Consider the following 57,671-nt stretch of genomic DNA (forward strand, 5'->3'; position numbering starts at 1 on the left):
ACCCATGATGCGCCTTCTCTTCCTGGGCAGGGCGGCCGCGCTGGCGCTGCTGCTCTCGGTATCGCTCTGCCCCGGCGCGCGGGCGGCGGACAGGGTCCGCCTGGCCGTGCTGCCCTTCCTGTCGCAGGCGCCGATCTTCATCGCGCTGGAGGAAGGCCATTTCGCGCGGGAGGGGATCGAGATCGACCGCGTCTCCCTGCAATCCAGCTACCTGGCCATCCCCGGGCTGATGGCGGGCGAGCTGGATGCGGCGATCCCGCAGGCCAGCGCCGGCCTGTTCAACGCCATCGCGCGCGGCGGCGCCGCCCGCTACGTCGCGCCCGGCGTCGTGCTGGGCGCGGGCGGCTGTTCCTACGCGGCCTTCTATGGCCGGGGGGCGACGCTGGCGGCGATGGCGGATGGCAGCGCGCGGCAGCTCAGCGTCGCCGCCGATGCGCTGGCCTTCGAAGGCTTCCTGGTGGACCTGATGCGCGCCTGGCCCGGCGCCGGCCGGCTGAGCTTCCTCCACCGCGAGATGCCCGTGCAGGCGCAGCAGGCGGCGCTCGCCTCCGGCGCGCTCGACCTCGCCTTCACCTCGGAACCCTGGCTGACGCGCTTCGACGATGCGCGGCTCGGCCGGGTGTTCGCGGGCGCGGAGGAATTGCTGCCGGAGGCGCAATACACCGGCCTGATGCTGTCCCGCCGCCTGCTGGAGGAGCGGCCTGACCTGGGCCAGCGCTTCACCCGCGCCTTCGCCGCCGCCGTGCGCCAGTACAACGAAGGCAAGACGGCGCGGAACCTCGACATCGTCGCGCGCGGCACCCGCCTGCCGGCGGACCAGCTCCTGCGCGCCTGCTGGCCCTTCATCCCCGCCGATGGCGTCGTCCGCACCGAGGGGCTGATGCGGTTCCAGGCCTGGCTGCATGCGAAGCGCGCCATCGACCGCATCCTGCCGGCCTCCGACCTCGTGGCGGCGCCGCGGCCATGATCGCCTTCGGCCGAGAGGAGATCGAAGGGAGCGTCGGCGCGCGCTTCCGCCGCGTGGTGGCCGCGCAGCCGGAGGCGCGGGCCATCGGCGACGGGGCGGAGGGGATCACCTATGCGCAGCTCGATGCCCGCAGCGATGCCTATGCCGCGGGGCTCGCCGGGCTGCCGGGGGACGGCGCGGTGGCGCTGGTCTTCCCGCATGGGATGGAGGCCGTGGTCGCCCTGTTCGGCGCGCTGAAGGCCGGCGTGCCCGCGATGGTGGTGGACCCCCTGGCGCCGCCGGACGGCACCGGCGCCCTGCTGGCGACCGCCGCGCTGGTGGTGACGGAACCATCCTGCGCCGCCTGGTGCGAGGCCCGCGCGGCCGGGGTTCCCATCCATGCCGGCCCGCCGCCGGTGGTGGCGCCGCCGCGCCCCCCGCCCGGGCCCGGCAGCCCCGGCGTGATCTTCCACACCTCGGCCTCGACCGGCGCCGCCAAGGGCGTGGTGCGCAGCCACCGGACGCTGCTGCGGCATGCCTGGTTCCTGCCGGACCGCCACGGCTACGGGCCGGGGGAGCGCGTCTCCCACCTCTCCTCCTTCGCCTATGCGGGATCGGTGCCGGTGATCTTCGGCGGGCTGCTGAGCGGCGCCACGATCGAGGTCTTCGACATCCGCCACCGCAACGCCGCCGACTTCACGGCCTGGGCCTGCGAACGGGACATCACGCTGCTGCAGGTCACGCCGACCCTGCTGCGGGAGGTGGTGGAGATCCTCGGCCGCACCCGCCACCCCTGGCAGCCGCGCCGCGTCACCGTCGGCGGTGAGGCCCTGCGCGCCAGCGACCTCCACGCGATGCGGGGGCAGCTCGGCTGGCAATGCCCCGTGGTGAACCGGCTGGCGAGCAGCGAGGCCGGGATCATCGCGGAATGGGAGGTCGATGCGGCGCGCATAGGGCCGGATGGCGGCGTGCCGGTCGGGTGGCCGGTGGAGGACCGCATCATCCGCATCCTGGACGAGGACGGCACGCCGCTGCCACCGCGCACGCCGGGCGAGATCGTCATCGGCGGCGAATGCCTCTCCCCCGGCTACTGGCGGATGCCGGCGGAGACGGCCGCGCGCTTCCGGCCAGACCCCGATCGGCCGGGCGGCGTGCTGCTGTTCAGCGGCGACCTCGGCCGGATGGATGAGGACGGGCTGCTGGAGCATCTCGGCCGCACCGACCAGATGGTGAAGATCCGGGGCTACCGCGTCGAACTCGGCCAGGTGGAGGCCGCGCTGCGCAAGGTGCCCGGCGTGGCCGATGCGGTGGTGCTGCGCATCCCGACGCGCGTCGGCACCGACCGCCTGCTGGGCTATGTCCGCCCCGCGCCGGGCCTGGTGCTGGATGGAATGGCGGTGCGCGCGGCGGCGGGACGCTTCCTGGCCGACTACATGCTGCCCTGGCGCATCCTGGTGCTGGACCACTTCCCCCTGACCGCCGGCGGCAAGATCGCGCGCCAGGCGCTGCCCTTGCCGGACACCTCCCGCCCCGCTGGGCTGCCGCCCTTCGTGCCCCCGCGGACGGGGACGGAGCGGCTGCTGGCCGGCATCTGGTCGCAGCTGTTCGAGATCGACGAGATCGGCCGCGACGACAACTTCATCGATCTCGGCGGCGATTCGCTCGATGTGCTGCACGTGACCGGCGAGCTCTACGCGGCGATGACGCTCTACCTGAATGATGGCGAGCTTCTGGAGACGCCGACGCTGTCCGCCATGGCGGAAGCCGTCGATCGCGCCCGCGCGCAGGATTCCTGAGCCATGGCCTATCAGCTTGCCACGGACGCGCCGGAGATGACGCGCCTCGCCACCCAGGCCAGCGCCCTGGCGCCGGATGCGGCGATCCTGTTCGACCGCATCGGCGTCGGCCCGGGGTGGTCCTGCCTCGACCTCGGCTGCGGCCTGGGCGAGGTGACGCGCCTGCTGGCGAAACGCGTGGGGCCCGCGGGCCGTGTCTGCGGGCTGGACCTGGAACCGCGCTTCCTGCGCCACGCGGAAGCCATGGCGCCGCCCGCCACCAGCTACCTTCAGGCGGATGCGCTGCGCAGCGGCCTGCCGGCGGACAGCTTCGACCTGGTGCATGGCCGGCTGCTGACCGGCGCGGCCTCCTCGCCCGAGGCGCTGCTGGCCGAGGCGCTGCGCCTGGCCAGGCCGGGCGGCCATGTGGCGCTGCAGGAAAGCGATCCCGGCTTCACCGCCTGCTATCCCGGGCATCCCGCGCATATGCGGCTCAAGGCCCTGCTCGGGCGCGGCCTGAACGAAAGCGGCCATGGCGCTTTCGCCCGGCGCCTGTTCGGCATCTTCCGCGATGCCGGGCTGCGGGAGGTCGGCTTCCGCCCCTTCGTGGTGGGCTGCCAGGCGGATGAGCCGATGGCGCATTGGCTGCCGGATACGGTGCAATCCCTGCGCGGCACCATCCTGCGCGCCGGCTGGACCACGGCGGAGGCGCTGGACGCCACCCTGGCCGAATGCCGCGCCCATCTCGCGGATCCCGGCACCACGCAGATCCTCTACGTGATGGTGCAGGTCTGGGGGCGGAAGCCGTAGATGCTGGCCGTGGAAGACCTGGCCGTGCCCGCCGGCGCGGCCGCGATGCCCGCCAGCGCGCAGGACGCGCAGGCGCAGGCCCAGGCGCTGACCCAGCGGCGGGACTGGGCCGCCGCCGCCGTGGCATGGCGCGCGGCGATCGCGCAATTCCCCCGCCACGCCCGGGCGCTGTGGTGGCACCGCCTCAGCCACGCCCTGCGGGAAAGCGGCGACCTGGATGGCGCGGCCGCGGCCGCGGTGACGGGCAGGGAGGCCTGGCCCGGCCAGCCATCGGGCTGGCAGGCCTGCGCGGAGGTGGCGGCCGCCCGGGAGGATTGGGCGGCCGCCGCCAGCGGCTGGCAGGCCTGCATCGACCGCTTCCCGGCGCAGGCCCCGCTCGGATGGTATGTCGGCCTCGGCACCGCGCTGCAGAAGGGCGGCCGCGTCGCGGATGGCATCGCGCTGATCGAGGCGGCGCGGGACCGCTGGCCCGACGATCCGCGGGCCTGGTACGAGCTGGCGAAGGCCGTCGCCGCCGCGCATGGCTGGCGCCGCGCCGCCCGCATCTGGCAGGCCGGCCTGGCGCGCCCCGCGGTGGCCGCCGCCACCGTCTATCTGCCCTATGCCATCGACGCGATGCTGCGCGCCGGCATGGCCGCGGATGCGGGGCGCTGGGCGGAGGCGCTGTGCGACCTGTCGCCGCGGGACGTCAGCGCGCTGCGCTGGCGGGTCAATGTCCTCGATGCCGCCGGCGATGCCCGCGGCGTGGTCGATGCGCTGCGCGCGCTGGCCGGGCTCGACGGCTTCCGCCGCATCTTCCCCATGGCGCATCTGGCGAAGCTGCTGATCCGCGCCGCGCTGCCCATGCAGGAAGCGGTCCCGCTGCTGGAAGCCTGGGCGGGCAGGGAGGGCGCGCGCCAGGCGCTGGAGGCGCTGTCGGGCGGCGCCGCGGGCAATCCGGAGGATGTGCTGGCCGCCGCCGGCACCGGCACGCCGCCCGCGCCCGCCCTGCGCGGCGCCTGGGGCGGGGAGTGCCGCCGCCGGCTGCGCGACTTCCTGCGCGACCGCCGCTACCGCCTGTTCGAGGCGCTGGCAGCCGCCGTGGTGGCGCATGGCCGGCCGCGCGACCTCCGGCGCCTGCTGGCCATCGCGGAGGCGCGCTTCCCGCGCTCCGCGCTCCGCCACCAGTTGGCGCGCGCCCTGAAGCTGGTGGTCACCCCGGCCGAGGATCCGGAGGAGGCCTTCGCCTCCAACTGGCGCCGCGCGCAGGCGGGCCCCGCCATGTCGATCGCGCCGCAACTCGCCGCGCTGCGCTTCCGGCGCCTGGTCTGCGTCGTCGTGGTGCGCGACGAGGATGAGGTGCTGCGGCATTTCATCGAGCATCACCGCGCGCTGGGCGTCACCGCCTTCATCATCATCGACAACCGCTCCGCCGAGCATCCCGCCGCCGTGCTGGCCGGGATCGAGGGCGTGGAGCTGACCTTCGTCAGCGCGCCGCAATCCTTCGTCGCCGCCAGGCACGGCATGATGTGGATCAACGATGTGCTGGAAGCGCGGCTCTGCGACTGGCTGCTCTTCCTCGATGCCGATGAGCTGCTGACCTATCCGGGGGCGGACCGCCTGCCGCTGCCCGCGCTGCTCGACCACCTCGACCAGCGCGGGGAGACGGCGATGCTCGGCACGATGGTGGATGTGTATGACCGCGGCATCGTCCGCGGCGGCATGCCCTCGGCCGGCATGGCGGAGCAGCAGCTGTTCCATGCCAGCCGCCTCGTCCAGGGCAGCCTCGTCGCGCCCTGGTGCCACATCGCCGGCGGGCTCCGCGCGCTCAGCCGGCACACGACGATGATGCACAAGCTGCCGCTGGTGAAGGCGGGCGCGGGCATCCGCTACGTCAGCAACCACCACGCCACCAGCTGCGTGGTCGCGGCGACCAGCGCGGTGCTGGTGCATGTGAAGATCATGCGGGACCGGGACCTGCTGGCGCAGCCTGCGGACCGCCTGCTGGCCCATCCGCGCGTGCGCGACCGCCGGGCGGAATGCATGGCGCGCCACCTGGCCTTCCGGCGCATGGATCGCCGCGGCCTTGCCGATGATCCCTTCCATGTGCCGCTGACGGAAGACCGGCTGCTGCGGCTGGGCTTCATGGCCGCCGATGCCGCCTGGCGGGCCGCCATCGGGCGCCCCATGGCGCGGGACCGCAGCGTGGCCGCGGAGGCCGTGTACCGCGCCCTGGCCGCCAGCGGGCAGCCGGCGCTGGCGGAGTGCATGGCCGACATGCCGCTGCGCACCCTGCTGCCGGCGCTGCGCCACCTGGCGGCGGAGGGCGCGCGGGATGCGCTGCGGCACCTCCTCAACGCCCATCTGCCGCGGATCGGCCGGCCGGAGGTCGCCCGCGCGGTCCTGCTCTACGTCGCGGTGCTGCTCGGCCGGGCCGGCGCCGCGCGGCGCCTCCACGCCGCCACCGGCCGCGCCATGCGCGCCGCCGGCGAGGAGGCCTGCGGCGCGGGCCTGGCCGCCGTCGCGCAGGCCCTGTCGCGGGAGGATGCGGCCCTGGCGCTGCGGCTCGTGGAGGCGGCGAGGGATCTGCTGGGCGAGCAGCGGGACCTCACCGCCGCCTGGCTGCAGGCGCTGGTGGTGAACCGGCGCTGGCCCGTCCTGCGGGCCGCCATGGCGGGAAGGCCGCTCAGCCTGCGCGACGGCACGCTGCTGCCCTGCCTGCACCTGATGGACGCGCAGCGGGACTGGGCGACCTACCGCCAGGCGCTGGAGGCCGTGCTGGCGGGGGAGGCGCCGCAGGGCAGCCGCATCCTCCTCCACCGCATCGCCCATTGCCCGGACCCGGAGGCAAGGCAGGCGCTGCGCCACCGGATGGCGGAGACGCTCCGCCCGCGCGCCGAGGGCCTGGAGGGCGTCCCGGCCTCGGTCTTCCTCGCCCTGCTGCATCTCCTCGGCCGCGATCGGGAATGGCGGGATGCGCATGGCCTGCTGCAGGGGCGCCTGCCGGCGGAGGACCGGCTGTACTGGGGCCGCGTGCTCGCGATGCGCGACGGCGGCGCGCCCTGCAACCGCGCCTGGGCGCTCGGCCTGTCCAAGACCGGCACGACGAGCCTGCACGAATACTGCCGGCGGCTCGGCCTGCTGTCCGCGCACTGGATCAACCCGTTCCTCGGCACGCTGATCGACCGGGCGGATGCGGATGTCTTCGACGTCGTCTCCGACACCCCGGTGGTGCAGCTGGCGCGGCAGGGCGGACCGCCGGCCGGGCGCCTGCTGATCGCCACGACGCGCGGCTACGAGGCCTGGGCGCGATCCTACCTCGCCCATTTCAGCGAGAACTTCGCCATCGACGCCGCGGATTTCGACACGCTGTGCCGCGTCTTCGATGGCGGCGGGCCGTTCCGCTTCGGCGCGCCGTGGCGGGCGATCCACCAGGAGCTGTATTTCCGCTTCGGATCGCTGCGCGAAGCCTTCGAGCACCACGAAGCCTGGACCGCCGGGCTTGCCCGCCAGGGCCTGCCCTTGCTGCACCTGCCGATCGAGGCGGAGGGCAAGGCGCGCCTCGTCTCGGATTTCCTCGGGCTGGGCGTGGCCGCGGGCGGCTATCCGCACGCGAATCGCGGCCGCGCCCCGGGCCGCGGCGGCCAGGGCCCGCGCTGATCCGGCCGCGGCCCAGGCGGGGCGACGCCCTCCCTCAGCCGTCCCGGCGCAGCGCGGTCGGATAGAGGCGCCCGCCGGGCTCTGCCCGCATCGCCTCCAGCACGAAGCCCCGCGGCAGGCGCACCGTCTCCCGCAGCGGGGGCGTGTCCGCCGCGGCATCCCAGGCGCCGGCCAGCGGGCGGCCCTCCACGCCATCCTGCGCCAGGCCCAGCAGGTACAGGATGGTGGGCACGATGTCGGTCAGGTCCGCCGGCATCGTCGCCACGGCGCCCGGCCGGAAGGGCCCGCCTTCCATCACCAGCACCGTCGCCAGCTCCGCCCGGTGCAGCCCGCCATGCATGCCGCCGCCATCCGGCACGTCCGGCGCGTCGAAGGGCGCGAAGCCGGGCAGGCCCCATTCATCCGGCGCCTCGCTGCCCGCGAAGGTCACCACCAGGTCGGCGCTGCGGCGATGCGAGCTGCCGAGCAGCGAGAGCGGCGCGGCCTGGCCGTCCGGCAGGATGGCGGGATCGCGCGCCAGCAGCGGCCCGGCCCAGGGCTGCGCCGCCAGGAAGGCCGCGACCTGCGGCGCCAGCGCGGGATCGCGGAACCAGAGCCCCGGCGCCGCCGCCGGCGCCACGGCGATATCGATGCCATCGCCGAGCCCCGTGCCCGCGCGGAAGCCGTCGCGGACCAGCTCCTCCCGCAGCGAGAGCTTGCCCCGGCCCGTCACATGCCCGTGGTCGGAGAGCACGATGATGGCGATCTCCTCCGCATCCGGCTGCGCATCCCGCCAGGCGACGATGTCGCCCAGCACGGCATCGGCCGCGCGCAGGCCCGCCTGCGCCTCCGGCGAGAGCAGCCCGCCCCAGTGGAAGGCGATGTCGGGCTCCGACAGCCAGACCAGCGTCACATCGGGCTGGCGTTCCGGCAGCACCACCTCCAGCAGCACCTGCGCGGCATGGCGCAGCCGCGCCAGGTTCGGCACCGCATGCGGCGGCGTGGGGCCGAGGCGGTCGCGCACCAGCCGCGCCGTCTCCCCTTCCTCATCCTCGACATTCCAGCGGAAGCTGCCGAGGCGTTCCGCCGCCGGGTGCAGCAGCCGCGCCGCCCCCGCCGTGCCGGCGCTGACAAGCGCGAAGCTGAGGCCCTTCTCCGCCAGGCGCTCGCCCAGGCTCGGCCGTTCCAGCGGGCTCTCCCGCCCCTGCGCCATGGCGAGCACATCGGCGACGAGCTTGGTGCGCAGCAGCCGGTCCGGCGCCACCGCGGCATCGAAGAGCGTGTTGGCCACCATGCCGTGCCCGCCCGGCCGGCAGCCCGTGATGAGGGAGGGGGTGGCGACCCGCGTCTCGCTCGGGAAGACGCTGCGCGCATTGGCGAAGCGCGTGCCCGAAGCGGCCAGCGCCGCCAGGTGCGGCGTGGCGGCGGGCGAGACCATGTCGGGCCGCAGCCCGTCCAGCGCCACCAGGATGAAGCGTGTCATGCGCAGGGCCTATCGCAGCGTGGGGTCGAGCCGGTCCCGCAGCCAGTCGCCGATGAGGGAGACGGAGAGCGTGGTCAGCACGATGGTGAGGGCGGGGGAGAGCAGGATCCAGGGCGCGCGCGTCAGGTATTCCCGCCCATAGCCGACCATGGAGCCGAGCGAGGTCGAAGGCGGCTGCACGCCGAGGCCGAGGAAGCTGAGGCCGCTTTCCAGCAGGATGATCTCCGGGAAGGCCAGCGTCATGGAGACGATCAGCGTGGAGGCGATGTTCGGCAGCACGTGGCGGCCATAGATCCGCCAGGGAGAGGCGCCGAGTTGCCGCACCGCCGCCGCATAGCCCTGCGACCCCGCGCTGATGGCAAGCCCGCGCGCGATGCGGGCATAGCGTTCCCAGGCATGCAGGCCGAGCAGGCAGATGAACAGCACCAGCGAATTGCCGAAGAAGGCCAGCACGGCCAGCGCCAGGATCAGGAAGGGCAGGCTGGCGGAGAAATCGACCAGCGCCAGCACCACCTGCTCCACGAAGCCGCGGAAATGGGCCGCGAGGAAGCCGAGCGTCGTGCCGATCAGCGCGCCGATGATGGTGGCGCCGAAGGCGATCAGCAGGCTCATGCGGATGGAGTAGATCAGCCGCGCCAGCACGTCCCGCCCCAGCTCGTCGGTCCCCAGCGGATGCAGCCAGGTGCCGCCCATCAAGACGGGCGGCGAGAGGCGGTTGCGGAGGTCGAGCGCGGTATAGGCATAGGGGCTGATGACATCGGCCAGCACCGCCGTCAGCAGCATCAGCGTCAGCCAGGCCAGGCCGAACATCACCATGGGCGGCGGCAAAGCGCGCTTCGTGCGCGGCGGGGCCTCCGCGATGGCGGGCAGGGTCATGTCGGACATGTCAGGCCATCCCCGCCGCGCGCCGCGGCTGGTTGCGCAGCCGCGGGTCGAGCAGCCCGTAGAGCAGATCGACGATCAGGTTGGAGGTCACCATCGTCATCGCCACCAGCAGCAGCACGCATTGCACCACGGCCAGGTCCCGGTTCGCGACGGCGACGACCAGCAGCCGCCCGACGCCGGGCCAGGAGAAGACGCTCTCGACCACCACGGCGCCGGCGATCAGGCTGCCGACCATGAAGCCCACGATGGTGACGGTGGGGATCGCGGCATTCGGCAGCGCATGGCCCCAGACCACGGCGCGCCAGGGCACGCCCTTGGCGCTGGCGGTGCGGATATAGGGCTGGCCCAGCACTTCCAGCATGGCGCTGCGGGTGAAGCGCGCCAGCACCGCGGCCCCGCCGATGCCAAGCGTGATGATCGGCAGGATCGCGTGCCGCCAGCTATCCTGCCCGCCGGAGGGCAGCCAGCCCAGCTGCACCGCGAAGACCAGCACCAGCAGCAGGCCCAGCACGAAGGACGGCACGGTGAAGCCGGCCACGGCCAGCATCATCACCGCACGGTCGATGAAGGAATTGCGGTGCAGCGCCGCGGTGATGCCGGCGGGGATGCCGAGCCCCACCTTGATGGCCAGCGCCGGCAGGGTCAGCGCCAGCGTCGCGGGAATCCGCTCCGCCACCAGCACGATGGCGTCGCGCCCGTCGCGCATGGACCGGCCGAGATCGCCCTGCAGGATCGCGCCGAAGTAGTGGAAGTATTGCACCCAGACCGGCTGATCGAGGCCCCAGGCCGCCCGGAAGGCCTCCACGGCCTCCGGCGGCGCATCGGCGCCCATGATGATCTGCGCGGGGTCGCCGGACAGGCGCAGCACGACGAAGGCGAAGGTGACGACCATCACGATGGTGACGGCCGCGCGCAGCAGGCGGCTGCCGAGGAAGCGGATCATCTCAGGCGGCCCTTTGCGTGAAGGCAGGCGCGGCATCGCCCTGGGCGACATGGCAGGCGACGAGGCGCCCATCGCCGCGGCGCGGCTTCAGCACGGGCGTCTCCCGCGCGCAGAGCGCGGTCGCGACGGGGCAGCGCGGGTGGAAGGCGCAGCCGCTCGGCCGGTCCGCGGGATTGGGCGGATCACCCTGCAGCACGATGCGGTTGCCGCTGCGGCCGGGATGCGGGATGGCGGAGACGAGGGCCTGCGCATAGGGATGCGCGGGGTCGTGCAGCACCGCGTCGGGCTCCCCTTCCTCCACGATGGTGCCGAGATACATCACGGCGACCCGGTGGCTCACCTGCCGCACGGCGCGCAGGTCATGGCTGATGAAGAGGATGCCGAGGCCGAGGCGTTCCTGCTGGTCCAGCAGCAGGTTCATCACCTGCGCCTGGATCGAGACGTCGAGCGCGCTGATCGGCTCGTCGCAGACCAGAAGCGCGGGTTCCGTCGCCAGCGCGCGGGCCAGCACGGCGCGCTGCCGCTGGCCGCCGGAGAGTTCATGCGGATAGCGCGCGGCCTGGTCGGGGCGGAGCCCGACCGCGCGCAGCGCCTCGATCGCGCGGGCGGGGCGGTCCTTCGCCTCCCCGATGCCGTGGATATCCAGCGGTTCCTGCACCTGCGCCAGGATGGGCAGGCGCCGGTCCAGCGCGCCGAGCGGGTCCTGGAACACCATCTGCATGCGCGACCGCAGCGCGCGCCAGGGGGCCGTGCCGGGCGCCGGCATGGGCTTGTCCTGGAAGGAGACGCTGCCGGCATCCGGCGCTTCCAGCCCCAGCACCAGGCGCCCCGTGGTGGATTTGCCGCAGCCGGATTCCCCGACCAGCCCCAGCGTCCGCCCGCGCTCCACGGAGAGCGAGACGCCATCCACGGCGCGGACCTCCACGCTGCGTCCCATCAGCCCGCGCCGCGTGGCGTAGCAGCGCACCAGGCCCTTGGCCTCCAGCATCGGAGTCATGCGGCGACGGTTTCCTTCAGCAGGCCCATGGCGGTCGCGCGGATGCAGGCGGCCTGGTGGCCCGTGGCCAGGTCGATGGCGGCCGGCACGGCAATTTCGCAGGCGGGCGAGCGTTCGGCGCAGCGCGGCGCGAAGGCGCAGCCCTTCGGCATGGCGCAGGGTTCCGGCACGCTGCCGGGGATGGCCGCCAGCCGACGCCGCGGCCCGTCCAGCGGCGGCAGCGCGCCCAGCAGGCCGAGCGTATAGGGATGCGTCGGCGCCGCGAACAGCCGCTCGACCGGCGCCTGTTCCACGATGCGCCCGGCATACATGACGCAGACGCGGTCGCAGCTTTCGGCGACGACGCCGAGGTCATGGGAGATCAGCACCAGCGCCATCCCCGTCTCCCGCCGCAGATCCTGCAGCAGCGCCAGGATCTGCGCCTGGATGGTGACGTCGAGCGCGGTCGTCGGTTCGTCCGCCACCAGCAGTTCCGGCCTTCCGGCCAGCGCGATGGCGATCATCACGCGCTGGTTCTGCCCGCCGGAGAGCTCGTGCGGCCAGGCATCGAGCCTGCGCGCCGCATCGGGAATCCCGACCTGGTCGAAGAGCCGCTTCGCCTCCGCCCGCGCCGCCGCGCCCTGCAGGCCGCGATGCAGGCGCAGCGCCTCCTCCACCTGGCGGCCGATGCGGATCACGGGGTTCAGGCTGCTGGCGGGGTCCTGGAAGATCATGGCGATGCGGCCGCCACGCACCTTGTCCAGCGTGGCGGGGGCGGCGCCGAGCAGTTCCTGCCCCTGCAAGGTCACGCTGCCGCTGACCCGGGCCTTCGCCGGCAGCAGGCCGAGCGCGGCCAGCCAGGTGACGGATTTCCCGCAGCCGGATTCCCCCACCAGCCCCACCGCCTCCCCGGGCTGCACATCGAGGTCGATGCCCCGCAGCGCGAACTGCCCATCGAAGGCCACGCGAAGGCCGCGCAGCGAGACCAGCGCGCTCACGCCGCGAAGTTCCGGCTGCGGAAATCCATCTGGAAGGACTGCCCTGGCGCCCAGCCGAGGTCCCGCCGCTTGGCCGTCAGGTTCACGGACTGGTGGAGCACGGTGTAGGCGGGGTCCTCGCGCTCCGCGATCTCCAGCATCCGGCGGAAGGTACGGCGGCGCTCCGCCGGGTCCGTGCCCGTCTCCAGCGCGTTGGAGAGGCGCCCGAATTCCTCGTTCCGCCATTCATTGATCTGCCATTGCTGGCCTTCCGGCCCATGCGCGGCGACGATGGAGGAGACAGGGTCGTTGAAGCTGGCGCTGCCCGACCAGTCCCGCACGCCGCGCTGGCCGTCGCGGGAGAGCACCTGTGGGAAGTTCTCCCGCATCTCGATGACGACGTTGAGGCCGACGGCGCGCCAGCCTTCCACCAGGATCTGCGCGGTCGGCACCTGGTTGGTGTAGTAGCCGTTCAGCAGGCGATAGGGGATCGGCTCCCCGCGATATCCCGCTTCCCGCAGCAGGCGGCGCGCCTCGGCGGGGTCGAAGCGCGGCGCGGACCAGTCGGCCTGGTACATCGGGCCGTAGAATTCGAATTGCAGCCCCTTCGGGACCGGCGCGCGGTTGCCCCACAGCGCCTGCACGATGGCGTCGCGGTCGATGCTGTGGGTGAAGGCGCGACGGATGCGCGCGTCCCGCAGATGCGGGTGGTTCTTGTCGAACACCGTCAGGCGGTGGTTCATGATGGGGCCGCCGACGACGTGGTGGCGCGGGCTGCGCTCCACCGTCGCGATCTGGTCGGGCGGGATGTCACAGGCGAAATCGGCCTCGCCCGAGAGCAGCGCGTTGATGCGCGACGAGACCTCCGGCACTTCCAGGAAGCGCAGCCGCCGCACCGGCGGGCGGCCGCCCCAGTACTCGTCGAAGGCGTCCAGCACCAGGGAATGGTCTGGGCGGAACTCCACCACGCGGAAGGGGCCCGTCCCGATTGGGCGGCGCGCCCAGTCGAGCCAGGAACCCGCCTTTTCGAAGGCGTCGCGGGACAACACCATCGCGACGTTGCGGCTGATGCGGCCTTCCAGCGTCACATCGGGCACACGGTTGTGGAAGCGGATGGTGCGGGCATCGACGATCTCGATGCGCTCCAGCCCCGGGAAGGTGCGCCGTGCCACGGCGAGTGCTTCCGGCGGCGGCGTGCGGCCCTGGGTCTGGCCGGGGACGGAGCCGAACAGGTTGCGCGCCTGCTCCACCGTCAGGTTCCAGCCCATGCGTTCGGCGCTGAAGGTGAAGGCCACATCCTCAGCCGTCATCGTCCGGCCGTCATGGAACAGCACGCCCTGGCGAAGCGTGAGTTCCAGCGTGCGGTCATCGATCCGCCGCCAGGATTCCGCGAGCCCCGGCCGCAGCGAGAGGTCGCCCGTCCAGGACTGGTCGATCAGCGTCTCCGCATAGGAATTCCAGGTGCGGGTGCCGACATTGGATTGCTCGCGCAGCGTCTCCAGCGTGTTGGTGTTGGCGATCTTCTGCACGGCGATGGTCATCACCGGGCGCTGGTCGGATTGCGCCAGCGCGGGGGCAGCCAGCAGGGTCGGGCTGGCGAGGAGGAAGCGGCGCGTCAGCATGGCGTCAGGCCCCCCAATTTCCCTGGCGGAAATCCATGGCGAAGGCGGGGCTCGCCTTCCAGCGGATGTCGCGGCGCTTGGCGGTGAAGGTCGCGTTCTGGTGGATGACGGTGTAGGCGGGGTCCTCCCGCTCCGCGATCTCCAGCATGCGGCGGAAGGCCGCGCGCCGGCGGGCGCGATCCGTGCCCGTCTCCAGCTCCACCGACAGGCGGTTCAGTTCCTCGTTGGCGTATTCGCCGACCTGCTGCTGCTGGCCATTCGGCCCGTGCTGCGCGACGAGGGAGGAGACGGGGTCGTTGAAGGGCGCGCTGTTGGACCAGTCCCGCACCGCGCGCGTCGGCGTGCGTTCCAGGATCTGCGACCAGTTCTCCTTCATCTCGATCTGGACGTTCAGCCCGACGCTGCGCCACATCTCCACCAGCACCTGCGCGGTGGCGTTCTGGTTGGTGTAGTAGTTGTTCAGCAGGCGATAGGGGATCGGCTCGCCACGGTAGTTGGCCTCCCGCAGCAGGCGCCGCGCCTCCGCGGGGTCATACGCCGGCACGTCCCAGTCGGCATGGAACATCTGGTCGTAATAGGGCCATTGCAGCCCCTTCGGCACCACGGTGCGCCCGGCCCAGAGGCTGTCCACGATCGCCTTGCGATCCATCGAATGCGTGATCGCACGCCGCACGCGCGCATCGCGCAGCGCCGGGAAATTCTTGTCGAAGCAGATCAGGCGGTGGTTGAGGATCGTGCCGCCCTGCACCTCGAAGGCGCGGTTGCGCTCGATGCCCGGGATCTGGTCCGGCGGGATGTCGCAGGCGAAGTGGTAGTCGCCGGCCAGCAGGCCGTTGATGCGCGACGAGACTTCCGGCACCTCCACGAAGCGGATCTGCCGCAGCGGAGGGCGGCCGCCCCAGTATTCGTCATGCGCCACCAGCAGCAGCGACCGGTCGGCCTGGAAATCGGCGACGCGATAGGGACCGGTGGTGACGGGCTTGCGCGCCCATTCCAGCCAGGAGGGTGCCGCTTCGAAGGCGCGGCGGCTGACGATCTCGCTGCCATAGCGGGACAGGCGGCCTTCCAGCGTCACGTCCGGCGTCGCGTTGTGGAAGCGCACCGTCATCCGGTCCACCGCCTCCACCCGTTCCAGCGCCGGCCAGGCGCGGCGCGCCACGGCGGGCACTTCCGGCGGCAGCTCCTTGCCCGGGCGCGGGGCGGGCATCGTCTCCCCGATCGGGATGGTGCGGCCCTGCGCGGTGGCCAGCGTCTCCCCGAACATGCGCTCGCGGGAGAAGGAGAAGACGACGTCGTCGGCCGTCAGCTCATCGCCATTGTGGAAGCGCACGCCGGGGCGGAGCTTGAGTTCGATCACGCTGTCGGAGATGCGGCGCCATTCCGTGGCGAGACCGGGCACGGGCCCGAGCCCGCCCAGCCAGTCGCGCCCGATCAGCCCTTCCCAGATCGAGGAGAAGAAGATCCGCTCCCCGACATTCGACTGTTCGCGCAGCACTTCCAGCGTGTTGGAGTTGCTGATCTTCTGCACGGCGATGGTGATGGCGGGGCGCTGGTCCGCCTGCGCGATGGCGAAGCGCGGCAGGAGAAGCGCGGGGGAGGCAAGCAGCAGGCGGCGCGGGAACATCGGCATCGCTCCTTATTCGGCGGCTTCGCGGGTGATGGCGGCGGCGGGGGCGGGCTTCCGCTCCTCCAGCCCTTGCGGCGTGGCGCGGAAATGGGTCAGGGTGCGCTCGGCATGGCGCAGGCGCAGCGACAGCGCCTTCTGCGCGTAGTCGCGCACCAGGGCGGCGTAGTCGGGCTTCTCCGCGAGATTCTCGAACTGGTGCGGATCGCGCGCCAGGTCGAAGAACAGCGGCGGCAGCGCGGCGAAATGGACGTATTTGTAGCGATCATCCTGCACGACGCAGAGGCTGCTCTCATCCATCGAGAGGCCGAGCTCGCCCTCCGGCTTCGAGTAATGGACGTCACGGAAATCGTATTCGTAGTGCAGCACGTCCCGCCAATCCGCGGGCCTGTCGCCCGCGATGACGGGCAGCAGCGAACGGCCATCGACGCTGCGCGGCGCCTCGCCCCCCAGCCATTCGAGGATGGTCGGCATCACGTCCACGCTTTCCGTGTAGCTGGCGTCGATCTCGCCGGCGCGATGCGTGCCGCCCGCGCCCTTCACCACCAGCGGGATGCGGAAGCTCTCGTCGAAATAGCCGACCTTGCCGAGCAGCCAATGGTCGCCGAGCTGCTCGCCATGGTCGGAGGTGAAGATGATGGTGGTGTCGTCCCACTGCCCCGTCTGTTCGAGGTAGTCGAAGACCCGGCCGAGGCAGTCATCGATCTCCGTCATCAGCCCGGCATAGGTCGCGCGCATCTGCCGGATCGCGGCCTCATCGAGGCCCGTCGCGACGCCGCCGGCGCCATGGAAGAAGCTGCCCTGGCGGATGCCGCGGAGGTAGTGGCGCAGCATCGGATGCTGCGCGGCCTCCTCCTCCCACATCCCGCGCCGGACCGGCGCCGGCATGTCGGCGGGATCGTACATCGTGTTGTAGGGCGCGGGCGCGATGAAGGGCGGATGCGGGCGGTAGTAGCCGAGATGGAGGAACCAGGGCTTGTCGCCCTTGCCCTTGAGGTAGGTGAGCGCCTTTTCCGTGAAGAAGGTGCTGTCCGACAGCTCCGCCGGGATGCGGCAGGGGCGGTTGGTGGCGCCGGGCACGGCATCCTCGCCCTCCGGCAGCCAGATATCCTCCCGCTTCGGCGGCAGCGTGTAGCCCTGGTGGGCCAGCCAGCCGAAATACCCATCCATGTTCGGCTCGAAGGCGCCGACGCTGCGGAAGCCGTCCATCAGGTCGCCGAGCGTGGTGAAGCGCGGATCCTTGGGGCCGGATGTGCGCGGATCGGGCGTGGTGGTGGTGTAGCCGATCAGCGCGGGATCATAGCCCAGCAGCCGCAGCTGCTTGCCAAGGTTGGTGTGGCGCGCATCCAGCGGCACCGTGTTCTGCACGGCCCGGTGGTTCATCAGGTAGAGGCCCGTCAGCAGGCTGGCCCGCGCCGGCCCGCAGGGCACGGCGGTGGTGACATGGTTGCGGAAGGTCACGCCCTCGCGGCACAGCCGGTCCAGGTTCGGCGTGCGCAGGAACCCGGCGCCGAGATGCGGCACGAAATCCGCGCGCCACTGGTCCACGACGATGAGAAGCACGTTGCGCCGCTGCCGCATGGGGAACCGTCCTGTCCTGACGGCATCGGCATAGGCGCCGCGGGCGACCGTCGCGTGACAGATCGGCTGCGGCTGCGTGAAACCCGCCCGCGGGGCGGCGCCCGATCCACCGGGGCAAGGGTGCCATCAAGGCCGGGGCGCGCCCCCACGCGGCGGGACAGGGCGCGGCGGGCCAGTGGGGAAGGGGGGCGGGCCGGCTGCCGCCGCGCGATCGCCCCGCCGGTCCGGTCAGCCCTGTTCGGGCTCGCCCTCCGCGGCCTTGGCCTTCTGCTCGGCTTCCTTGGCGGCCTGCTTCTTCGCCAGCTTCTCCTGCGCCTTGGCTTCCTTGGCCTTCTCGCGCTGGGACCTCTCGAAATCGTAGTTCGGCTTGCGCATGGGCGGTCCTCCGGCTGGTGTGTCCGATCCTCTATGGGGTGCCGGCAGCGAAATGTCGCCTCAATTCCGGGCATGGCAGCCAATCCCTGGGGCAGCGGGTCAGGCGCCCGGCACCTCCAGCCGGAAGCGCGCCCCGCGCGCGGCGGGCACCAGCTCGATCCGCCCGCCCACCGCCGCCAGATGGCTGCGCGCGATGGCCAGGCCGAGTCCCGTGCCCCCGCTATCCCGCGCCGTGGTGAAGAAGCGCCCGAAGATCCGCCCCGCATTGGCCGGGGAGACGCCGCGCCCATCGTCGCTCACCTCGATCACCGCCATCCCGCCCTCCGCCCGCCAGGCGATGCGCCCGGTCGCGCCCGGCCCGGCATGGCGGGCGATGTTGTCGGCCAGGTTGCGGATCACCGTCGCCAGCCGTTCCGCGCCGATCGCCGCCCGCAGCGCCCCGCCTTCCAGCGCCACCGGCACCGGCATCGGCAGGGCCTGGATCACGGCGGCCACGTCGCAGGCCTCCTCGCCCCGCAGCAGCGGCGCCTCCGCCCGCGCCAGGTCGAGCAGCCCGCGCACCAGCCGGTCCAGCCGCGCCACATCCGATGCCGCCTGGCCCAGGAAGGTGGCGCGCTCCGCCTCCGTCATCGTCGCGGCGTGGTCGGCCAGCAATTCCAGCGCGCCGCGGATGGCGGCCAGCGGCGTCTTGAACTCATGGCTCATCTCGGCGGCGAAGGCGCCGATGTAGTCCGCGCGGTATTCCAGCGTGGCGGCCATGGCCTGGATGGCGGCCCACATCTCATCCGCCTCCCGCACCGCGCTGCGGCGGGTGCGGGGCAGCAGCGTGGCGCGCGCGCCGGCGGCGACCGCGCGGGCCTGGGCGGCCACGGCCTCGATCGGGCGGCTGACGGTATAGGCGATGACCAGCGCCAGCCCGCCGGCGGCCAGCAGCAGCGCCGCCGCCAGCCCCGCCATCTCCCACCGCTTGCCATACAGCGCCTGGTCGATGCTGGCGGGCGTGCGGGACAGCACCACCACGCCCGTCACCACCCCGCCCTCCGCCACCGGATGCGCCACGAAGACCCGGAAGGGCGCCGCCCGGCTGATGGAGGCCGATCCCACCCCCGGCTGCGGCGGCCGGTCCCGCAGCACGGCGGAAGGCTGCCCCGCCAGCGCCGCCGCCACCTCCGCCCGCCCGGCGAGGGAGAGCCCCATCTCCCCGCCGGAGGAGGCGACGACGATCCCCGCCCCATCCGTCACCCGCATCCCCGCCAGCGTGATGCGCTGCGCCGCCGCCAGCACCGGCATCAGCGAAGCCCCGGCCGCGATGGCGCGCGGATCGGCAGGGCGGTCCGGCGCCAGCGCATCCGGGGCCGGCGGCAGCACCGGATCCTTCGCCAGGTCCAGCACCGCCGCCCGGGGTTCCCAGCCCGGCCCCGGCGCGGGCGGCGCGCCGCCATGCCAGGCCGCCTGGTAGGCCGCGCCGATCACCGCGGCCTGCGCCACCAGCTCCGTCTCCGTCTGGCGGACCAGCGCGCTTTCATACAGCCGCAGCAGCCACAGCCCGCCCAGCGGCAGCGCCAGCAGCAGCAGGTTCGCCGCCAGCAGCACCGTGCGCAGCCGGGGCTTGCGCAGCCTCATCCGCCGCCGAACCGGTAGCCGAGCCCATGCACCGTCCCGATCGGCTCCGCCCCCAGCGCGGCGAATTTCGCGCGGATGTGGCGGATATGGCTGTCGATGGTGCGATCGCTGACCACGCGCCGGTCGGGATAGGCCACATCCATCAGCGCATCGCGGGTGAAGACGCGCCCGGGATGCGCCGCCAGGCAGCGCAGCAGCGCGAATTCCGTCACCGTCAGCGTGATCTCGGCCTCCCCCCAGAAGGCCTGGTGGCTGTCCGGCAGCAGGCGCAGCGCGCCCCGCGCCACCACGGGCGCCACCACGGGCGCCACCACGGGCGCCGGCGCGGCCGGCGCGGGCGCCGCCCGCCGCCGCAGCACCGCGCGCACCCGCGCCACCACCTCCCGCGGGCTGAAGGGCTTCGTGACGTAGTCGTCGCCCCCAAGCTCCAGGCCCAGGATCCGGTCCACCTCCTCGTCGCGGGAGGACAGGAAGATCACCGGCAGGTCGGAGGCGCGGCGCAGCCGGCGGCAGACCTCCGTCCCATCCATCTCCGGCATGGTCACGTCCAGCACCAGGATGTCCGGCGCCTCGCGCTCCACCGCCGCCAGCGCCGCCGCGCCATCCCCGGCCTCCGCCACCGCGAAGCCGTCCCGCTCCAGCGCGAAGCGCAGCACGCTGCGGATATGCGGGTCGTCATCCACGACCAGGACCTTCGGCATGCGCCCCCTGTCAGGCCGGCACGGCCCTGCACCGCATCTGCACCAAATCTCCGGCGTCCCTGCAAGCGCCCTCCGTCACCGCTGCACGGCCCGCCGCGATGCTCCGCGCCATCCCTGGAACGGAGGAGAACCCATGGAACCCGAACGCAAGGAAGCCGCGCCCAGGCCCGGCCTGCTGGATGGCCCGACGCCGAAGCTCATCGGCGTCGGCCTGGTGCTGCTGGCGATGCTGGTGCCCCACCTCATGATCGGCGGCGTGATCGAGGAACGGGAGGCGCGGCACCGGGAGGTGCAGGCCCAGATCGGCGCGAGCTGGGGCGGCCCCCAGCTGCTGGCCGCCCCCATCCTCGCCATCCCCTGGACGGCCGGGGAGGTCCGGCGTGGTCGCATATACTTGCAGCCGGAACGCCTGGATGCCGCCGTCGAACTCGCGCCCCAGACCCGCCGGCGCGGCCTCTACGAGGTGCCGGTCTTCACCGCGACGGCGCGGCTGGAAGGCCGCTTCAACCCGGCGGGCGTGGCGGTGCCGCAGGAACCCGGCGCGGTGCTGCACTGGGCGGAAGCCGTGGTGATCACCGGCAGCCAGGCCTTCCGCCTGGCCGGTGACGTGCCGTCGCTGCGGCTCGGGGAGGCGACGCTGCCCGGGGAGGAAGGCCTGCCGCGCTGGGATGACTGCATGCCCTCCCGCGGCGTGATCTGGCAGCCGCGGCTGGCGGCGGCGCCGGAAGGGCCGATCCCCTTCGCCGTCACGCTGCCGCTGCGCGGGTCCCAGCGCTTCGGCGTGCTGCCGGGGCCGCAGCGCCTCAACCTCACCATGGCCGCCGCCTGGCCGACGCCGAGCTTCATCGGCGACGACCTGCCCGAACAGTCCAGCGTGGAGGAATGGGGCTTCACCGCCGCCTGGTCCCAGACGGGGGAGGGTGCCGCCGCCCGCCGCACCCTCTGCGGCCGCCATGCCCCGGCGGCGGGGGTGGAGCTGCTGGAAGCCGTGCCGACTTACCGCATGGTCAACCGCGCCTCGAAATACGCCATGCTGTTCCTGGCGCTGTCCTTCGTGACCTACACGCTGTTCGAGCTGCTGGCGGGGCTTCGCATCCACATCGTGCAATACGCGATGCTCGGCTGCTCGGTGGTGATGTTTCCGCTGCTGCTGCTCGCCATCGGCGAACCGCTGGGCTTCGCGGCGGCCTATGCGGCATCGACGCTGCTGGTGATGGCGCAGGCGAGCCTCTTCACCGCGGCCGTCACGGGGCGGCGCGCGCTGGCCGGGGCCTTCGCCGGCGTGCTCGCGGCGCAGTTCGGCTTCCTCTACGTCGTGCTCAGCCTGGAAGCCTATGCGCTGCTGGTCGGCACGCTGGCGCTGTTCACCGTGCTGTCGGTGGTCATGGCGCTGACGCGCCGCGTCCGCTGGGGATAGCGCCAGACCCTGGCGAGGGGGTCGAGGGGGGGAGCGGCGCTCCCCCTTCAGACCACCCCGGCCCGCAGCAGGTCATGCAGGTGGATCACCCCCTTCGGGATGCCATCCACCACCACGAACATGCTGGTGATGCGCCGGTCGTTCATCTGCGCCACCAGGTCCGGCGCCATCGCATCCGGCGCGGCCACCACCGGATTGGCGGTCATCGTCTCCGCCACCGGGCGGTCCACGAAGCCCTTGCGGAAGGCGCGGCGCAAGTCGCCATCCGTCAGCACGCCGACCAGGCGGCCTTCCGCATCCACCACGCCGCCCGTGCCGAAGGGCCGCGACGTCATGGTGACGATGGCATCCGACAGCGTGGCGCCGATCGGCACCAGCGGCATGTCCGTGTGCATGAGGTCGGAAGCGCGGAGCAGCTGCGCGCCCAGCTTGCCGCCGGGGTGGAAGACGCGGAAATCCGCCGCCGAGAAGCCCCGCGCCTCCAGCAGCCCCATGGCGAAGGCATCGCCCACCGCCAGCTGCATGGTGGTGGAGGTCGTCGGCGCCAGCCCGTTCGGGCAGGCTTCCGGCATGCGCGGCAGGATCAGCGGATAGTCGGCCGCGGCGCCGAGCGGGCTGTCCGGCACCGAGGTGATGGCGATCAGCGTCACCCCGAAGCGATGCGCATAGCCGATGATGCTGGCCAGTTCCGGCGCCGCGCCGGACCAGGAGAGCGCCAGGATCACATCCTCCGGCCGGATCATGCCGAGGTCGCCATGGCTGGCTTCGGCCGGATGCACGAAGTGGGACGGCGTGCCGGTGGAAGCCAGCGTCGCCGCGATCTTGCGGCCGACATGGCCGGACTTGCCCATGCCCGTCACGACGCAATGCCCGGACTTGGACAGCATGAGGCGCACCGCCGCCATCAGCGTGTCGCCCAGCTTGCCGTCCAGCGCATCCCGCAGCGCCAGCAGGCCATCGGCCTCCAGCTGCGCGGTGCGGCGAAGGCTGCCCCTCAGCCGGTTGTCATCCGCCAGGTCGAGCGGGCTCATCCCATCCCCTTTCCATGCAGGTCGCGGGCGCGTTCCAGGTCGGCCGGCGTATCGACGCCGAGCGGCACGTCATCCACCGCCACCGCCTCGATCCGCATCCCCGCTTCCAGCGCGCGCAGCTGTTCCAGCTTCTCCCGCAATTCGAGGGGGGAGGGCGGCAGCGCCACGAAGCGTTCCAGCGCCGCGCGGCGCCAGGCATAGAGCCCGATATGGTGCCAGAGCGGCCCGTCGCCCCAGGGGGCGGTGGCGCGGGTGAAGTACAGGCAGCGGAAGCGGCCGGGCGCCGTCTGGCTGCCCACCATCTTCACCACCTGGCTCGCCGTCCGCTCCTCCTCCCGCTCGATATGCGCGACGAGGGTGCCGAGCGCGATATCCGGCTGGTCGATCGCGCCGAAGACGGCGCGGATCGCGGCCGGGGAGATCAGCGGCAGGTCGCCCTGCACGTTGACGATGACGTCGAAGCGCCCCTCCGGATCGATGGCCGTGATCGCCTCATGGATGCGGTCGGAGCCGGAGGGATGGTCGGCCCGCGTCATCTGCGCCCGGCCGCCGGCCGCGCGCACCACCGCCGCGATCTCCTCGCTATCCGTCGCGACCACGACCTCCCCGATCCCGGCGGCCATGGCGCGGCGCCAGACATGGACGATCATCGGCTCCCCCCCGATATCGGCCAGCGGCTTGCCCGGCAGGCGGCTGGCCTGCATCCGGGCGGGGATCATGACGATGGGCCGCATCAGGCGGCGAAGCCCTTCACCAGGCCGTCGATCGCCATCAGGCGCTGGATCAGCGCCTCGAACTTGTCGAGCGGCACCATGTTCGGCCCGTCGCTCGGCGCGTTGTCCGGGTCCTCATGCGTCTCGATGAACACGGCGGCGACGCCGACGGCGACGGCGGCGCGGGCCAGCGTCTCCACGAACTCCCGCTGGCCGCCGGAGGAGGTGCCCTGGCCGCCGGGCTGCTGCACGGAATGGGTGGCGTCGAACACCACCGGCAGGCCGGTGTCCCGCGCCATGATGGGCAGGGACCGCATGTCGCTGACCAGCGTGTTGTAGCCGAAGCTGGCGCCGCGTTCCGTCAGCAGCACGTTCGGGTTGCCGGCGCCCGTCACCTTGGCCGCGGCATTCTTCATGTCCCACGGCGCCAGGAACTGGCCCTTCTTGATGTTCACCACGCGCCCCGTCGCGGCGGCGGCCAGCAGCAGGTCCGTCTGCCGGCAGAGGAAGGCGGGAATCTGGATGACGTCCACCGCCTCCGCCACCGGCGCGCATTGCGCGGCCTCATGCACATCGGTCAGCGTCGGCAGGCCGAGCGTTTCCCGTATCTCGGCGAAGACCTCCAGCGCGGTCGCCATGCCGATGCCGCGCGCCGCCTTGGCGGAGGTGCGGTTCGCCTTGTCGTAGCTGGTCTTGTAGATCAGCCCGATGCCGAGCCGCCCGCAGATCTCCTTCAGGCGCGACGCGGTCTCCAGCGCATGGGCGCGGCTTTCCATCTGGCAGGGCCCGGCGATCAGGGCCAGGGGCAGATGGTTGCCGAGCGTGACGGAGCCGATCGCGACGGAGGCTGACACCGGGGAGGATCCTTGTCTGAACGCCGCGGGTCTTACAACACGCGGCCGTTGACGCCAAGCAAACCGGCCCCCCGCCGCTCAGCGCGCCGGCAGGATCAGGTGGATGGTGGTGCCCTTGCCGATGGCGCTCTCCGCCGCCAGCGCGCCCCCCGCGCCGCGCACGAAGGCCGCCACCATCGCCAGGCCGAGGCCCGTTCCCTGGCCCTCCGGCTTCGTCGTCATGAAGGGCTCGCCGAGCCGCGCGAGCGTCGCGGCTTCCATCCCCTGGCCCTCATCCGCCACGGAGATGCGCAGATACTCGCCCGCCGGCAGGTCCGGCGCATCCGCCTGGCGCGGCGGCACGGCGAAGGCCGCGACGGTGATGCGGATGGTGCCGCCATCGGGCATGGCGTCCCGCGCATTGGCGGCCAGGTTGATCAGCGCCGTCTCCAGCTCCGCCCGGTCCAGCCCCGGCGCGGCGGCCAGCGGGCCGGGCACGTCGCAGCGCACGCGGATGCCGGCGCCGAGCGTCGCGTCCAGCAGCTGCGCCAGTTCCCGCAGCGCGGCCGCCAGGTCCATGGGGCCCACCGCCGCGCTGCCCGCCCCGTTGCGGCGGGTGGTGTCCAGCATCCGGCGGGACAGCGCCGTCGCCCGTTCCGCGTGCCGGCCGAGGTGGCTGGCCACCTGGCGCACCCGGGCCGGGTTCTCCGCATGCTTGGCCAGCAGCACGGCGGCCGCCATGACGGATTGGGTGATGTTGCCGAAATCATGCGCCAGCCCGCCGGCCAGCAGCCCCATCGTCGCCTGCCGCTCCGCGGTGCGGGACCGCGCCTCCGCCGCCGCGCGGTCGCGCGCCGCGCGTTCCGCCCACCAGGTCACGGTGCCCAGCAGCAGCATCGCCGCCAGCGCGCCGATCACCGGCGCCAGCATCTGCCGCCGCCATTCCGCCTGGAGGGAGGAGAGCGAGAGCCCATAGGCGACGCCCGCATCATGGCCGGGGATGCGGCGCATGGCCGTCAGCCGGGGCTGGCCGTCGATCGGGCTCGGCCCCTGCAGCATGGCGCCGGGGCCGCGGCGCAGCTGGCGCAGCAGCGGGGCCGCGGCGGGGGGCAGGGCGGCGGCCTCGGGCTCCGCCGGTTCCGGCACGGCGGCCAGGACCGCGCCGTCCAGCCGGAACAGCGTCACCGCATCCCCCGGCGCTTCCAGGATCGAGCGGTAGAAGGCCTGGAAGTAGTGCGGCCACAGCGTCGCGACGACGACTCCGCCATCGCCCAGCCCATCCTCCCGCCGCCGCGACCGGGCCATGGGGAAGATCAGCACGCCGACCGACCGGCTGGTGACGACCTTGCCGATGGTCGGTGCCTCCCGCATCCCGCTGCCGGGCGGGTGGGCGGCGATGTAGTCGCGCCCCGCGACATCGATCGGCGGCGTCGGGAAGCTGGTGGTGCTGGACGCCGCGAAGCGGCCGGAGGGATCGACCAGCGTCACGCCCCCGGCGGAGGGCGTCACCGCATCCAGCGCCAGCAGGAAGTCGTGCAGGGACCGGCTGGCGCGGATCTCGTCCCACCCCATCCCCGTCACCCGGCTTTCGGAGGCGGCGATCGCGATCTCCTGCGCCTCGAAGGCGCGCAGGGCGTGTTCGCGCAGCATGTCGGCGGTGCGGCCGACCCGTTCCTCCGCCGCGTCCAGCGTCGCCTGCCAGGCCTGCATGCCCATGGTGGCCAGCCCCGCCAGCGGCAGCAGGACCGTGATGGCCCAGAGGACGCGCAGCGCCCGCGCCCCGGCCGGCCTGGCCCGCGACGCTGCCTTCATCCCCGGCGTCGCGCGCACGGCCAGCCTCTCATGCCCCCCACTCTGCCGCGCCGCCGGCCCGCTCGCCAAGCCCGCAGCGGGCGGGCGGCCAGCCTGTGCAGGCCGGGGGCCGCCTGCTAGACGCCGCGCGTGTCCACGCACCAGCCCCTCCGCCTCGCGGTCATCGTCCCGGTGTTCAACGAGGCCGCGAACGTCGCCCCGCTGGTCCAGCGCCTGGACGCCGCGCTGGCGGGCATCGCCTGGGAAGCCATCTTCGTCGATGACGACAGCCCCGATGGCACCGCCGCCGTGGTGCGCGGCATCGGGGCGCGGGATCCGCGCATCCGCTGCCTGCGCCGCATCGGCCGGCGCGGCCTCGCCTCCGCCTGCATGGAGGGCTTCCTCTCCACCGCCGCGCCCTTCGTCGCCGTCATCGACGGGGACCTCCAGCACGACGAATCCATCCTGCCGGCCCTGCTGGCGGCGGTGGAGGGCGGGGCCGACATCGCCATCGGCAGCCGCCATGTCGCGGGCGGCGCGGCGGAGGCCGGCTTCTCCGCCGCCCGCGGCGCGCTCTCCGACCTCGGCGCCACCATGGCCCGGCTGCTGCTGCCCACCCCGGTGGCGGACCCGATGAGCGGCTTCTTCCTGCTGCCCCGCGCCCTGGTGGAGGAAGTGGCCCCCCGCGTCGCCGGCCGGGGCTTCAAGATCCTGCTGGACATCCTGCTCTCCGCCCGCCGGAAGCTGGTGGTGGCGGAAATCCCCTACAGCTTCCGCAGCCGCCAGGCGGGCGAGAGCAAGCTGGACGCCACGGTCCTGCTGGAATTCGCCGCCCTGCTGCTGGACAAGGCCACGGGCGGCGTCGTGCCGCTGCGCTTCATCGCCTTCGCGATGGTGGGCGGCATCGGCGTGGTGGTGCACATGGCGGCGCTGTTCCTGCTGGTGCAGGCCGGCGGCTTCGGCTTCGGCGCCGCGCAATGGGGGGCGACGCTGGTGGCGATGACGGCGAACTTCGCCCTCAACAACCGCATCACCTACCGCGACGCCAGGCTGCGCGGCCCGGCGCTGTGGCGCGGGCTGCTGGTCTTCTACCTGGTCTGCGGCATCGGCGCCGCCGCCAATGTCGGCATCGCGGGGCTGCTGGTGCGGGATGGCGTGCTGGCCTGGGGCCTGGCCGGCGCGGCGGGGGCGCTGCTGACGGTGGTGTGGAACTACGCCGTCTCCTCCACCCTGGTGTGGCGCACCCGATGATCTGGCTGCTGCTCGCCGTCACGGCGCTGCGCCTGCTGGTCGCCGGCGCCACCCCGCTGGCGCCGGACGAGGCCTATTACTGGGTCTGGTCCCGCGTGCTGCAGCCCGGCTACCTGGACCATCCGCCCATGGTCGCCTTCTTCATCCGCGCCGGCACGCTGCTGGGCGGGGAGGGCGCCTTCGGCATCCGCCTGATGGGCCCGGTCGGCATCGCGGTCGCGACGGTGCTGCTGGCCCGCGCCGCCGATGCGCTGTTCCCGGACCGCCGGCTGGGCCTCTGGGCCGCGGCGCTGTTCAACGCCACGCTGCTGGTCGGCGTCGGCGGCATCCTGATGACGCCCGACCTGCCGCTGCTGGTCTTCTGGTGCGCGGCGATCTGGGCGCTGGCCCGGCTGCACGCCACGCAGGATGGCCGCTGGTGGCTGGCCTTCGGGCTGTTCTCCGGCCTCGCGCTCGTCTCCAAATACACGGCCGGGCTGCTCGGCATCGGCGTCGTCGCCTGGCTGCTCGCCTGCCGCGGCGCCTGGCACTGGTGGCGGGACTGGCGGCTCTGGGCCGGCGGCGCGCTGGCGGGCGCGGTCTTCGCCCCGGTCATCCTGTGGAACGCCGCCCATGGCTGGGCCAGCTTCGTGAAGCAGGGCGGCCGCGCGGGGGTGGAGACCGGCGGCTTCACCCTGCGCTACCTGGGGGAGCTGCTGGCCGGCCAGGCGGGGCTCGCGACGCCGCTCGTCTTCCTGCTCTGCGTCACCGGCACGGCGATGGCCGTCATGGCCTGGGCGCGGCGGGGCGATGCGGCCGCGGCGCTGCTGGCGGCGATGGTGGTGCCGGGTGCCGCGCTGTTCACCTGGCAGGCCATGGGCAGCCGCGTGCAGGGCAACTGGCCCGCCATCCTCTACCCCGCCGCCTGCATCCTGGCCGCCGCCTTCATCACGCCGCGCCTGGCCCGCCTGCGCCGCCCCGCCGTCGCGCTCGGCGCCGTCCTGGCGCTGGCCGCCTATCTCCAGGCGGCGCTCGCGCCGCTCGCCCTGCCGCGCCGGCTCGACCCCACCCTCGCGCGCCTCGGCGGGTGGGACGACCTCGCCCTGGCGGTGGAGCAGGAGCGCGCCCGCCTCGGCGCCCGCTTCGTCGCGGCGGAGGAATACGGCCTCGCCGCCCAGCTCGCGCTCCGCCTGCCCGCCGATGTCCCGGTGGTGGCGCTGAACCCGCGCTGGGACCTTTTCGACCTGCCGCGCCCGCAGGCCCTCGGCCCCGCCGTAACCGGCCTGCTGGTGCAGAGCGAAAGACGGGACAGCGTGCCGGACTGGCCCGGGGCCGAGCCCGTGCGGCGCGCCGAAGGATCGATCATCCGGGCCCGGGGCGGCGTGGAGGCGGAGCGCTACCGCGCCTTCCGCGTCACCACCCGCGCGGACCTGCCCGCCGCCGCCGTGATGCCGCGTCCCCGCACGCAGGACTGAGGGGACGCGCCGCTTGACGGGACGCGGCGCGCCCCGATCCTCTACCCCGAGACGGCCCAACAAGGCGGAGGCGACCATGCTGATCAAGCGCAGGCGCGGCTGGGAGATTCCCGAAAGCCAGGCGACCCCGGAACACCTCGTCGCCAACCGGCGGTCGATCATCGCCGTGGGCGGCGTGGCGGCAGGCGCGGCCGCGGGCGCCGGCGCCATGCTGCTGCCCGGCGCCGCGCAGGCGCAGTTCTGGCGCCGGTCGGAACCCGCCGACCCCTGGGCGCGCAACCCGGCGGAGGTGCCGGACCTGCCGCCCGCCATGCGCAACACCCGCTACGCCGCCGGCCGCGCCATCTCCCCCGAACGGGATGCCGTCACCTTCAACAACTTCTACGAATTCGGCACCGACAAGGGCATCTGGTCCGTCGCCCGCGCCATGCCGACGCGGCCCTGGACCATCAAGGTCGATGGCCTGGTGGAGAAGCCCGGCGAGTTCGACGTGGACGACATCATCCGCCGCATCGGCATCGAGGAGCGCGTCTATCGCCTGCGCTGCGTGGAGGCCTGGGGCATGACCGTGCCCTGGTCCGGCTTCCCGCTCTCCTCCCTCCTCAGCCTCGTCACCCCGCTGGCCGGCGCGAAATACGTGCGGTTCGAGACGGCGACGATCCCCGCCGTCATGCCGGGCCTCCGCCAGTCCTGGTACCCCTGGCCGCATGTCGAGGGCTGCACGATCGAGGAGGCGGCGAATGAGCTGACCTTCATGCCCGTCGGCCTCTTCGGCAAGCCGCTGCCGGCGCAGAATGGCGGGCCCTTCCGCGTGGTCTTCCCGTGGAAGTACGGCTTCAAATCCGGCAAGTCGATCGCCCGCATCACGCTGACGGACCAGCGGCCGCGCAGCTTCTGGGAAACGCTGCAATCCAGCGAATACGGCTTCTGGGCCAATGTGAACCCGGAAGTGCCGCATCCCCGCTGGAGCCAGGCGACCGAACGCCTGATCGGCAGCAACGAACGCGTGCCGACGCGGCTCTACAACGGGTATGGCGAATTCGTCGCGTCCCTCTACACTGGGCTGCAGAACGAACGTCTCTGGGCCTGAGCCTTGCGATCCATCGGCCTCATCCTGCTCGCCGCCGCGGTGGCGCTGGCCTCGGGCTTCGGCCCGCTGGCGTCGCTCGATGGCGTGATGGTGCGGCTCTACCCGCCATCGCTGCGCATGCTGCAGGCCGCGGTGGATCACAACATCTCCCCGCGGCTGTGGGACCGCGTGGTGCTGCCGGTGCTGGGCTGGCCCGCCTGGGTCTTCCCCGCCGTCATCGGCGCGGCGATGCTCTACTGGGTGGGGCGCCAGGCCGAGAAGGGGCATGGCTGAGGCGGAGCCGCCGCGCGGCGCCGGGGATGCTGCCCCGCCGCGCGGCCTGGCCGATCCGCCCATGCCCCGCCAGCCCCAGCCCCGCGTGCTGCTGGTGGAGGACACGGCCTCCCTCGCCGCCGTCTATGGCGAATACCTCCGCGCCTCCGGCTTCGCCTCCCGCCACGCCCGCACGGCGGAGGAAGCCTTCCGCCTGGCGGCGCAGGAGAAGCCGGATTGCGTGCTGCTCGACCTGCGGCTGCCGGACAGCGATGGCCTGACCGTGCTGCGCGTGCTGCGGCGGGACAGCCCCGACCTGCCCGTGGTGGTGATGACGGCGCATGGCAGCGTGGCGACGGCGGTGGACGCCATGCGCGCCGGCGCCGCCGATTTCCTGGTGAAGCCCTTCGCCGCCGAACGCCTGGCCGTGACGCTGACCAACGCCGTGGAACGCGCGGCCCTGCGGCGGGAGGTGCGGGACCTGGCCGCCGCCCGCCCGCGCAGCCAGTTCCAGGGCTTCATCGGCGCCGCCCCCGCCATGCAGGCGGTCTATCGCATCCTGGAAACCGCCGCCGCGTCCCGCGCCACCGTCTTCATCACCGGGGAGAGCGGGACCGGCAAGGAACTGGCGGCGGAGGCGGTGCACAAGCTCTCCCCCCGCCGCGACGGCCCCTTCATCGCCATCAACTGCGCCGCCATCCCGAAGGACCTGATCGAGAGCGAGGTCTTCGGCCATGTCCGCGGCGCCTTCACCGGCGCGGTGGCGGACCGCCAGGGCGCCGCCGCCGCGGCCGATGGCGGCACGCTGTTCCTGGATGAGCTCTGCGAGATGGACCTCGGCCTGCAGGGCAAGCTGCTGCGCTTCATCCAGACCGGCACCTTCCAGCCCGTCGGCTCCACGCAGCTGCGCCGCACCGATGCGCGCTTCGTCTGCGCCACCAACCGCGACCCGCTGCTGGAGGTGCGGGAGGGCCGGTTCCGCGAGGATCTCTACTACCGCCTGCATGTCGTCCCCGTCTCCCTGCCGCCCTTGCGCGACCGCGGCGCGGATGTCGTGACGATCGCGGAGGCGATGCTGGCCCGCAGCGCGGCGGAGGAAGGCCGCGCCTTCCGCGGCCTGGCGGAGGATGCCAAGGCCGCGCTGCTGGCGCATCGCTGGCCCGGCAACGTCCGTGAGCTGGAGAACGCCGTCCGCACCGCCGTGGTGCTGCATGACGGCCAATGGGTGACGGCGGCGATGCTGCCGCAGACGCTGCGCGACGCGCCGGCGCGCCCGGCCGCGCCGCGGGATGCCGCGCCCCCGCCGCCCCGCGCCGCGATGCCGGAAGCCGACCGTCTGCGCCAGATCCGCCCCCTGGCCACGATCGAGCGGGAGGCGATCGAGCGCGCGGTCGAGATCTGCGAGGGCAACATCCCGAAGGCCGCCGCGCATCTCGGCATCAGCCCGAGCACGCTCTACCGCAAGCGCGCGGCGTGGGAGGCGGCGGGGTAGGGGCCGCGCGGCCGCCCGGCATTCCCTGACCGCCCGCTCAGGCAATCCGTTCCCGCCGCGCCAGGATTCCCTGACGGCCCGTTCAGGCAACCGGCAGCCACATCGCCGCCGTGGTGCCGCGCCCCGGCTCGCTGTCCAGCAGCAGGGCGCCGCCGGCGCGGGCGCAGAAGCCCCGCACCGTCGCGAGGCCCAGCCCGGTGCCGCGCCCCGGCCCCTTGGTGGTGAAGAAGGGCTCCCCCACCCGCGCCAGCGTCGCCGCATCCATCCCCGCGCCGGTATCGCTGACCGCCGCCACCACGTAGCGGCCGGCCTTCAGCCCGGCATCCTCCCGCGCTTCCGGCAGCTCCTCCACCCAGGCGCCGATGGTGACGGTGCCGCCGCGCGGCATGGCATCCCGCGCATTGGCGGCCAGGTTCACCACCGCGGCCTCGAACCCCGCCCGGTCGCCGCGCGCCGGCGGCAGGCCGGGGGGCACCACCACCTTCACCCGCCAGCCGCTGCCGAGCGTCCGGTTCAGCAGCTCCGCCAGGTCCAGCATCGCGCGGCCGGCCTCGAGCGGCGGCTGCGTGCCCTCCGCCTCCACCCCCGCGCCGCGGGCGAAGTCCAGCATCGCCTCCACCAGACGGCGGCCGCGCTCGGCGGCATCGCCCAGCAGCAGGGCGCAGCGGCGGACCTCCGCCGGGTCTTCCGCCCGGCGGTCCATCAGCCGGGCACCGCTGCGCACGGCCTGCACCAGGTTCTTCACGTCATGCGCCAGCCCGGCCGCCAGCAGGCCGATGGCGGCGGCGCGGCCGGCGCGGGCCAGCTGCGTCTCCGCCTCCATCCGCCGCTCGGCGGCCAGCTGCTGCTGCCGCGCGCCGCTGATGGCCAGGCCCGTCAGCGCCAGCAGCAGCCCCGCCGCCGCCACGCCGCCCACAGCCGGGGCCACCATGCGCTGGCGCCAGGCGGCGTGCAGCGCCTCCGTGCTCAGCCCATAGGCCACCGCCACCGGCCATTCGCCGACCTGCCGCGCGACGAACAGCCGGGGGCGGCCATCGCCCACGCTCGGCGTGGCGGCGGGGGTCTGCCCCGCCGGCCGGGCCAGCGCCTCCGCCAGCCGGGCCTGGCGGGCGGGGCGCTGCGCCGGTTCCAGGGCCGGGTCCGGCAGGGGCGGGTGGCGGGCCAGCACGGCGCCGTCGAGGCGCATCATCAGCACCGTGTCCCGCGCCGTTTCCGTGACCGAGGCATAGAAGGCCGCCAGCGGATCCGGGCTGAAGGAGGTGGCGATGAGGCCCGTCTCGTCGCTGCCTGGCCGGGGCAGGGCAGGGCGCGCGACGGGGAAGATGGTCCATCCCATCGGCCGCGCCGCGATCACCTCCCCCACCGCCTCCCGCTGCCCGTCCCGCAGCCCGGCGCGGAGCGTGGCGACGAAGTCGCGGTCGGCGATGTCGATCGGCTGGGCCGGGAATTCCCAGGAGGCGACGACGATCCGCCCCGCCTGGTCCGCCACCAGGATGCCGCGCACCAGCGGCCAGAGGGACTGCACCAACTCCGCCAGCAGCCCGTGCAGCGCCGGGTTCCGGCGCATCTCCTCCCACCCCATGCCATCCGTGGCGCGGGAGGCGGCGGTGAGGATGGCGTCCTGCGCGCCGAAGCTGCGCAGCGCGTGCTGGCGCAGCATCTCCACCGTGCGGTCGAGCCTGGCGCCGGCTTCCCGCCGCACATCCACCCAGGCCATGATCCCGGCGCCGAGGACGCCGAGCGCCGGCACCAGGATGGCGGCCAGCCAGAGCAGGCGGAAGCCCTGCGGAAGCCGGGGGCGGTGCGGCAGGCCAGGACGGGGAAGAAGGGCGGGGTCTAGGCCGAGGGCGCTCTGCATTCCCCGCCATCCTGGGACAGATGCGGAACATCGTATACACACATTGCCGACAGGGAGGGGGTTGGCGGGAACCGATTCCCCCGGCGCGAAATGACTGGAAGGCGGGGCCTGTTCGGTCTATGTTCCCGTCACCAAGGCCATGATTGCGCCCGCGCCGGTCCCCCATCCCGCGTCCCCCGGACCCCGCGAAAACGCGTCTAAAGGCGCTAAATCGGCATAAACGGCTAAATGCGCCTAAGGTCCTCAATCCGCTGTACCGCCGGGTCCCGCGCGGCGGCGAGCGCGATGACGCGCCGCGCTTCCGGCCACAGCCCATAGGGGTCCAGCGCGTCCAGCCTCACCCAGGCGACCTCGGTGACGTCGCCGCCCGGCCGCGCCTCGCCGGCGGTCCAGCGCGCCTGGAAATCGATGATCGTGTAGTGGAAGCGGGGGCCGCGGCCGGGCTCGCCCGGGGTGATGGCATCGACCACCGCCAGCAGGGACAGCGGCCCGACCTCGATGCCCGTCTCCTCCCGCAGCTCGCGCCGGGCGCAATCCTCCGCCGGCTCGCCCAGGCGCTGGCCGCCGCCGGGCAGGGACCATTCCCCCTGCCGCGGCGGGCGGCCGCGGCGGATCAGCAGCACCGTGTCGTCCCGCAGCGCCACCACCCCGATGCCCACCCAGGGGCGGTCCGGGTATTCGCGCCGGTTCACCGGGACGGCGGCGGGGTCGCTCACTGCGGCGCGGGGGCTTCGCCGGCGGGGGGCTGCTTGCGCAGATCCTCCAGCCGGGGGACCAGCGCCTTCTCCTTCCACTGGCCCACCTGGTAGGCCCAGCCGCGCCAGCGATTCTCGAGGCGCGCGGCCTCGGCATCGCCCTCGGCGGCCAGCATCACCCAGATGGCCTCGCCATCCTTGTTGACCGTGGCGGTGATGCGGAGGTTGTCGGTCAGCTCGAAGGCCCCGGTGCCGAGGCGTTCGCCGGGAATTTCCGCCGCGCGGCGGACATCGAGGAAGGTGAGGAATTCGAAGGCCCGGCTGATCTCGTCCAGGCTGATCTCGTCCATCTCGCCGGCCTCGGCGGGCGTCACGACGGCGAGCTTGCCATCCGCGTCACGCTCCTTCCGCACCACCAGCGGCTCCTCGCCGACGCGCGTCACGGCCAGGGACAGCACGCGTTCGCGGGCGATGTTGGCGAGGTCGCGGTCGATCCAGAGGTTGGGGTCGCCATCCAGCGGCAGGCGGCCCTCGCCGAGCCAGGCCTGGTTCTCGTTCGCGCGGCGGACATAGACGCTCTCGGGCACGTTGCCCTGCACGCGGACGCGGCGGCGGCCGATGACCAGCTCCGCGATCACGCCCCCCTGCGAATCCAGCACCCGCAGGTGGCTGGCGGTGGAGCCGGGCTGGCTCGGGTCGTTCAGGCCGAGGCGTTCCAGCATCTCGGGATTCGCGGTGCGCGGCTCGGCGAGCCGCAGCTCCGTGAGGCCCACCAGCAGCTCCCGCACCTTCTCCGGCCGCACGGGGTGGTCGGCCTTGGCGGGCAGCACCCAGGCGCCGCCGGCGCCGCGGCGCACCACCAGCGTGGCGTCGTTCCGCCGCACCTCGATGGTCGCGGCATTGGCCAGGCGCTGCGCCAGGCCGGGGAAGGCGAGGGCGGTTTCCGAGGGCGGGGGCGCCGTCGGCGTCTGCGGCGTCAGCAGCAGGGCGCCGCCCACGGCCGCGACGGCCGCGCCGCCCAGCAGCAGCAGGTTGCGCCGGTTCATGCCCGCGCCTCCGCCCGCCGCCGCGCCCGCACCAGGCCGAGGCCGATGGCGAAGATGGTGAGCAGCAGCGGCACCGTCGCGATGTTGAGGATGCGGAGCGTCGTCTCCAGCCCCTCGATGTCGCGGCGGAGTTCAAGCTGCACCTGGCGGAGCTCGCCGCGCGTGCGCCGGATCTCCTCCCGCGCCGCGTCGATCTCGGCGCGTTGCTCGGGGGTGATGACGGCATTCGCCGGCGCCTGACCCTGACCGGGGCCCTGGCGGAGTTCGCGCAGGCGCCGCTCCGTCGCCTCCAGCCGCTCCGTCAGGCCGCGCTCGGTCTGGCGGAACTGGGCCTCCGCGCTGCGGCGGATGTCCTCCACCAGCTCGAAGGGGCGGAGCGACTCACCGCGGGAGCGGAGCGAGACCAGCGCCTCGCCACCCGCCATGGAGTCCGCGAGGTTGATGATGAAGTTGCCGTTGTCGCTGAAGGGCGTGGTCACCTGCTGGCCGAAGAAATCCTGCACGCGGACCCAGAAGCGGTCCTCCAGGATATCGGCGTCGTTGCCGACGATCAGGTTGGCGGGGCCTTCGCTGCGGGCGCGGTGGGCGGGGAAGTCGGCCGGGCGTTCCGCGCCCTCGGCCGGCGCCGGCGGTGCCGGGAAGGCGGAGGTGAGCGGCCCGCGCACCCGCGCGACGATGGTCCGCACCTGGTTGTCGGGGCGGAAATCCGCCAGCAGCCGCGCGGGGGAGGGATCCTGCCGCACCGCCGTGCTGTCCACCAGCATGGTGCGTTCGCTCGTCTGCACCAGCGGCGTGAATTCGATGGTCGCACCCTCGCGCCGGCGGACCTCGCCGGCGGAGGCGACGGTCACCTGCTGAAGCTCCGCCGTGGCGATCTCGCTGCGGTTCAGCCCGGCGGCGGGGACGTTGTACCAGGCGAGGTAGTCCACCGCCTGCACGCGGTCGCGCGGATCGGCGCGGACGCGCCAGGCGCCGCGGAGATCGAGCACCACCTTGTCCGACGGCGCCTCCACGCCCCAGGCATTCAGCAGGCGCGACAGGGAGGAGGAGGTGTCGCTCGGCGGCCGCTGGCCCGGGGAGGGGCGGGAGGCCTGGCTTTCGCTATGCGGGTCCGTCAGCGCGATCAGGCGGCCGCCGCGCATCACGAACTGGTCGATGGCGTAGAGCGTCTGTTCGCTGAGGTTCTGCGCATGCGCCACCATCAGCACCTGCACATCGGGCTCGATCACCTGCGCATCGGCGGCGACGTCCCGCACCGTGTAGAACTGCCGCAGCTGGTTCATCGCGACGAAGGGCTGCCCGACGCCGGGCTGGCGCATCATCATCGCGCGCGGATCGCCGTTCAGCGGCAGGGAGGAGATGACGCCCAGCACCGGCCGGCGGGGATTGGACAGCTCCCACACCATCCGCGTCAGGTCGTACTCGAGAAAGCGCTCGCGGTCCGGCTGGAAGAAGGGAATGGTCCGCTCGTCATCGAGCAGGTTGACGCCGGAGAGGCCGAAATAGACCTGCTCGCCCGACTGGTCCACGGGCACGCCCTGAAGGCCGAGGGCGACGGCGCGGTCCTCGATCTCGCTGAAGGGCTCGGGGTCGAAGACCTCGAGGCGCAGCTTGCCGCCGCTGACGGCGACGTATTCGTCCAGCATGGCGCGAACGCGTTCCGCATAGGCGCCATAGACCGGGATCGCGGCGCCGAGGCGGCGGGAATAATAGACGCGGAAGGTCACGGGGTCCTGCAGCCCCTGCAGAACCTGCCGCGTGCCGTCGGAGAGCGTGTAGAGGCGGTTTTCCGTCAGGTCGATGCGCGCGCGGGCCAGCAGCCGGTCCGACAGCATGTTGACGCCGACGGCGAGGACGGCGCCGAGGCCGAGGGCGACGAGGGCGGAGACGCCGCGCTTGCCCTGCTTCTTCGCGGCGGGAAGGGTATCGCTCATGGGCTCAGTCCGCCTTCCGCTGGTCGATCGCGATGGTGTTCGCGAAGAGGAAGAAGGCCATGAAGGAGGCGAAGAAGACGAAGTCCCGCGCGGCGATGACGCCACGGGTGAAGCCGTTCAGCCGGTCCGTGATGCTGATGGCGCGGGCGAGGTCCGCGAGAAGCGGGATGCGCTTCGACAGGAACTCCGTCACCACCGGGCTGCCCGCCGCCGTCAGGAAGAAGCAGGCGGCGACGGCCAGGACGAAGGCGATGACCTGGTTCTTGGTCATGGCGGAAATCGCGGCGCCGACCGCGAGGAAGGCCCCCGCCACCATCATGCAGCCGAGATAGCCCGTCAGGATCACGCCATTGTCGGGGTTGCCCAGCACATTGACGGTGATGACGAGCGGGAAGGTCAGCGCCAGCGCGATGCCGCAGAAGGCCCAGGCCGCGAGAAACTTGCCCAGCACCGCCTGCCACTGCGCGATCGGCAGCGTCAGCAGCAATTCGATGGTGCCGAGGCGCCGTTCCTCCGCCCAGAGCCGCATCGTCAGCGCGGGCACCAGGAACAGGAACAGCCAGGGCACGAAGGTGAAGAAGGGCGTCAGGTCCGCCTGGCCGCGGGCGAAGAAATTGCCGACCGTGAAGGTCAGCGCCCCCGCCATCACCAGGAAGATGACGATGAACACATAGGCGACGGGCGTCGCGAAATAGCCGGCGAGCTCGCGCCGGAAGACCGTGATCGCGCCACCCATCACGCGGCCTCCTGCTCGCCCAAGGTCAGCGTTCGGAACACCGCATCCATGCTGGGACCGCGCGCGGCCAGCTGCGCCGGCGTCTCATCCGCCACCACGCGGCCGCGGGCGATGACCACGGCGCGGGAGCAGACGGCGCCCACCTCCTCCAGGATATGCGTGGAGATGACGATCGCCTTCTCCGGCGCCATGGCCAGGATCAGGTTGCGGACATCGTGCTTCTGGTTGGGGTCGAGGCCATCCGTCGGCTCGTCCAGCACCAGCACGGCGGGGTCGTGCAGCAGCGCGGCCGCCAGACCGACGCGGCGCTTGAAGCCCTTCGACAGCGTCTCCACCGGCTGCAGCCGCACGCCTTCCAGCTGCGTCAGCGCCATGGCCTTGGCCACGCGATCACCCAGCTCGGACCCATGGAAGCCCCGCGCCCGGCCGCAGAACTGGAGGAAGCCGGTGACGGTCATCTCCGGGTAGGTCGGCGCGCCTTCCGGCAGGAAGCCGAGGTGGCGCTTGGCCGCCACGGGCCGGTCCACGACATCGTCGCCGCAGATGCGCGCGGTGCCGGATGTCGGCGTCATGAAGCCCGCCAGCATGCGCATGGTGGTGGATTTGCCGGCGCCATTCGGCCCGAGGAAGCCGACGACTTCCCCCTTGGCGACGCTGAAACTCACATCGTCCACGGCCGAGAAGGCGCCGAAGCGCTTGGTCAGGCGCTCGATCTCGATCAGCGCGGTCAAGGCTCAGCCCCCAGGATTCCCCGGCGCAGCGATTAAGGAGGCGGGGGGCGCGATGCAAGCCCCCCGGGGGGCCGGGGGGCAGGGCGGCCACCCCGGCTGCCTTGCCGCTGTTATCCGGATGTTCGGAAAAGTCGTCCAATGTCGGCCTTGTCCGCAGCCGAGAGGTGTTCCCGCGCATGGCCGTCTTCCGCCGTTCCGTCGTCAGCCTGCTGGCCCTGATGTTCGCCCTGCCGCTTCTTGGCCTTTTGGCCATGGCCGGGGCGCAGTTGAGGCACAGTCTCTCCGGCCTGGGCACCGCGCGGGATGCGCAGGCGATCGCGGCCCTGGATGGCCTGCTGTTCGCCCTGGCCCAGGACCAGCGCGGCCAGGTCGCGGCCATCCAGACCGCGGTGCTGACGGAGGACAACCCGAAGCCCCGCCTGGACGCCCTGTTCGGCCAGGTGGACGCCACCACCCGCCGCACCGTGGCGGCGGTGGAGCGACTGGCCGATCCCGGCCTGGCGGCCGCCCTCGCGACGCTGAAATCCGCCCTGGCGCAGGTCACGCCGCACAAGCCGACGCTGGAGGCGCTCTATGCGCGCCCGCGGGACCAGCGCGACGTCCAGGTGCTGATGCCGCTGACCATGGCGCTGCGCAATGTGGGCGAAGCCGTCTCCGACCTCGGCGAGGTCGTCGGCAACCGCATGCGCATGACCAGCCCCGTCTTCTCCGAACTCGTGTCGCTGCGCCAGGCGGCCTGGGATGCGCGGTCCGCCTATGGCCAGCAATGCTCGCTGCTGCGCCCCTTCATCGCCACGTCCCGCCCGCTCGACGTGAACACCCAGGTGGAATGGGCGCGGGGTGCGCAGACCGCGGCCACGCGCCTGGACTTCATGGCCGGCCTGCTGGGGCGCGAAGGCGCCAATCCGGTGCTGCGCCAGTCCTTCGCCACGGCGATGGAGCAGGTGCGCCGCAGCGATGCCGGCATTCGAGATGCCGTCGGCCGGCTGAACGGCAGCGGCCAGCCGGCGATGCCGGCGGCGGAGTGGACCAGCCTGTGCAACGCGCCCTTCGCGCCGATCCTGGCCGTGGGCACCGCAGCGCTGGCCGCGGCGGATTCCCATGCGGAGGCGGAGGAGGGCGCGGCCCTGGCCGAGCTGGCCGTCGCCGCCGCCATCATGGCGATGGCCGTGGCGCTCAGCCTGGCGGTCATCCTGGTGCTGCTGCGCCGCCTCGCCCGGCCGGTGCGGGGGCTCAACCAGGCGGTGGGGCGCCTGGCGGCCGGGGACCTGCGGACGCCGGTGCCCATGCCCCGCCACGCGGATGAGCTGCGCAGCATGGCGGAGGCCCTGGAATCCCTGCGTGACGACGCCGCGAAGGCCGAAGCGCTGCGGGCCGAGGCCGCGATCCACCAGCAGGCCCAACTGGCGCGGGCCGAGGCCGTGGCGGCGCTGTGCCGGGGCTTCGAGGCCGCCGTGGCGGGCTCGCTCGCCGAACTCGGTGGCGCGGGGCAGCGGCTGCAGGGCGCCGCGGGGCAGATGCGCGACCAGGCCAGCCGCAGCGGCGACCAGGCGGTCAGCGCCTCCGGCAATGCGGAGACGGCCATGGCGAGCGTGAACACCGTGGCGGCGGCGACGGAGGAGCTGGGCGCCTCCATTCGGGAGATCGCCGGCCGCGTGCAGGGCTCGGCGCAGGAAGCGCGCCAGGTCACCGCGCAGGCGGCGCGCACGGAAGCCTCGGTGCAGGACCTGGCCCGCTCCGCCGCCAGGATCGGGGAGGTGGTGGAACTGATCCGCCGTATCGCCGCGCAGACGAACCTCCTCGCCCTCAATGCCACGATCGAGGCCGCGCGGGCCGGCGAGGCCGGCAAGGGCTTCGCCGTGGTGGCGGGGGAGGTGAAGAACCTGGCGACCGAGACCGCCAAGGCCACCGACGGGATCGCCGCCCTGGTGAACGAGATCGGCACCGCCACCCAGGGCGCGGTGCAGGCCATGCGCGCGATCGCCGATGGCATCACCGGCATCGATGGCTCCGCCACCGCCATCGCCGCGGCGGTGGAGGAGCAGAGCGCCGCGACGCAGGAGATTGCCCGCAGCGTCCAGCTGGCGGCGAGCAGCACGCAGGAAGTGACCGCCACCATTGGCCTGGTCGCGCAGGACAGCCGCGGCACCGGCCAGGCCGCCGAGACGGTGTTCACCGCGGTGCAGGAGGTGGATGGCGTCGCCCGGAACCTGCGCCAGCAGGTGGAGCGTTTCCTGGGGGAGGTCCGTGCCGCGTGACCGCTACCGGCGCTGCTCAGCCCGCGTCCAGCCGCGCCAGCGTCGGGTCATGGTCGAACAGCGCCAGCAGCGCCAGCGCCGCCTGGCCGCGCTCCCCTTCCAGCTGGGGGTCGCGGTCCAGCAGCACGGTCGCGTCGCGGTGGGCGATGTGGGTCAGGCGGGCGCATTCCTCGGCGTCCTCCCGCGGGTCGAGCAGCCGGGCGCCCGGCAGGCCGGATTGCCGGGCGCCCAGCGCATCGCCGCCGCCGCGCGTCAGCAGGTCCTCCTCCGCGATGCGGAAGCCGTCCTCGGTATCCCGCAGCACCAGCAGGCGGCGTTTCTCGGCCTCCCCCAGGCCGACGGAATGGACGAGCAGGCAGGAGGAGGGCTTGGAGCCCCGCCCGACGCGGCCGCGCAGCTGGTGCAGGGCGGCCAGACCGAAGCGCTCCGCCTGTTCGATCAGCATGATGGTGGCCTCGGGGACGTCCACGCCGACCTCGATGACGGTGGTCGCGACCAGCAGGCGCGTGGTGCCGGCGGCGAAATCGGCCAGCGCCTTCTCCCGCACCGCCAGTTCCTGCATGCCATGCGCCATGCCGACAAGGCCGGGGAAATGGCCCTGGAGTTCCACGAAGCGGTCCTCCGCCGCCACGCTGTCGTCGCGCTCGCCCCCGGTGATGGCGCGGACCACCCAATAGGCGCGCTCGCCCCGGGCCAGCGCCTCCCGCAGCCGGTCCACGATCTCCGGCAGGCGGTCCTGGCTGGCGATGCGCGTCGCGATGGGCTGGCGGCCGGCGGGCTTCCCCTCCAGCCGGCTGACGGCCATCTCGCCCCATTGCGTCAGCAGCAGGGTGCGGGGGATGGGGGTCGCGGTCATCACCAGCATGTCCGCGTCGCGGCCCTTGTTGGCCAGCATCAGGCGCTGGCCGACGCCGAAGCGGTGCTGTTCATCCACCACGGACAGGCCGAGGTCCCGGAAGGCCACGGCATCCTGGAACAGCGCATGGGTGCCGACGACGATCTGCACGGAGCCATCGGCCAAGCCGCGCAGCACGCGCTTCCGCTCCGCCCCCTTCACGCTGCCGGTCAGCAGCTCGACATGCACCCCGGCCGGCAGGCAGAGCTTCGCGAGTGTCCGCAGGTGCTGGCGGGCCAGCAATTCGGTCGGCGCCATCAGCGCCGCCTGGGCGCCCGACTCCACCGCCTGGAGCATGGCGAGCACCGCCACCAGCGTCTTGCCCGCGCCGACATCGCCCTGCACCAGGCGGAGCATCCGGCGGGGCGCGGCCATGTCGGCGGCGATATCGGCCAGCGCCGCGGCCTGGCCGGGCGTCGGCGGATGGCCGAAGGCGGCAAGCGCCTTGGCCTGCAATTCGCCCGTGCCGGGCAGGGCGCGGCCTGGCCGGCCGCGCTGGCGGCGGCGCACCAGGGCGATGGCGACCTGGCCGGCGAGCAGCTCGTCATAGGCCAGGCGGCGACGGGCCTCGAGCGTCGGCAGGGCGGTCGGGCGCTGCAGGCTGCGGATGGCGGCGTCGAAGGCGGGCCAGCCCTCCCGCTTCAGCAGCGCCCCATCCGCCCATTCGGGCAGGGGCGCCAGGCGGCCGAGCGCGGCGCCCATCGCCATGGCGATGCGCTTCGCCGTCAGGTCCCGCACCATGGGCCAGACCGGCTCGATCAGGGGAAGCTGGTCCTCCCGCTCCGCCACCAGGGGATTCATGAGCGCGAAGCCGCCGCCGGCCTCCGTCAGCACCCGGCCGGAGAGGAAGCGGAAGCTGCCCGGCGGTAGCAGCTTCTGGATCCAGGGCAGGCGGCCATTCATGAAGCGCAGCGTCAGCGGCTTGCCGCCGGCGGTCGCCTTCACCTCCACGAAGGGCCGCCCCGTGCGGCCGGATCGCGCGGCGCGCAGCGCGATGACCTCCGCCTCCAGGATGCAGTCCTGGTCGGGCGGCGCCTCGGCGGGGGAGGGCACGCGACGGCGGATGACGACGCGTTCCGGCAGGTGCAGCAGCAGGTCCAGCACGCGGTCGCCGCCGGTGGCCTCCGCCAGCAGGCGGGCCAGCGTCTCCCCCACCCCCGGCAGCTCCCGCAGGGGGGCCAGAAGGGGGGCCAGAAGCGACGGATGGGCGGGGAGCGCCGGTGGGGGATCGGGCGTTGTCACGAGATCACGGCGCTTCGGGCTGACAGGATTCCCATGCGCCTCTATATGCCAGCACCGAGCATGATGACGATGTCAGACCCCGACCTCCCCCCCGAAGAGCTTTCCCCCCGGCGCCGGCGCCTGCAGTTCCGCGCCTGGCATCGCGGGACGAAGGAGACGGACCTGATGGTCGGCGCCTTCGTCGCCCGCCACATCGCCACCTTCACGGAGGCGGAGCTGGACGACCTGGAACAGGTGCTGGAACTGCTGGACGTGGACCTGGCCGACTGGCTCTCCGGCCGCCGGCCCATCCCGGCGGAGGTCGCGAGCCCCATGCTGGCCCGCATGGCCGAGGAATGCGCGGGGCGCGCCGCGGGCGCGACGCCGGAGATACGGGCCGGACTCGGGCTGGACCCAGCATGAGCTTCATCACGGTCCATGGCGCGCCGGAGGGGTATGACGCCCTGCTGCTGGCGCGCCGCCGGGCGGAATCGCGCGGGCCCATCCTGCATGTCTGCCGCGACGATGCCCGCATGGCCCGGATGGCGGAGGCGCTGGCCTTCTTCACCCCGCATACGGAGGTGCTGCGCTTTCCCGCCTGGGACTGCCTGCCCTATGACCGTGTCTCCCCGAATCCCGAGATCGTCTCCGAGCGCATCGCGACGCTGACGCGGCTCGCCGAGCCCGGTTCCGCGCCGCGCATCCTGCTGACGACGGTGAATGCGCTGGTGCAGAAGGTGCCGCCCCGCGCGGCCTTCAGCGGCGCCACGCTCAGCCTGAAGCGGCGCGGGCGGGCGGATCCGCGGAAGCTGGCGGAATTCCTGGAAGCCAATGGCTACCACCGCACCGGCACCGTAATGGAGCATGGCGAATACGCCATCCGCGGCGGCATCGTGGACCTGTTCCCGGCGGGCGAGTCCGATCCCGTGCGCCTCGACCTCTTCGGCGACGAGATCGAGGATATCCGCCGCTTCGACACCGGCACCCAGCGCAGCGGGGAGCGGATCGAGGGGCTGACGCTGCGGCCGGTGGGGGAGATGTTCCTCGACGCGCCCTCCATCAGCCGCTTCCGCACGGCGTATCGGGAGCTGTTCGGCGCGGCGGCGGCGGAAGACCCGCTCTATGTCAGCGTCTCCGCCGGGCGGCGGCACCCCGGCATGGAGCATTGGGCCGGGCTGTTCCATGAGCAGATGGAGACGCTGCTCGACCATCTGGGGGAGGGGACCTCCGTCTCCCTCGACAACCAGGCCGAGGATGCGCTGGCGGCGCGGCTGGAGATGGTGGTGGACCATTACGAGGCGCGGCGCATGCCGGTGCGGGAAGGGGAGGTGCCCTACCGCCCCGCGCCGCCGGACCGCCTCTACCTGGACCACGACGCCTGGATCCACATGCTGGAGGACAGCCGCGTCTTCCGCTTCGTGCCCTTCGAGCAGTCGGAGCACGCGCCCGGCATCGATGCCGGCGGGCGGCCGGGGCGGCTGTTCAGCGATGTGCGCGCCGAGGGCCGCAACGTCTTCACCGCCTATGGCGAGCATGCGGTGGCGCTGGAGAAGCGCGGCCAGCGCGCGGTGCTGGCGGCCTGGACGCGGGGTTCGCGCGAACGCCTGTCCAACCTGCTGCGGGAGAACAACGTTCCCTGCGAGCCGGTCGAGGATTTCGCCGGCGTGCAGACGCTGCCGAAGGGCGTCGTCGGCCTCGCGGTGCTGGGCGTGGAGCGCGGCTTCGTGGCGCCGGCGGAGGGCGGCCAGCCCGGCATCGCGCTGGTCGGCGAGCAGGATCTGCTGGGCGAGCGCATCGCCCGCCCGCCGCGCAAGCGCCGGCGCGCGGACCAGTTCATCGCGGATGCGACGGAGATCGCGGAAGGCGACCTGGTGGTGCACCAGGACCACGGCATCGGCCGCTATGACGGGCTGGAGACGATCGAGGTCGGCGCCGCGCCGCATGAATGCCTGCGGCTGATCTATGACGGCGGCGACAAGCTCTTCCTGCCGGTCGAGAATATCGAGGTGCTGTCGCGCTTCGGGTCGGATGCCGCGGGTGTCGCGCTCGACAAGCTCGGCGGCTCCACCTGGCAGGCGCGCAAGGCCAAGGCCAAGAACCGCATCGCCGACATGGCCGGCGCGCTGATCCGCATCGCCGCCGAACGGCAGACGCGGGAAGCCGTCTCCGCCATCCCGCCCGAGGGCGCCTGGGACGAGTTCTGCGCCCGCTTCCCCTTCGCGGAGACGGAGGACCAGCAGCGCGCCATCGCCGATGTGCTGGAGGATCTGGCGGCCGGCCGGCCGATGGACCGGCTGATCTGCGGCGATGTCGGCTTCGGCAAGACGGAGGTCGCGCTGCGCGCCGCCTTCGCGGTGGCCATGTCCGGCGCGCAGGTGGCGGTGGTGGTGCCGACCACGCTGCTGTCCCGCCAGCATTTCCGCGTCTTCTCCAGCCGGTTCGAGGGGCTGCCGGTCAAGGTCGCGCAGCTGTCGCGCATGGTGACGCCGAAGGAGGCGACGCTGGTGCGCGAAGGGGTGAAGGACGGCACGATCAACATCGTCGTCGGCACCCATGCGCTGCTGGCGAAGGGGATCGAATTCGCCGACCTCGGCATGGTCATCGTCGATGAGGAGCAGCATTTCGGCGTCGCCCACAAGGAACGCCTGAAGCAGTTCAAGGCCGATGTCCACGTCCTGACCCTGACCGCGACGCCGATCCCGCGCACGCTGCAGCTCGCGCTGACCGGCGTGCGGGAGATGAGCGTGATCGCGACGCCGCCGGTCGATCGCCTGGCGGTGCGCACCTTCATCATGCCCTGGGATGGCGTGGTGCTGCGGGAGGCGATCCTGCGGGAACGCTTCCGCGGCGGCCAGGTCTTCTGCGTCTGCCCGCGGCTGGAGGACCTGCCGAAGCTGCGCACGCGCCTGGCCGAGATCATCCCCGACGCGCGCATCGCGGAGGCGCATGGGCGGCTGGCGCCGACCGAGCTCGAACGCGTCATGACCGAGTTCGGCGACCAGAAATACGACATCCTGCTGTCCACCAACATCGTGGAAAGCGGGCTCGACATGCCGGCGGTGAACACGCTGATCATCCACCGCGCGGACATGTTCGGCCTGGCGCAGCTCTACCAGCTGCGCGGCCGCGTCGGCCGGGGCAAGCAGCGCGGCTATGCCTACCTGACCTGGCCGCAGACGCACCGCCTCTCGGCGGCCGCCGAGAAGCGGCTGGAGGTGATGCAGACGCTCGACAACCTCGGCGCCGGCTTCACCCTGGCGTCCCACGACCTCGACATCCGCGGCGCCGGCAATCTGCTGGGCGAGGAGCAGTCGGGGCAGATCCGGGAAGTGGGCATCGAGCTCTACCAGCAGATGCTGGAGGAGGCGGTGCAGAACCTGAAGTCGGGCGCCGGCAAGGCGCCGGACGATGCCGACAAGCGCGACTGGACGCCGCAGATCAACCTCGGCCTGCCCGTGATGCTGCCCGACGCCTATGTGCGGGACCTGCCGGTGCGCCTCGGCCTCTACCGGCGGATCGGCGCCCTCCAGACGGAGGCGGAGATCGAGGCCATGGCGGCGGAACTCACGGACCGCTTCGGGCCGCTGCCGGCGGAGGCGGAGACGCTGCTGCAGGTGGTCTGGCTGAAGGCGCTCTGCCGCCAGGTGGGGGTGGAGAAGCTGGATGTCGGGCCCAAGGGCATCGTGCTGGGCTTCCGCGGCAACCGCTTCGCCAATCCGCCGGGGTTGATCGACTGGGTGGCGGGCCAGCATGGCGCGGTGAAGCTGCGGCCGGACCAGAAGATCGCCCTGGCCCAGGAGATGCCCTACGAGGCGCGCATCCGCTCCGCCCGCGAATTGCTGTCCGCCCTGGCGGAGGTGGCGCAGGGCAGGGTGCCGAAATCCGCCGCGCCGCCGCCCAAGCCCGCGCCGCCGCCCGTGAAGGCGCCCATGCCGGCGAAGAAGAACGTGTTCCGGGCACCGGTGGTGCCGCCGGCGCCGAAGGGGGCGGCGACCAAGCCGATTCCCTTCCCGGGGCGCTGGAAGCGCTGATCCCGGGGCGGGATCAGCCTTCCACCACCGCCACGTCCAGCAGGCGCTCGATCACCTCCGGCTCCTGCGCCCCGGCGATGGCGTGGCGGCCCTGCACGACGAAGCAGGGCACGCCGTTGATGCCCAGGCGATGGGCGCGGAGGTTGTCGGCATGCACGGCCTCCACCTCCGCCGGGCCGGCCAGGATGCGGCGCGTCGCCCCCTCATCCATCCCGAGTGTCGCGCCGATGGAGGCGAGGATGGCGGTGTCGCCGATATCCTGCCCCTCGCAGAAATAGGCCTGGAACAGGGCGTCCACCGCATCGGCGGCCACGCCGTGCCGGTCCGCCAGCCGCACCAGGCGATGGGCGTCGAGCGAGGGCGGGATGCGGCGGATGCGGTCGAAGTCGAAGACCAGGCCCTCGCCCCGGCCCAGCTCCGCGATGGTGGCGTGCAGGCGGCGGGCGCGATCCTCTCCGCCGAACTTGCGCACGATGTAGTCCTGGCGCGGCACGCCGCCCGGCGCGATGTCCGGGTTCAGCAGGAAGGGGCGCCAGGTGATGTCGGCCGCGATGTCCGGCCGGGCGCGCAGGGTGCGGCGCAGGCGGCGGGTGCCGAGGAAGCACCAGGGGCAGACGAGGTCGAAGACGACGTCGATCTGCAGCCTGGCGCGGGGAGGGGCGAGGATGTTCACCTGGCAACGATAGCACCGCCCGCGCCGGCGGTGCAGCCGGGTTCACGCCGCGCGCGGGGTTTCGGCCGCTGCCTCGATCATGGCGTGGGCGAGCACCCCGTAGGCCGCGGCCCAGGCGTCCCGCACCTCCGCCGTGAAATGCGGGCCGAGGCCTTCCGCCAGCGTGTCCAGCAGCGCCTGGCCGACCGTGTCGTAATGCCCGGGCCGCACGCCATAGCCCCGGTGGCGGGCGCCCAGCGCCGCGACGGCGGGCAGCAGCGCATCCGGCCGGCGCAGATTCGCGACGACGAAGCCGATGGCCTGCATCAGCTTGCGTCCCTGTTCGCTGATGTCCGTCTGGGCGAAGAGCGGCTTGATGGCCGGGTCCAGGGCGAAGAGCCGCTGGTAGAAGATCGCCGCGGCGGGTTCGGCGATGGGCGCCACCAGGCGGAAGCTGGTCTCGATGGCGTCGATCTGGCTGGGGGTCATGCGGGGCTCCGGTGTTGGAGCCCCCTTATGGTGCGGCCGGGCGGGCGGCGGATGCCATGCGGTATCGCGGCTGTTTCGCCCTCGTATCGCGGCGCCGAAACACGGTTTCGTGCGCGCTACCAGCGCGGCATCGGGTCGTAGGGCTTGACGACGGGCGGCGCCTGGAAGGCCGCGCGCACGACATCGCCCACCCCCAGCGCCAGGATCAGCAGCGCCAGGACGGAGACGATGACGGCGGCGATCCGCAAGGGGCGGCGCTGCCGGGGTGGATCCTGATTCGCATCCATGGCTGCCAGATTAGCGAAACGGCCACGAAACGTCTACCCCGGGTTGTCCCCCCTTCCATGGGCGCACGCCGGGCGGGCGGGGGCGATCGGATTGCGTGACACGCCTACCAGGACAGCCAGGCGCCGGCGGTGACGTCGGGACGTCATTCTCAGGCGGCGTGAAAATAGGCATATTTACCTTGACCCGCGATGGTCTCGCTGGTAGAGGAAACGGGCCTCGGGGCGGATTCCGTCCGCCGCCCGGCAATCCCCCACATCGCCACGCTTCGCGCCCTGCGCCACCCGCCCCGCAAGGCCGGGGATGGTCGCGCGCCGTGGCGCCCCTGCGCGAGGAGCCCGACATGACCCAGCTTCAGCCCATCGCCATCCCGCGGGACAGCGGCGCATGAGCGCCTTCCTGGCGGGCCTGGCCGGCATCGGGGGCGATCGCCTCCGGCTGCTGCTGGCATCGGGGGCGCTGCGCAGCCCCGCCGTGCTGACCCGCGCCCAGGTGACGGCCACCGCGACGGCGATCGGCGCGGATGGCACGACCTTCGGCACCTTCGCCGCCAATGTCGCCCGCTACGCCGGCACGGCGCGGCGGCTGCTGGTGGAGGGGCAGCGCACCAACAGCCTGCGCAACCCGCGCTGCGAGGGTGCGACGGCCGGCGTGATCGGCGCCGGCGGCGTGGCACCGACGAACTGGGTCATCGGCGCGGTCGGCGGCATCGCCTGGGAGGTGGTCAGCACCGGGTCGGATTCCGGCATCAACTACGTCCGGCTGCGGCTGGCCGGCACGTCCAACTCCACCTCCGGCGCCCGGATCGCGATGGAGAGCATCAGCGCCATCACCGCGGCGGTGGGGCAGAGCTGGACCAATTCGCACTTCGTCCGGCTGGTCAGCGGCGCGCAGAACGGCATGACCTGGCAGCAGGAGGTGCGGGAATACACCGGCGGCTCCGCCGGCAGCCTGACCACGGGCACGGCGGTGACGCTGGGTGCGGCCTGGCAGCGCGTGGCCGTCACCCGCACCCTGGCCGATGCGGGGACGACCGCCCAGCAGCCCACCATCCGCGTCGCGCTGCTCAACGCCACCACCTACAACCTGGTGCTGGACCTCGGCTGGCCGCAGGCGGAGCTCGGCGCCTTCGCCTCCTCCCCCATCCTGCCCCCGGCCGCCGCCCCCGCCGCCAGCACGCGCGGGGCGGACACGATCGCGGCGCCGCTCTCCGCCCTGTCCATCCCGGCCAGCGGCGCCTGCACCGTGGTCGGCACCGTGCTGCTGCCGCAGGCCGCGCCGGCCGCCGCGCCGCTCGGGCTGCTGACGATCGACGACGGCACGGCGAACAACCGCTACCTCTGCCGCTGCCGGGTCTCCACCGCGCAGATGGCGATCCTGCGCACCACCGCGGGCGTGGCGGGGACCGAGACGACGATCGGCACGATGACACCCGGCACGCCCTTCCGCTGGGGCATCTCCATCGACGCCACCGGCCGCATGGCGGGCAGCTTCAACGGGGCTACCGCGGTCGCCATCACGGGCGGGCCGACATCGGGGCTGACGACGCTGCGGCTGGGCAACAACCTGGCGGGGACGGAAGCGCTGTTCGGGGAGATGGGGTCGGTCTCGCTGATCCCGGCCGCGCTGTCCGATACCGCGCTGGCGGCGCTGGTCGCGGCGCAATCGCCCTGACGCCCTGCGCGGCGGTCCCGCGCCGCCGCGGCGGCCGGGGCCCGTGCTGGCGATGCCGCGCCAATTCCTCTAAGCCTCTGGCGGTGGAACCATGAGGTGCGGGCGGCATGGACAAGGCGCGGAAACCGGTCGGCAATCCTTCCGAGGCGGTGATCCAACTGGCAGGCCGCCTCGGCATCGCGCCCGAGCATTTCAGCAATGCCGCCGCGCGCCGTGAGCCTGAAACCTTCGGCCTGCAGGCCCTGCTCGACAAGACCACCATCATCGACCCGTTCCTGGTGCCCGAGATCGAGGGCGTGGCCGATATCGAGGCGCTGCGCGAGGAAATCCGCCAGCACTACGCGCGATCCGTGAAGGCGGTGGGCTGGGCGAACGGCATCGCCGCCATCCATGACAGCTTCTTCGCCGGCACCCAGCCGATGATCCAGTCGCCCCTGGATGGCAAGGCGCTGCGGCTGAAGGCGGAGCTGTTCGGCAGCCGCCTGCGCTGGGGCCAGTGGCTCGTGCTCGACCACCAGCCGCTGCGCGTGCTCGTGCTGGAATCGAACGCGCCCATCGGCATCTGGTACCCCGACAAGCCCTGCTTCCTGCTGCTGCGGGAAGCGGTGCCGAGCGCCGCCTTCGACCTGCGGCAGCTGATCGCCTCCATCCTCAAGCGCCCGGCGGAATTCCTGCAATGGCTGGATGCCGCCAGCCGCCCCGGCGCGCCCCGCGCCTTCATCCTGGCGGAGGCACGCCCCGCGCATTTCATGGGCCAGAGCCTGGGCTTCATCGACCGGGAGCTGGAGCAGACGGTGCTGCCCTTCCTGGCGCAGGGCAACATGATCGTCACCCTGACGGACCGCGCCTTCGTCGATCCGCTGCGTGCCTTTCCCCAGCTGCGGCAATTCGCGCACATGACGATGCGGATCGAGGAAGCGCCCGGCATGCTGCGCCGCCTCGGCGTGCATTGCCGGCTGAATGACCGGCGCCTGTCCCACACCTCCTTCGCCTGGGCGGAGCGGCTGCGGGGCGATGTCGATTCCAGCGGCATCTTCGGCGTGTGGATCTCCGTCGATGCGGAGCGGATGCGCTACGAGAACCAGGTGGAGGGCCTCTCCGCCTGCCTGCGCCGGCTGGCGGAAGCGGCCCGCGCAAGGGGCCAGGCGCTGAAGGTGCTGTGGGATGGCTGGACGGTGCCGGCGGGTCTGATGCCGACGCCCAACGACCGCGCGGTGATCGACCGCATCACGCAGATCGCCGCCGAAATCCGGGAGAATTGCGGCGTCTCCTTCACCGAGGAACGGCTCTATGGCCGGTCGGTGGAGGACAAGATCGCGCTGTCCGGCGGCTGCCGCCTGGCCATCGCGACCTATGGCACCGCGACGATCCTGCCGAGCCAGGTGCTCGACGTGCCGACCGTGACCTACCAGATCGCGGAGATCCTGACCGAGGAGGACATGCGGTCGGGCCGCAACCTCAACATCGCCAACGCCTTCCCGGTGCCGACGGAATTCGTCGTCACCGTCTTCGCCGAGCCGCAGAAGGTGCATCTGCGGCGCTTCCGCATGGAAACGCCGGCGCTGCTGGAGACGCTGGAGCGCGCCATCGCGGCGGTCCCGCCGGTGGCGGTCCCCCCGGCGGCATGAGGCGGCCGGGGCGCCGCCTGGCGCCCCGCCGGCCCGGGGCCACGCCTCAGCCGGCGATCTCGATGGTCACGGCCGGCAGGCTGGCCTGGTCCTTGGCGACCCAGCGGACATAGTCGAACACCAGGTCGGCCGAGACGCGGTACTTCCCGGGCGGCAGCTTGTGCGTCGGCAACTGGCCGCGCACCAGCACTTCCTGCCCCGCGCCGAGGCTGGTGCCGGGGACCAGCAGCCGGGCCTCCCGCGCCTTGGCGTCGGGGGCCACGGGCGTGATCCGGAAGCCGACCTGCATGGCGACATGGCCATCCACCACCACCGGCAGGGGCTGGGCGCCGTCGTTGCGGACGATGACGGAAACCGGCAGCTGCCGGCGCGCGGGGGTGGAGGGGCCGTTCGGCAGGCTGACGGTGGCGCTGGCGCGCAGCGGCGTGGCCGCCGCCACCGCCGCGCGGACGCGCGCCTGCAGGCCGGCATGCTCCGGGAGCCGCAGGTTCGGCATCGGCAGGGGGCCCGGCGGCGGTGCCGCGGGCTTGGGCGCGGCGGGCGCGGGCCGGGCGGCGGCAGGCGGCGCGGCCGGCTTGGCGGGCTCGGCCTGGGGCGCTTCGGCCTTGGCGGGGGCGGGCGCGCGCACCGGCGCGGCATCGGCCTTCCAGCCGGCCGCGGCCTCCGCCGCGCCGGGCAGCAGCAGGGCGGCGTAGTGGTGCATGGCGGCCTTGGCCGGGCCCTGGCAGTGCACGGTGTGGAAGCGCACCATCTCCCCCTCCGTCGAGCGGAAGTAGAGCTTCCCGTCCTGCAGGTAGGGCCGCTTCATCGGGCGGCCCGGGACCATCATCGTCAGCTCGTTCGGCGACCCGATCTCGACGCCGTTGTCCAGCGTCGCGGCCTGGTCGAGCCCGCCATGGAAGGGCACCGCGTACTGGCTGCCCATGATGGCCGGGTTCTCGTCCCGGAAGTAGTAGAACAGGTGCATGTCCTGGAAGGTGCGGCGGGTGCCGTTGGCCACCAGCTTGCCGCGCGCCATGGCGATCTTCTCGATCTCCTCCGGCGAGCGGTCGTAGATGTTCAGCGTGAACTGGGACAGCGCCGTCAGCCCCGCCGTGTCGCGCACCGTCGTCGTCCAGGTCCAGTCGTTCATCGCGATGCCGGGCGGCATGCCGGCGATGATGTCGGAAGCCGGGGAGAAGGCGAGCGCGTCGCTGTCGATGACGACGCACTGGTCGATGCGGTTCTTGCGGCAGTATTCCGCCACGATCAGCCAGCGCTGGAAGCTGAAGAGGCCGTAGGTCGCCTCCATGACCGAATGGTGGTGGAAGCGCTTCGCGAGCACGCTGGCATCGTCGAAATAGTCCGTCAGCGCCGCGAAGCGGCCGATGCCGAGCCCCGCCGTGCTGTCATCCCCCATGAGGACGACGTTGCCCGCGCCGTTCTGCAGCGCGAGGGAGGAAGCGCAGAGCGCCACGTATTCCTGCTGCCCGCGATGGACGACGATGAAGGGCGGCTGGTCCTTGCCCGCCGCCAAGACCGGCGCGGGCGAGGCGAGGGCGCGCTGCCGCAGGTCGCGCCCGATGGTGAGGCGGCGCGTCACGTCCTGTTCCACGGTGGCGCGGAAGCTGCCGGGCTCCCCCCCCTTCGCCGCCGCCAGCGTGCCGGCGAAATCCTGCGCGCCGAACAGCACGATGGTCGCGGCATCGCGCAGGCCGGGATCGGCCTCCGCATTGTCGATCATGGCGCGGGCGCGCTTCGCCAGCACGTCGAGCGGCCGCTGCCCGCCGAGATGCGGGCGGTTGCCGCCGAGGCCGGAGAGGAACTTCATGGCGATGTCGATGCCGCCCCCGGCCTGGCGCAGCCGCGCCAGGATGGCCAAGGTCCAGCGCCCCTCGGCATCGCGGGAATCCGCCAGCAGCCCCTCGGAAAGCCGGGCCTCGGCGATGCCGGCCAGCACGTCGTGCCGGTCCAGCATGAGGGATGCGGTCACGGCCGCGACGGTGGCGGCGGCGGGGTCGTTGCGGTGGATCAGCAGGCGGGACCAGCGCCAGCATTCGCCGACCCAGTGGCGCGCCTCCGCGGCGGTCAGGCCTTCCAGCAGCGCGGCCCGGGTCGATTCGGCCTGGGCGATGTCACCCTGGCCGATGAAGGCCATCAGCCGGCGCGGCAGCAATTCGCGCACCGGCGGCATCTCCGCCAGCAGGCGCCCGGCTTCCACCGCCAGCCCCTTGCGCAGGAGGGCATCGACCTCCCGCGTCTGCCGGGTGATCTCGGCCTTGCCGCGCTGGGCTTCCTGCTTGGCGGTGGAGGCGGCGCGATCAGACTTCTGCGGCATAGTCCGTGTACTACCTCTCGGTAAGCCCCTGGGCGGGTCTGGTTCTGCATAACGGCACGCCACGCCGCCGGGAAGGGCAATGCGTGCGCGACTTCAAATGCGGGGCGGAGACGCTATCCTGCCCGTCGCCGGCAGCCCGGAGATACCCTTGGCCGACACGCCCCCGCGACTCTTCGCCTTCACCGCCACGCGGCCCACCTTCATCAAGGTCAGCCAGGAGCATTCGAAGAGCCTGCCCCCCACCCACAAGCGCCTGGTGAAGGCCGGCACCGTGCTGCATGCGCAGGAAGCGACGCTTCTGGGCAGCTATGGCCGCGTGGTGGACATCCAGGTGGATGGGCAGAAGCTGCCGCTCGACTTCCAGTACATCTTCATGACCGACTGGGTCAGGGTGGAGACGCGCCCGCGCCCGCTGAAGGATAGCGGGCCGCTCGCCCCCATCTCCCGCCCGCCCTTCGCCTATCGGCCGGTCGAGGTTCCCTGGATGCCGCGGCTGACGGAGCTTTCGGGCAACCTCATCCACTACCGGCCGGGCAACAACCTGCTGGTGGTCAGCTTCGACCACCACGGGGCGGGGAAGAAATCCGGCAGCCCCTGGGCCGAGAAATTCGTGACCGAGCAGGGCTGGTCGCTGCTGGGCGTCACCTCCCGCGCCAGCACCTGGTTCCGCGCGCGGGACCTGCATGCGGCGATGGCCGGCATCGCGGAACGCGGCTTCTTCCAGCTGTTCGACCGCGTGGTCTTCATCGGCGCCTCCATGGGCGGCTACGGCGCCAGCGCCTTCTCCTCGCTCTGCCCGGGCGCGACGGTCGTCGCCACCAGCCCGCAGAGCACGCTCGACCCGCGCCTCGCCCCCTGGGATGGCCGCTATGGCGGCGGCAGCCGGCAGGACTGGAACGGGCGCTTCGGGGATGCGGCGGCGGAGGCCGCGGCGGCGGGCCAGGTGATCATCGCCTATGACCCGCAGGTGCCGGAGGACCAGCTTCATGTCAGCCGCTACGGCACGCACAACCTGCTGGCGCTGCGGGCGCACTACCTGGGCCACGCCGTCGTCGCCTCCTTCCTCGAGATGAAGGTGCTGAAGCCCTTCATGCTGGAATGCATCGAGGGGACGATGACGCAGGACCGCTTCGCCGCCATCGTGGAACGGCGCCGGCGCGCGCTGGCCTTCTACAGCAACCTCTACCTGCACGCGCAGCGCCGCGGCCGGACCGGGTTCATGGACCGCCTGCGCGGCGCCATGCCGGATATCGAATTCTGGTCGCGCGTGCCGCAAGGCTGAGGCAAGGCGCGGCGCCGCTCAGGGCGCCGCGAAGCGGCTGGTGACGCCGGCCAGCGCGCCGACCAAGCGGCCGAGCCGGTCGTAGCTCTGCTCCCGCAGCGTCACGAAGCGCGCCAGGCTCGCCTCCTCCTCCGGCGTCCAGCCCGCATATTCGGCGGGGTCGAAGCTGGCCAGCGCCTCCGGCGTGATCAGGCGGCGCGTGCTGCCGAAGACGTCGTTCAGCAGGTTGGTGATCTTGCCGGTATTGGATTCGACCGCGACGAAGGGCGTGCCGGTGGCGATGGCGTAGCAGCAGGCGTGGTAGCGCCCGGTGACGAGCAGATCGAGCGCGCCGATGTTGCGGGCATAGTGGTAGATCGCCCGCGCCGGCGGCGGCGGCTTGTAGAGCACGTTGCGGAAGATCATCCCATGCGTCGCCGCGGCCGCGCGCAGATGCATGGTGATCGCGCGCAGGACGGAGTCGGTGTAGCCGATCACCTTGGGCGGCCGGGCCGGGGGCGCCGTGCGGGCCGACCGGAAATCATGGAACATCGAGAAGTCGGGGCAGTAGAACGGATCCGCCAGGCCGAAGCGCAGCGGCTCCGCGATGCTGGCGCGGTCACGGACGGCGACGAGGCTGAAATGGCGCAGATGGTCGTAGACCGTGCCGTCATTCGCCTCCAGCGTCGTGTTCAGCATGATGCCGGGGATCCGCAGCGTCTGGCGGCAGAAGGGGCCGAGCCAGGCGAGCTTGATCGCCGTCTGCTTGTTGTGGTGCATGGAGCCTTCGCCATTGACGATGATGGCGGCGGCATTGGCCGCGGCGGCGGCGAAATCCGGGTCATCCTGCCAGTCGCGGCCGAGCGGCTGGAAATGGATAGGCCGCATGCCGTGGCGCGGCAGGAAGACGCTCAGCGCCTCCATCACCGCCAGGCAGCCATAATGGCGGTCCGGGCGGGTGTCGTTCACCACCACCACCGGCACCAGATCCTCCGGCCAGGGCGCCGTGCGCGCGGGACCGACCGGGTCCTTCGGCGGGATGTCGGGGTCGGCCGGCGTGTCGGTGGTCGTTGCGCTCACTATCCGAGGCTCCCGTCTCGTGCCGCCCGATCTTCCGGCCGGTGCATGACGGCGCCATGTCGGGCGGTGCCGTTACGGTTCGTGCCGGTACGGGCGGGCCGCCGCACACTATGGTGGCCCGCCCGGTGCGGCAAGGTGCGTGCTGCGCTGCCGCATTGGACGCCATGGGTGGGGCAGGGGTATCAGGGGACGCATGAAGACCGGGATGGCTGACACGCTCCAGCGCCTGCGCGCCGCCGCGCCCCGGGCGTTGCGGCGCTCCTTCCTCCTCACGCCGCTCCTCGGCCTTGGCGCCTTCACGCGGTCGGCGCATGCCGCGCCGGAGGCTGCCGCGGCGCCGCCCCCCGCGCCCGGCGCGGCGGCGCCCCTGGCCGGGACCGGCCCGGCGGAGGCGGCGGGGCAGGGGGGCCTGGTCCAGCAATCCGCGGCCTGGCGCGTCACCACGCAGGGCGACCTGGCGGCGGCCTATGTCAACGTCATCCCGACCTTCCGCCAAGCCGGGGGCGAGGCCGCGCGCACGGTGGCGGATGAGCTGCGGGAACGCGTCTCCGTCACCCAGTTCATGACGGGGGGGCGCACCGCCGGGGCGGCGATCGCCGCCGCCATCGACCATGTCTGGCGCAACAATGGCGACCGGGGCGGGGAGGTGCTGCTGCCCGCCGGGCCGCCGCTGGTGGTCGGCGCCCCCATCGCGGCGCGGCCCGGGGTCACGGTGCGCGGCACCGGCGCGCGGATCGAGGTGCCGGCCAATACGCCCGGGCGGTCCTTCGGCCTGTTCGACGTGGATGGCACCGACCGCTTCACGCTGCTGGACCTCACCCTCTCGCTGTCCCGCCGCGCCGGGCCGGCGGTGATCCGCGGCGATGCGTCCGACTTCAGCGCGCGCGGGCTCCGGGTGGAAGGCGGGCGCAGCATCTGGTTCGCGCGCGGCCGCCGCGCCCGGATCGCCGACATGATCTGCTGGGGCGGCACCAACGCCGTGGGCGGGGGCGGCGGGCCCGACGACCGGTCGGAGGACGTGGTCGTCACCAACCTGCAGGCCTACGACATGCAGGACGAGGCCATCGACATCAACTTCAACATGGCCGGCTTCTACCTCTCTGGCTTCACCTTCCGCCGCTGCAGCCTGGCGCGGCGGGGCGAGGTGATCGACATCGGCGGCGGCGAATGCCGCGACATCACCATCGCGAACGGCCTGGTGGATTGCTCGGGCTCCCCCCACCGCGTCGGCGGCATCGGCGTGAAGCGCAACACGCGCAACGTCAGCATCACCGGCGTCGATATCATCAACGGCCAGGCCGAGGGCTCGGTCGCGATCCGGCTGCACAACAGCATGCGGGTCAACATCGCGGCGGTGAATGTCGGGCCCGGCTTCACCTACGGCTTCTACAGCAACAGCGGGACGAACGAGGTGGAGTGGCGCGGCGGCCGCTGCGACAGCCCGCTGCGCATCAATGGCGGCGCGGATGTGGACCTCGACGTCATGCATGATGGCGGCAACACGGAGTCCACCTTGCCCGCCTTCACCGTCGCGGCCGGCGCCCGCCGGGCGACGATCCGCGGCCTGGTGCGGAACCGCCCCCGCGCGCCCGCGGTGCTGCTGGGCTTCGGCCGCGG

General features: G+C 72.8%; 45 protein-coding genes (2 of these 45 only partly in view). 18 read left to right on the forward strand and 27 right to left on the reverse strand.

Translation table 11 applies throughout. The features are described 5' to 3' along the window. The 5 genes in view from JJI54_RS23055 to JJI54_RS23075 are tightly spaced (at most 3 nt apart) and all read left to right on the forward strand, a layout consistent with a single transcriptional unit that may run on beyond the window. Positions 1–8, forward strand: partial view of an ABC transporter permease gene (locus JJI54_RS23055; protein WP_203075576.1) — the end only. Its footprint begins 727 nt before the window's first position; 8 of the gene's 735 nt are visible here — the last part of the coding sequence; the start codon falls outside the window, past its left edge; the stop codon is at positions 6–8. After that, a complete protein-coding gene (locus JJI54_RS23060) occupies positions 5–967 on the forward strand; it encodes an ABC transporter substrate-binding protein (RefSeq protein WP_203075577.1) in 963 nt (320 codons plus the stop codon). Before JJI54_RS23055 ends, JJI54_RS23060 begins: the two co-directional genes overlap by 4 nt. After that, the gene (locus JJI54_RS23065; RefSeq protein ID WP_203075579.1) at positions 964–2,742 is read left to right on the forward strand and encodes a non-ribosomal peptide synthetase; all 1,779 of its coding nucleotides are present in this window, start codon (positions 964–966) and stop codon (positions 2,740–2,742) included. The genes JJI54_RS23060 and JJI54_RS23065 overlap by 4 nt, the downstream gene beginning before the upstream one ends. 3 nt (positions 2,743–2,745) lie before the next feature. Next, a complete protein-coding gene (locus JJI54_RS23070; RefSeq protein ID WP_203075581.1) occupies positions 2,746–3,531 on the forward strand; it encodes a methyltransferase domain-containing protein in 786 nt (261 codons plus the stop codon). Beyond that, the gene (locus JJI54_RS23075; RefSeq protein WP_203075583.1) at positions 3,532–7,170 is read left to right on the forward strand and encodes a glycosyltransferase family 2 protein; all 3,639 of its coding nucleotides are present in this window, start codon (positions 3,532–3,534) and stop codon (positions 7,168–7,170) included. A gap of 34 nt (positions 7,171–7,204) precedes the next feature. On the opposite strand, the gene JJI54_RS23080 is transcribed toward JJI54_RS23075, so the two are convergent. The 11 genes from JJI54_RS23080 to JJI54_RS23125 all read right to left on the reverse strand — a co-directional run bounded on the left by JJI54_RS23080 (position 7,205) and on the right by JJI54_RS23125 (position 19,939). Then, complete coding sequence (locus tag JJI54_RS23080) at positions 7,205–8,632, reverse strand: alkaline phosphatase family protein (protein ID WP_203075584.1); 1,428 nt, start codon at positions 8,630–8,632, stop codon at positions 7,205–7,207. A gap of 9 nt (positions 8,633–8,641) precedes the next feature. Next, positions 8,642–9,517 carry an ABC transporter permease gene (locus JJI54_RS23085; protein WP_203075586.1) on the reverse strand — a complete coding sequence of 292 codons (876 nt, stop codon included), beginning with the start codon at positions 9,515–9,517 and terminating at the stop codon, positions 8,642–8,644. A 1-nt stretch (position 9,518) separates the two neighbouring features. After that, positions 9,519–10,460 (reverse strand): ABC transporter permease, encoded by a 942-nt coding sequence (locus JJI54_RS23090; protein ID WP_203075589.1) that lies wholly within the window; start codon positions 10,458–10,460, stop codon positions 9,519–9,521. A gap of 1 nt (position 10,461) precedes the next feature. Next, positions 10,462–11,457 carry an ABC transporter ATP-binding protein gene (locus tag JJI54_RS23095; RefSeq protein WP_203075592.1) on the reverse strand — a complete coding sequence of 332 codons (996 nt, stop codon included), beginning with the start codon at positions 11,455–11,457 and terminating at the stop codon, positions 10,462–10,464. Next, entirely contained in the window at positions 11,454–12,434 is a 981-nt protein-coding gene (locus JJI54_RS23100) for an ABC transporter ATP-binding protein (RefSeq protein WP_318987559.1), read from the reverse strand. The genes JJI54_RS23095 and JJI54_RS23100 overlap by 4 nt, the downstream gene beginning before the upstream one ends. Then, positions 12,431–14,035 (reverse strand): ABC transporter substrate-binding protein, encoded by a 1,605-nt coding sequence (locus JJI54_RS32350; protein WP_226382028.1) that lies wholly within the window; start codon positions 14,033–14,035, stop codon positions 12,431–12,433. The genes JJI54_RS23100 and JJI54_RS32350 overlap by 4 nt, the downstream gene beginning before the upstream one ends. A gap of 4 nt (positions 14,036–14,039) precedes the next feature. Next, positions 14,040–15,665: an ABC transporter substrate-binding protein gene (locus JJI54_RS23105; RefSeq protein ID WP_203075598.1), complete on the reverse strand. Its 1,626-nt coding sequence runs from the start codon at positions 15,663–15,665 to the stop codon at positions 14,040–14,042. A 6-nt stretch (positions 15,666–15,671) separates the two neighbouring features. Further along, positions 15,672–17,240, reverse strand: a complete 1,569-nt coding sequence (gene pehA, locus JJI54_RS23110) for a phosphoric/sulfuric ester hydrolase PehA (RefSeq protein ID WP_203075601.1) — start codon at positions 17,238–17,240, stop codon at positions 15,672–15,674. 228 nt (positions 17,241–17,468) lie between these two features. After that, the gene (locus JJI54_RS23115; protein WP_203075604.1) at positions 17,469–17,615 is read right to left on the reverse strand and encodes a hypothetical protein; all 147 of its coding nucleotides are present in this window, start codon (positions 17,613–17,615) and stop codon (positions 17,469–17,471) included. Between the two features lie 99 nt (positions 17,616–17,714). Continuing rightward, on the reverse strand, positions 17,715–19,238 hold the full coding sequence (locus tag JJI54_RS23120; protein ID WP_203075607.1) for a sensor histidine kinase: 1,524 nt from the start codon (positions 19,236–19,238) through the stop codon (positions 17,715–17,717). Then, positions 19,235–19,939, reverse strand: a complete 705-nt coding sequence (locus tag JJI54_RS23125) for a response regulator transcription factor (protein WP_203075610.1) — start codon at positions 19,937–19,939, stop codon at positions 19,235–19,237. The genes JJI54_RS23120 and JJI54_RS23125 overlap by 4 nt, the downstream gene beginning before the upstream one ends. 133 nt (positions 19,940–20,072) lie before the next feature. Here JJI54_RS23125 and creD point away from each other — a divergent pair, with 133 nt between their 5' ends. Further along, complete coding sequence (creD, locus tag JJI54_RS23130; RefSeq protein WP_203075613.1) at positions 20,073–21,356, forward strand: cell envelope integrity protein CreD; 1,284 nt, start codon at positions 20,073–20,075, stop codon at positions 21,354–21,356. Between the two features lie 47 nt (positions 21,357–21,403). Here the strand turns inward: creD and JJI54_RS23135 are convergent, their stop codons facing one another. From JJI54_RS23135 to JJI54_RS33015, 4 genes are all read right to left on the reverse strand, one after another. Continuing rightward, positions 21,404–22,387 carry a KpsF/GutQ family sugar-phosphate isomerase gene (locus tag JJI54_RS23135; RefSeq protein ID WP_203075616.1) on the reverse strand — a complete coding sequence of 328 codons (984 nt, stop codon included), beginning with the start codon at positions 22,385–22,387 and terminating at the stop codon, positions 21,404–21,406. Further along, positions 22,384–23,124: a 3-deoxy-manno-octulosonate cytidylyltransferase gene (locus tag JJI54_RS23140; RefSeq protein ID WP_456305614.1), complete on the reverse strand. Its 741-nt coding sequence runs from the start codon at positions 23,122–23,124 to the stop codon at positions 22,384–22,386. Before JJI54_RS23140 ends, JJI54_RS23135 begins: the two co-directional genes overlap by 4 nt. Next, positions 23,121–23,954, reverse strand: coding sequence for a 3-deoxy-8-phosphooctulonate synthase (gene kdsA / locus JJI54_RS23145; RefSeq protein WP_203075621.1), 834 nt, complete (start codon positions 23,952–23,954; stop codon positions 23,121–23,123). The genes JJI54_RS23140 and kdsA overlap by 4 nt, the downstream gene beginning before the upstream one ends. 78 nt (positions 23,955–24,032) lie before the next feature. After that, entirely contained in the window at positions 24,033–25,763 is a 1,731-nt protein-coding gene (locus tag JJI54_RS33015; RefSeq protein WP_203075624.1) for an ATP-binding protein, read from the reverse strand. 111 nt (positions 25,764–25,874) lie between these two features. Here JJI54_RS33015 and JJI54_RS23155 point away from each other — a divergent pair, with 111 nt between their 5' ends. The 5 genes from JJI54_RS23155 to JJI54_RS23175 all read left to right on the forward strand — a co-directional run bounded on the left by JJI54_RS23155 (position 25,875) and on the right by JJI54_RS23175 (position 31,263). Next, the gene (locus tag JJI54_RS23155; RefSeq protein WP_203075627.1) at positions 25,875–26,975 is read left to right on the forward strand and encodes a glycosyltransferase; all 1,101 of its coding nucleotides are present in this window, start codon (positions 25,875–25,877) and stop codon (positions 26,973–26,975) included. Further along, positions 26,972–28,429 (forward strand): ArnT family glycosyltransferase, encoded by a 1,458-nt coding sequence (locus JJI54_RS23160; protein WP_203075630.1) that lies wholly within the window; start codon positions 26,972–26,974, stop codon positions 28,427–28,429. Before JJI54_RS23155 ends, JJI54_RS23160 begins: the two co-directional genes overlap by 4 nt. 76 nt (positions 28,430–28,505) lie before the next feature. Continuing rightward, positions 28,506–29,519, forward strand: a complete 1,014-nt coding sequence (gene msrP / locus JJI54_RS23165) for a protein-methionine-sulfoxide reductase catalytic subunit MsrP (RefSeq protein ID WP_203075633.1) — start codon at positions 28,506–28,508, stop codon at positions 29,517–29,519. Positions 29,520–29,522: 3 nt separating this feature from the next. Then, positions 29,523–29,792 carry a hypothetical protein gene (locus JJI54_RS23170; protein ID WP_203075636.1) on the forward strand — a complete coding sequence of 90 codons (270 nt, stop codon included), beginning with the start codon at positions 29,523–29,525 and terminating at the stop codon, positions 29,790–29,792. Then, a complete protein-coding gene (locus tag JJI54_RS23175) occupies positions 29,785–31,263 on the forward strand; it encodes a sigma-54-dependent transcriptional regulator (RefSeq protein ID WP_318987560.1) in 1,479 nt (492 codons plus the stop codon). Before JJI54_RS23170 ends, JJI54_RS23175 begins: the two co-directional genes overlap by 8 nt. A gap of 82 nt (positions 31,264–31,345) precedes the next feature. Here JJI54_RS23175 and JJI54_RS32840 read toward each other — a convergent pair whose 3' ends face one another. The 6 genes from JJI54_RS32840 to JJI54_RS23205 form a co-directional block, all read right to left on the reverse strand. Beyond that, positions 31,346–33,121: a hybrid sensor histidine kinase/response regulator gene (locus JJI54_RS32840; protein ID WP_203075640.1), complete on the reverse strand. Its 1,776-nt coding sequence runs from the start codon at positions 33,119–33,121 to the stop codon at positions 31,346–31,348. A gap of 224 nt (positions 33,122–33,345) precedes the next feature. Next, positions 33,346–33,837 (reverse strand): NUDIX hydrolase, encoded by a 492-nt coding sequence (locus JJI54_RS23185; protein ID WP_318987561.1) that lies wholly within the window; start codon positions 33,835–33,837, stop codon positions 33,346–33,348. Further along, entirely contained in the window at positions 33,834–34,862 is a 1,029-nt protein-coding gene (locus tag JJI54_RS23190) for a DUF4340 domain-containing protein (RefSeq protein WP_203075643.1), read from the reverse strand. The genes JJI54_RS23185 and JJI54_RS23190 overlap by 4 nt, the downstream gene beginning before the upstream one ends. Continuing rightward, complete coding sequence (locus JJI54_RS23195; protein ID WP_203075646.1) at positions 34,859–36,796, reverse strand: GldG family protein; 1,938 nt, start codon at positions 36,794–36,796, stop codon at positions 34,859–34,861. The genes JJI54_RS23190 and JJI54_RS23195 overlap by 4 nt, the downstream gene beginning before the upstream one ends. 4 nt (positions 36,797–36,800) lie before the next feature. Beyond that, positions 36,801–37,532, reverse strand: coding sequence for an ABC transporter permease subunit (locus tag JJI54_RS23200; RefSeq protein ID WP_164692387.1), 732 nt, complete (start codon positions 37,530–37,532; stop codon positions 36,801–36,803). After that, a complete protein-coding gene (locus JJI54_RS23205) occupies positions 37,532–38,263 on the reverse strand; it encodes an ABC transporter ATP-binding protein (RefSeq protein ID WP_203075649.1) in 732 nt (243 codons plus the stop codon). The genes JJI54_RS23200 and JJI54_RS23205 overlap by 1 nt, the downstream gene beginning before the upstream one ends. 176 nt (positions 38,264–38,439) lie before the next feature. Here JJI54_RS23205 and JJI54_RS23210 point away from each other — a divergent pair, with 176 nt between their 5' ends. Next, positions 38,440–40,521 (forward strand): methyl-accepting chemotaxis protein, encoded by a 2,082-nt coding sequence (locus JJI54_RS23210; RefSeq protein ID WP_203075652.1) that lies wholly within the window; start codon positions 38,440–38,442, stop codon positions 40,519–40,521. 16 nt (positions 40,522–40,537) lie between these two features. Here JJI54_RS23210 and recG read toward each other — a convergent pair whose 3' ends face one another. Further along, positions 40,538–42,658 (reverse strand): ATP-dependent DNA helicase RecG, encoded by a 2,121-nt coding sequence (recG, locus tag JJI54_RS23215; RefSeq protein WP_318987562.1) that lies wholly within the window; start codon positions 42,656–42,658, stop codon positions 40,538–40,540. Between the two features lie 69 nt (positions 42,659–42,727). Between recG and JJI54_RS23220 the strand changes: the two genes are divergently transcribed. Together JJI54_RS23220 and mfd are read left to right on the forward strand one after the other, a co-directional pair. Continuing rightward, entirely contained in the window at positions 42,728–43,060 is a 333-nt protein-coding gene (locus tag JJI54_RS23220) for a succinate dehydrogenase assembly factor 2 (protein ID WP_318987563.1), read from the forward strand. Beyond that, positions 43,057–46,668, forward strand: coding sequence for a transcription-repair coupling factor (gene mfd, locus JJI54_RS23225; protein ID WP_203075654.1), 3,612 nt, complete (start codon positions 43,057–43,059; stop codon positions 46,666–46,668). The genes JJI54_RS23220 and mfd overlap by 4 nt, the downstream gene beginning before the upstream one ends. Positions 46,669–46,681: 13 nt before the next feature. On the opposite strand, the gene JJI54_RS23230 is transcribed toward mfd, so the two are convergent. The 3 genes from JJI54_RS23230 to JJI54_RS32845 all read right to left on the reverse strand — a co-directional run bounded on the left by JJI54_RS23230 (position 46,682) and on the right by JJI54_RS32845 (position 48,057). Next, a complete protein-coding gene (locus tag JJI54_RS23230; RefSeq protein ID WP_203075656.1) occupies positions 46,682–47,341 on the reverse strand; it encodes a DsbA family oxidoreductase in 660 nt (219 codons plus the stop codon). Positions 47,342–47,383: 42 nt separating this feature from the next. Beyond that, on the reverse strand, positions 47,384–47,809 hold the full coding sequence (locus JJI54_RS23235) for a globin family protein (protein ID WP_203075658.1): 426 nt from the start codon (positions 47,807–47,809) through the stop codon (positions 47,384–47,386). Between the two features lie 116 nt (positions 47,810–47,925). Beyond that, positions 47,926–48,057 carry a hypothetical protein gene (locus JJI54_RS32845; protein WP_264177210.1) on the reverse strand — a complete coding sequence of 44 codons (132 nt, stop codon included), beginning with the start codon at positions 48,055–48,057 and terminating at the stop codon, positions 47,926–47,928. A 424-nt stretch (positions 48,058–48,481) separates the two neighbouring features. Here JJI54_RS32845 and JJI54_RS23240 point away from each other — a divergent pair, with 424 nt between their 5' ends. Further along, a complete protein-coding gene (locus JJI54_RS23240; protein WP_203075660.1) occupies positions 48,482–49,768 on the forward strand; it encodes a phage head spike fiber domain-containing protein in 1,287 nt (428 codons plus the stop codon). A 107-nt stretch (positions 49,769–49,875) separates the two neighbouring features. Next, entirely contained in the window at positions 49,876–51,396 is a 1,521-nt protein-coding gene (locus tag JJI54_RS23245; RefSeq protein WP_203075662.1) for a hypothetical protein, read from the forward strand. A gap of 46 nt (positions 51,397–51,442) precedes the next feature. Here JJI54_RS23245 and JJI54_RS23250 read toward each other — a convergent pair whose 3' ends face one another. Beyond that, on the reverse strand, positions 51,443–53,713 hold the full coding sequence (locus tag JJI54_RS23250) for a hypothetical protein (RefSeq protein WP_203075664.1): 2,271 nt from the start codon (positions 53,711–53,713) through the stop codon (positions 51,443–51,445). Positions 53,714–53,861: 148 nt separating this feature from the next. On the opposite strand from JJI54_RS23250, the gene JJI54_RS23255 reads away from it, so the two are divergent. Then, positions 53,862–54,995: a hypothetical protein gene (locus tag JJI54_RS23255; RefSeq protein ID WP_203075666.1), complete on the forward strand. Its 1,134-nt coding sequence runs from the start codon at positions 53,862–53,864 to the stop codon at positions 54,993–54,995. Positions 54,996–55,013: 18 nt separating this feature from the next. On the opposite strand, the gene JJI54_RS23260 is transcribed toward JJI54_RS23255, so the two are convergent. After that, on the reverse strand, positions 55,014–56,054 hold the full coding sequence (locus JJI54_RS23260) for a polysaccharide pyruvyl transferase family protein (RefSeq protein WP_203075668.1): 1,041 nt from the start codon (positions 56,052–56,054) through the stop codon (positions 55,014–55,016). A 205-nt stretch (positions 56,055–56,259) separates the two neighbouring features. Here JJI54_RS23260 and JJI54_RS23265 point away from each other — a divergent pair, with 205 nt between their 5' ends. Next, positions 56,260–57,671: the 5' portion of a hypothetical protein gene (locus tag JJI54_RS23265; protein ID WP_203075670.1), read on the forward strand. It continues 436 nt past the right edge of the window; 1,412 of the gene's 1,848 nt are visible here — the first part of the coding sequence; it begins with the start codon at positions 56,260–56,262; its stop codon lies off the right edge, out of view.

Source organism: Falsiroseomonas ponticola (assembly GCF_016805305.1).
Taxonomy (GTDB): Bacteria; Pseudomonadota; Alphaproteobacteria; order Acetobacterales; family Acetobacteraceae; genus Falsiroseomonas; species Falsiroseomonas ponticola.

Bases quoted from the DNA above. Each gene is read 5' to 3' on its own strand.
- JJI54_RS23120 (WP_203075607.1), bottom strand. From the start codon at position 19,238: ATGAGGCTGCGCAAGCCCCGGCTGCGCACGGTGCTGCTGGCGGCGAAC.
- JJI54_RS23090 (WP_203075589.1), bottom strand. From the start codon at position 10,460: ATGATCCGCTTCCTCGGCAGCCGCCTGCTGCGCGCGGCCGTCACCATC.
- JJI54_RS23115 (WP_203075604.1), bottom strand. From the start codon at position 17,615: ATGCGCAAGCCGAACTACGATTTCGAGAGGTCCCAGCGCGAGAAGGCC.
- JJI54_RS23135 (WP_203075616.1), bottom strand. From the start codon at position 22,387: ATGAGCCCGCTCGACCTGGCGGATGACAACCGGCTGAGGGGCAGCCTT.
- JJI54_RS23095 (WP_203075592.1), bottom strand. From the start codon at position 11,457: ATGACTCCGATGCTGGAGGCCAAGGGCCTGGTGCGCTGCTACGCCACG.
- JJI54_RS23195 (WP_203075646.1), bottom strand. From the start codon at position 36,796: ATGAGCGATACCCTTCCCGCCGCGAAGAAGCAGGGCAAGCGCGGCGTC.
- JJI54_RS32350 (WP_226382028.1), bottom strand. From the start codon at position 14,035: ATGCTGACGCGCCGCTTCCTCCTCGCCAGCCCGACCCTGCTGGCTGCC.
- JJI54_RS23125 (WP_203075610.1), bottom strand. From the start codon at position 19,939: ATGCCGAAGGTCCTGGTCGTGGATGACGACCCGCATATCCGCAGCGTG.
- mfd (WP_203075654.1), top strand. From the start codon at position 43,057: ATGAGCTTCATCACGGTCCATGGCGCGCCGGAGGGGTATGACGCCCTG.
- JJI54_RS23085 (WP_203075586.1), bottom strand. From the start codon at position 9,517: ATGTCCGACATGACCCTGCCCGCCATCGCGGAGGCCCCGCCGCGCACG.
- JJI54_RS23065 (WP_203075579.1), top strand. From the start codon at position 964: ATGATCGCCTTCGGCCGAGAGGAGATCGAAGGGAGCGTCGGCGCGCGC.
- JJI54_RS23190 (WP_203075643.1), bottom strand. From the start codon at position 34,862: ATGAACCGGCGCAACCTGCTGCTGCTGGGCGGCGCGGCCGTCGCGGCC.
- JJI54_RS23075 (WP_203075583.1), top strand. From the start codon at position 3,532: ATGCTGGCCGTGGAAGACCTGGCCGTGCCCGCCGGCGCGGCCGCGATG.
- JJI54_RS23240 (WP_203075660.1), top strand. From the start codon at position 48,482: ATGAGCGCCTTCCTGGCGGGCCTGGCCGGCATCGGGGGCGATCGCCTC.
- JJI54_RS23210 (WP_203075652.1), top strand. From the start codon at position 38,440: ATGGCCGTCTTCCGCCGTTCCGTCGTCAGCCTGCTGGCCCTGATGTTC.
- pehA (WP_203075601.1), bottom strand. From the start codon at position 17,240: ATGCGGCAGCGGCGCAACGTGCTTCTCATCGTCGTGGACCAGTGGCGC.
- creD (WP_203075613.1), top strand. From the start codon at position 20,073: ATGGAACCCGAACGCAAGGAAGCCGCGCCCAGGCCCGGCCTGCTGGAT.
- JJI54_RS23080 (WP_203075584.1), bottom strand. From the start codon at position 8,632: ATGACACGCTTCATCCTGGTGGCGCTGGACGGGCTGCGGCCCGACATG.
- JJI54_RS23200 (WP_164692387.1), bottom strand. From the start codon at position 37,532: ATGGGTGGCGCGATCACGGTCTTCCGGCGCGAGCTCGCCGGCTATTTC.
- JJI54_RS23175 (WP_318987560.1), top strand. From the start codon at position 29,785: ATGGCTGAGGCGGAGCCGCCGCGCGGCGCCGGGGATGCTGCCCCGCCG.
- JJI54_RS23105 (WP_203075598.1), bottom strand. From the start codon at position 15,665: ATGCCGATGTTCCCGCGCCGCCTGCTGCTTGCCTCCCCCGCGCTTCTC.
- JJI54_RS23070 (WP_203075581.1), top strand. From the start codon at position 2,746: ATGGCCTATCAGCTTGCCACGGACGCGCCGGAGATGACGCGCCTCGCC.
- JJI54_RS23245 (WP_203075662.1), top strand. From the start codon at position 49,876: ATGGACAAGGCGCGGAAACCGGTCGGCAATCCTTCCGAGGCGGTGATC.
- JJI54_RS23220 (WP_318987563.1), top strand. From the start codon at position 42,728: ATGTCAGACCCCGACCTCCCCCCCGAAGAGCTTTCCCCCCGGCGCCGG.
- JJI54_RS23235 (WP_203075658.1), bottom strand. From the start codon at position 47,809: ATGACCCCCAGCCAGATCGACGCCATCGAGACCAGCTTCCGCCTGGTG.
- JJI54_RS32840 (WP_203075640.1), bottom strand. From the start codon at position 33,121: ATGCAGAGCGCCCTCGGCCTAGACCCCGCCCTTCTTCCCCGTCCTGGC.
- JJI54_RS23060 (WP_203075577.1), top strand. From the start codon at position 5: ATGATGCGCCTTCTCTTCCTGGGCAGGGCGGCCGCGCTGGCGCTGCTG.
- msrP (WP_203075633.1), top strand. From the start codon at position 28,506: ATGCTGATCAAGCGCAGGCGCGGCTGGGAGATTCCCGAAAGCCAGGCG.
- JJI54_RS23250 (WP_203075664.1), bottom strand. From the start codon at position 53,713: ATGCCGCAGAAGTCTGATCGCGCCGCCTCCACCGCCAAGCAGGAAGCC.
- JJI54_RS23160 (WP_203075630.1), top strand. From the start codon at position 26,972: ATGATCTGGCTGCTGCTCGCCGTCACGGCGCTGCGCCTGCTGGTCGCC.